Raw genomic sequence first — 57,671 nt, forward strand, 5'->3', positions numbered from 1 at the left:
GAAACGAATTTGGAGATAAGGTCGATCTTCTGATTGAGTGCCATGGCCGATTTTCCACGCGTTATGCTCTCGAGGCTGGAAAAGCCCTCGAAAAGTACAACCCATTCTTCATGGAGGAACCTGTTCACCCAGAGCTCGAATTCGGTCTGGCAGAGGTTAAAAGAAACGTTAAGATCCCGATTGCCCTTGGCGAGAGGCTTCTAAACAAGACAGATTTTGCAAGGTTCATCTCGACGGGTCTCGTGGACGTCATTCAGCCAGATATCACAAATTCTCTTGGCGTTCTCGAGGGAAAGAAGATAGCTGCGATAGCGGAATCATTTGGTGTGCAGGTCGCTTTCCACAACGCCTTCGGCCCAATTCAGACTGCCGCAACGTTGAATGTCGATACAACTCTACCCAATTTCTTGATACAAGAGAGCTTTGAGGAATTCTGGCCCGACTGGAAAAAGAATCTTCTTACTGTAGGATACACACTTAAGAACGGTAAATTCACTCTATCTGGAAAACCCGGTCTCGGAATTGAGGTTAACGAAAAAATTACGAAGGATTACGCAGTAGATGGAATGGAGCCATTCGTTCCTAACGAGCCACCATGGGTTGTATCCGGAACATATAAATAAGAATAAAATTATTTTCTTTTGAAATCCTCATCTATCCTTTTTCTTAATTCTTTGTCTACCGTGTAATCATATGCTGTTTGGCTCAATACGGATATAACTATGTTCAGGGGCTCCTTAGCTGATTCAGATCCAGCCGCTGCTAGCGACGCTCTAGAATGCCATGGTGTCCCAGCATCTGCTATCTTGAATCCAAGTTCGAGAGCAGGCACTAATTGTGAAACATTTGCGAAGTCAGTTGAACCGGAGGGCATTTCCTTCAGAGACTGTTCTAGCGGCTGACAGGACACACCCTTTTCCAAAAGTTTGTCCCGTATGAAGTTGGAAAGGGCCGGATTAATTTTCGTTGGAAGGAACAGAGGACCTATTTCTTTTATCTCATAGGTTGTTTCGGTTGCAATGGAACATCCATAGACAATATTCTTGAATTTATTTATCAGCTCTTTCTCATATTCAACATCGGATGACCTAATACCATAAACGAGTGAAGCTTTTTCGGGTGTGACGTTCGAAGCCTGCCCCCCTTCCTTTATTATTCCATGAATCACAACGTTCTTGTCCCTTTTCACATGCTGCCTTAACATATTTACCGCAGTGTAAGTGAGTATTGCTCCGTCGAGAGCACTTTTTCCCTTCTCTGGGCTTGCAGCCTCATGGGCCGCGACACCCTTGAACACAACCTCAAGATCTTGAACAGCAAGTGCAATATCACCAACGTCCCAGCGATCTCCGGGGTGAGCTCCTAAAACAAGATCTATGTCGTTGAATGCCCCTTTATTTGCGAGCAGAATCTTTGATCCAGAGTATTTACCGGAACCCTCTTCGTCCGGAGTGCCCAGTACGATGATTTTTCCGTTAGTGATCTTTTTAGATGCTTCAATGGCTGCAAAAACATTCGCGGCTGCAATCAGGTTATGGCCACAGGCATGCCCGATTCCAGGAAGTGCATCATACTCGGCTAGGAATGCTATGTTAAATTCTCCTTTACCCTTAATCATCTCAGCTCTGAATGATGTCGGTATATCCATATAGCCTCTCTGAACATTAAATCCATTTGCTTCTAGAACATCTTCCAGTAGCTTTGATGATTTTACCTCTTGGCTGCCAATTTCTGAAAGCTCAAATATTTGCCTTGCCACATCCCAGGCGGTAAGTTTTTCTGCCTTTTCCATGCGTCATGGAATGTTCAACTATTATATTTATATAGCCAACGTTAAGAAGGTTTAATGAAGCAAAGACAACTCAGAGAAGTAAAAAGAATACCACTCAGTCTGCCCGTCTCTCATCACTTTTTCAGACAAGGCTGAAATCATCATCGTGGTAGATTGATTATGTATCGGATCTATTTCTATTTCTCCATTGCTGAAGAAAAACACATTGCGACGAATCAGAAACATGAAACATTTGAGAATTGAATTTCAATGATAAAAAACGTCAGGATCCTGGATTTAATATATCAATATGGAAATGAATCATTATCAATCTGCTGTCAATTCTAGTAAAAGTTAGCGTTAAATTTTTATCAGGAATACGCTCTCATAAAGTGAAGGGGCTGTGGGGTAGCTTGGTATCCTACGGGCTTTGGGAGCCTGAGACCCCGGTCCAAATCCGGGCAGCCCCATCCATTTTTCTGGGTTCTATGGCATCCTGACCCTTCATGCCTTGATCTTTAAGGTTCAGAATCAGAAGATTCGTTTCTCCTTTCTTCAAATTTCATCATTCTACCATCTGAGTAGGTTCTGAAGTAATACGAAAACTCTTTTCCGTCATTGACAGCTACGCAATTTCGGCCCGAACTGTAATTGCCGTGCAGTTCTACATAATCGATCTTGTTCCATCCAGTATTCCGCTTAACCTCGCGAGCCATGTTCTCGAAGATGTCGGCGCACACGTTGCAGCAGAAAAACATATTTTCTCCGTCAATTTCCCGGTAGTACTCACCCCACGTTGCATTACATAACGCACATCCTTCAGTGTTGTTCGTCTTCAATAATCTCACCTCTCTCAATTCTCGCTTCAAGGTACTGTCCAAAAACAAAAGAAGAGGAAAGGAAAGCATCTTGAATACTCTCCGTTGTTTCTCTATCGGCATATCTGTTGATAAGGTCCAGGGCCTCCATTGAGTGGGAAACATCGGCTTTGTACCCTTCCATAAGAAAAGCCTTTACCTCGCTCGGAACATCTGAACTGTCGAGTATTTCGAGATTGAAGTAATCGTATTTCGCTCCATAGTCCCTGAGACCGCTGTTCGCTACGAGCTCAAGAGAATGCATTGCGGCCATGATCTCGATCCAGCTTTTTTCACGTGCTATACTGCTCCATCGTTTGATGGCTTTTTCTGTCTTTGGCAAAGGTCTGGAATTGTAAATTCTGGTCCTCGCTATACCATATGTTTCTCCCATCTCAAGAAGCAGCTCTATGTGCGGCTTGTAATTTTCATAACCGTAATATTCACTTAATATATTCCCTATCTCATAGTGCTGTACATCGTCCAGATCAGTCATTGATACGATGGCCGAGCATGATTTCACCCACTGTTTCAGGAAAAAATAATGTTCAAAAGAATATCCCTTGAGAACTGCTGGATTGTAATACTGCATCATCAATATGAATGGATGCGGTCGATCTCCTCTGAACTGTTCTATAAATCTCTTAATAATCCACGTTTTTATATTCGTATAGGCGTAAAATTCATTAAACTTTTTTGAAAGGTCGTCTCTGCCAATTTTTGCCTTTGATATATTGTTATTGAGCCAGGATACATGATCAGAATCACTATCATCAGCTTTCACTAGAAAATGGTCCGCAAAAGCAATAAAATCACGTGAGTCAAATTTTTCCAAACAAACAGGACATTCCATTGATTGAACAATCCAAGATCAATATATAAGCGTGACCCATGTCTAGGAAGCAAGAGGTTTGATTCATAGTTACTTTTGGACAAGACTGTCACTCTGTGACTCGCAATCGCACTGTTCTCGGTTGGTTTCTTTGGAGGAGCTAAATCGATCTCATTTTTGCGGAAAGATATTATTGAACCACTATTCTTCAACCTTTCATTGGGCTAATTCATGTTAATTTAGTAGGATTTCTATTATCCGTCTTATTCTGAAATTTTTACCAGCTATACTAATTATCTATCAAATTCGTTTGTGTAGGTCTGGCATTTTTTCAATAACTTCCCTAGTGAATTCATTTTCAGGTGAATTGATTATCTTCTCAGGAGTACCTTGTTCAATTATTTTGCCACGCTTTAAAATATAGATCATATCTGAAACGTATGCACATCTGTTCATATCATTGTCCATGTATATGTAGAGAACTTTATCTTTTGTTTTTCTGAGAATACTTAATAGGCGAAAAAGCGTGAGAGTATCAAGGTAGGAAAACGGCTCATCGAGGACCATGCAGTCCGGTTGTTGCGATAACGCAATAGAAAAAGCGAGCATCTGTCTCTCTCCTCCTGATAGCGTTGATATCAATCTTGTTTCATAATTTCTTCTGGAGAGGCCAGTCAATTCAAAGGTATTCCATACGTTAACAAGATCCAGATTGTTTAAACTGGATGTGGTCTCAATATGCCATCTTACATCTTTTGCTGGATTAAGGGACGTATAAGGATCCTGAAAAACGTATCTCACACTCTTATTTTTTCTCTCAAGGGATCCGTTATAAAACACAGACCCTGTGTCTGGTCTTTGATATCCTGAAATTATATCTCCAAGTGTAGTTTTTCCTGATCCTGAATCTCCAAAAATTGCAAAAATATCACCATCCCTGAATATGGCGCTGACATCTTTCAGAGCATAAAATTTCTCCTTCTTTATCCTACTTTGTTTTACAATGTAATATCTTTGAACGTCTTTTACCTCAATCATTGTACCATTCCGGATATCTCACGCATCTGTATCCATGATTTCCATCCTTCATATACGGTATATCTGATCTGCAGATTTCCTTCATGTGCCTGCACTTTCTTAAATAAACGCATCCACCGTCAATTCCGTTATCAGTATCCGCGTATCTTCTATGTTTGCTATTTAATGAAGGTACCGAGCTTATAATTTCTTGTACATAAGGATGATGCGGCCTGTAAATTACTTCATTCCATGTCCCGTCCTCAACAATTGTCCCATTCCTCATGACATAAACCCTGTCACATAGCTGAAAAACTGGTATAATGTCGCTGTTTATCATAATTATTGAAGTGGAAACGGTCAATTCCTTGAGGAGCTCAAGCAATCCTCTTATTGCTGAAATGTCAAGCCCTGTTGTTGGTTCATCAAGAAGCAGAATCTCCGGCTTAATCATCAAAGCCATAGCGATCAATACTCTGTGCCTTGTTCCATCACTAAGCTGCACAGGGAGCATGTCCATAATATCCATCGGCAATCCGAGATGGTTGAATATCCTTTCTACATCCGAACGATCGTATTTCCCGCCATTAAAGAGTTTCTTTATCTGGAATTCCACCGAATATCTTGGTTTCAAAATATTCATTGAATCTTGCCTGACATATATCCTCTTTTTCCTGAAATTCAAATAGTTATCCATTGAAAATATACTTTCGCCTTTATAGAAAATATCACCACTACTTCTTAAAAGTTCTCCAGTTATTGCCCTGAGCAATGTGGTCTTTCCCGATCCGATCTCGCCTATTATACCAACGATCTCACCTTTATTCACATAAAGATTGATATCTTTCAAGATTTCAGTATAGTCATTCTCACTTTTATATCCACAGCTGAGGTTTTGAATCTGGAGTTCAGGTGAAAATTTACTTTTAGATTCACTGATCTCCATTTCCATGTTCCTCGTCTACAAGATTTACTGATTTTCCTGCTCTTTCCATTAATTTAGGTTTCCTCGACTTCATTCTCAATGCATAGTATATACAGAATACCGTATAAATAACAATAGCCACAACTGCTTCTGCTACTGGATAAACGAAAGTAACGGCGCTTTCATAAAGAACAAATATGAAAATAATCGTAGCTATGACAGGGAAAGCATAATGTGATATTCCATGAATTATAAAATCAAATGCACCCGTGTGCTTTTCCTTAAGTCTTCTGAATAAAGTTATTACGCTTGTGTTTAGGAGTACGTGTGTTATTATTAACCCCCCTAAGGCCATGGTGGTGAGGAAATCAAAAGAACTTTCCAGGGCGCTAACGACATTGCTGCTCGTTGCGCTACTGAAGATCAAAGATGAAACCGGGATGCCTGCTCCGGCCGTTACAAGAAAGGTTGCAACCACAGCAACAACGGAGGACACGATAGCAACAAACCATAGTGCATTTGATGGTGTCGTATATTTCTTATGGATTTTTGAGAAAAATGATGGAAGGATGCCATCTCTCCCCATCGCAAAATAAACCCTACCAGCATTGGCCTGCATAGCAACCGAATCCGAAAAGGCTGAGTTAAAAGCAACTAGGGTGAACATGACCCCTCCGATCACGCCAGTGTAAGCCACTGCAACAAGAACGCCAGGGATTGTCTGTTTCAAAAATCCATTGATTAATGGGACAGAGGTTCCCCAACCAACTATCTGGGCGTATGCCACTTCAGTAAGGACAAGCCCCACCATCAGAAGACCTACAGTCAGAGACCTTGTTATGGCTTTAGGATGATTGGCCTCCTCACCAAGTGGTGCAGATCCTCCATACCCAATGAAACTTGTGAGGCCGAAGACCATCCCCAATCCGATCCCCGCAAAGACACCACCGTTCGGAGCGAACAGCGAGTTGAATTGTGGCCATGCATATGGGTTAAACACGTTTATCGTGTTATCCGGCGCCTTGATGATTTCTATTGCAGATATTACGGCCAAAAATATCAATTCAAAAAATGATGCAAACTTTATGTACTTCATCTGTGGCCTGATACCGACTATAGCTATGGCGATCGGCACTATTATCACCACCAGGATGAACGGTATCCATATCCAGGCGGGCATTCCAAAATGCAGGAAATATTCTACCGCACCGGGAAGAAAAACTCCGGCAACGAAAACTGGTATTGCTGCAGTACTTACTATCTGGTACATCGGATACATCAGCCCAGCGGTGACTGCAGGAACTGGTCCGTAGGCATGTGCAATGTATCCATAATAACCGCCTGCGCTTGCATGTCTCTTTGAGAGATGGTAAAGTGTATTCACCTCGAGGAACATGGTTAAGGTAGCAACTAGGAAGGCAAGAGGAGTTAGGATCATAGCGAAAGCAGCAGATGAAACGACAAATGCAACGGAGTCGCATGCTGGTGCCATTGCGGCAATCTCTTCAGCAATTGCCCCCCATGTTCCTACCTCTCCTTTCTTGAGCCTGTACACTTTCGTTTCTCCGACATAATCATCGTCTTCTTTAACAACGTTTCTCTGTTCCATTTGGTCCAACCTTTGATTATTAATTAGTGTAATATTTATGTGATTAGTATATACCTAATATAGTGATTGTATTTAAAACTTATTTGAACATAACTAAGAAGCATGTCTCTCAACGAGGATTGATCTTAAGTTCAGAATTCGAGCATTTATAGCCAGTTCTTGAGTTCATAAGAGGCTAAAAAAAGATCATTCAATTTCCCATGGTTCTAAATTAGCAAGTCCGTAAGTAAATAAATATGATTCAGTTACAGATGTTATGGAAAAATCATTAATACTTGAAAAATGGGAACTTGAGAGTGACGAGCTTAAAGATAACTCTCTCGGGGATCCTGCAAGACGCGAAAACTACATACTCTATCCAGAAAAAAATGAAAATCTCCCGATCGTAATATTCCTTCCGGGAATGATGGGAACATCTATCGGGGCCTTGCTTAATTATGACCCATTTTCAGAGAATCTTAACGCAAGGATAAACCGGCTTTATTCCTCAGGAATATTGAAGGGAAGCATATTCGTGTTTCCTGATGTAGAATCCAGCGTCGGAGGATGTCAGTACCTGAACTCAAGCGTAGCTGGAAACTATGAAAATTACATAGTGAAAGAAATGATCCCCCAACTGAAAGAAAGATTCAAGTCCGATTCTGTTGGTGTTCTTGGGAAATCTTCGGGCGGATACGGATCAATAACTCTTGGGATGAAGCATCCAGATGTAATAAATGCGGTTATGGATCATTCTGGTGATGCCTATTTCGAGTATTGCTATCTTCCCGACTTTCCCAAGGCAAGGAAGGAAATAGAGAAATATGGAACTGCAGAGAAATGGTTCCAAAATTATTTAAAGAAGAATAACAGAAAACTTGCGGTCGATATGGACGTTCTGAACATAGTGGCCATGTCTGCTTTTTACTCCTCGCATGAGGGCGTTATTCAGCTTCCATTTGACATTTACAGCGGGGAGATCCTGGATAAAGTCTGGGATCGATGGCTGGAAAATGATCCAGTCAGGATGCTCAACAGGTACTCCGAAAGCCTTGAGAAAATGAAATTTGTTGGCATTGACGTCGGCCTTAATGACCAGTTTAATCTACTTTTGGGCTCAAGGATAATGCACAGGGAACTGGAGAAGAAAAAAATAACGCACTTCTATGAGGAATTTGAGGATACACATTTCAACATACAGTACCGGTATGATATTTCTATTCCGAAAATGGAGGCATCTTTGTTAACGGGCGAATGATAAATGCTCAAGATTATGCGATCTGCCGTATCGGACGAGGCGATCTTGAAGCGAGGGTGAGGGCCAATATCGATACTGCAAGACACGCGAATGATATTAGGAAGACGATGATCATTCCGCTTCCAGTGATTATAAAGCCTATGATATTTCCAGCTATAAAGCCACCAAGAAACTGACCTGTATGCTGGAAAGTGTTGAAGAACCCAATATTTGCACCGTATTCATCCAATCTTGAAAATCTTATGACGAGCGGAGGAAAAACAATCTCGTACATTGAATAGCCAATGAAAAATAAAAATGCACCTATTTCCAGAGGATATAAATTCCTGTATATCTCAGTAATAGGAAAAATGAGGATTGTGGATAGCAGCACAGCAGAAATAGAGATAACAGGATATTTTATCCCTTTTGACTTTTCGTATAGCCCTGCGAGTGCCACTGAGATGGCACCACCTATCAGTGCAGGAATAAATAGTGCAAGTATGAAATTCGAGTGCGTGAATATCGTCGTTAGCACAACCTGGAAATAATAAAAGAACTCGATCATTATGAATGAAACAAAGAAACCGGCAATGCCTATTGATATTGTTCTTGTATTCACGATGCTGACCCTGAACTTTTCTGCCCTTCTCATTACTGGTGCCTTCAGTGGGATCATTATGATGATGGATATCAGCCCAAGAATAACAGAGACCAGAAACACGTCTCTCAGCCCTATGTAGTATCCTATTGTTGGGCCTGCAAGAAGCCCAAGAAGAAACGCAAGGCCGACAGGTATCCCAAGTAGAGCCATAGCTGTATTCCTCTTGTTCTCTGGAACGCTTTCCTGAACAAGAGAAACTCCGGCAGATCCAACGGCTCCAGCCCCAGCTATGAATCTTCCTATTATCAGGACATAAATATCTGGATATATGAAGCAAATAAGATTTCCGACGATGTATGGGATCATAGCGATCATAATTGTAGATTTTCTTCCTATCCTGTCGGAGAGCCTGCCAAAGACAAATTGAAACAGAGCCATTGCCAGACCATAAATGCCAAAGGCGAGGGCAACAAGAAAAGGAGAATTGCTTATGGAATGTGCGTAAATTTCAAGTACAGGGAGAATCATGAATATGCCGAAGAGGCGCACAATCTCTATCAGGCCGATTGTGCCTATTACATATTTTTGCCTACCGTTGAACCCCCCTAACACGGTGCAGAATATCGCCCCATTGTATAAAAGACAATTAATCCTAAGGTATACTGGTAGGGTTAATTACTTACAATTTTTGAGCAAGAAAGCTCCGATCTTTAGAGAGAAGAGCATGCCAGCGTTCAGAATATCCTGAAAAAATCCTCCTCCAGTTTATAAAGAAACTCCTCCACAAAGTAGCTTCCAATAAGTCTCCTTATGAAGGGTCTTGGTGGTGCAAAGGTCCTTGGGCTCGGTTTCAGTTTAAGCTCTTTGCCTAATGCATCCATTGCATTCCCAAAGTCCCCTATTTCATCTATCAAGCCATTTTCTTTCGCGTCTATAGAGGAAAATATCTCCCCTGTCGCAATCTTGTCTATTTGTTCTCTAGCAAGTTTCCTGCTCGCCATGACCTCATCCCGGAATATAGAGAACATATGGTTCATGATCCTCTCATATTTCGCGTCCATCTCTTTATTGGATTGAGAGAACGGAGAAAGCATGTCCTTGTATTTCCCGACCTTCATGATCCTGACGTCAACACCAATTTTTTTCATGAGCTCCCTCACGTTGGGAACTATGCTTATCACACCTATGGATCCGACAAGGGACGTGTCAAGAGCATAGATCCTTCTTGAAGCTGAGGCAATCCAGTAAGCTCCAGATGCCCCTACACTTTGTATTGAGGCGTATGTAGGTTTTGTAGAATTTAGCTTCTTTATCTTTGAGTAAAGGATCTGGCTTGAGGTTGCATCTCCGCCACCTGAATCTATGAAAAGCACAGCTCCTTTTATCCGCCTCTTTCTTGTAACGTAATCTATTATTGGTGATAACTCTCTGACTGTTCTCTGATTTATGGTTCCTGTGATATCAATTCTTGCTATATTCATGTATAGTAAAGTTAAATTGGTGTATATTTAGTTTCACAGATTTTTTTTAATGGAAAAATCAGATGGTTTTCCACTTTACGATTTTTCCGGAGTCTTTCCTGTCTATCCTTCCAAGGTTGTAGAGGTGTACAAGATGCGAAATTGCTTCGCCAACTGCGAAAGTGGTTTCCATAACGTTCATCGATTTCATGGATCTGTTGCTGCTCCATCGCATCTCGCCAGCGACTTGGTATGAGGATTTCCATCTATCAAGGCAGATTTCCTCAACCTCCTTAAGCCTTGAATAGTGGTGGGCCTTTATCTCGTCAATCCTCTTCCCAATGGCTCTGATTTCCTCGCGGTGTCCGGGAAAAATTATCCGTGGATTCATGCCCTTAATCTTCTCCAGACTATCCATGTAATGTCCAAGCATGTCCGATTCAAAAGTGTAACTGCTTATATTTGGTGTAATTTTTGATATTATGTGATCTCCTACAAACATGGCACTGCTGTCTCTAAGAAGAATCGATATCGAACCCATGGTGTGGCCCGGATTCTCTATCACAGATACGTTACTGTCTATATTCTCCTCCTTGAGCATCCTGTCTATTTTCAAGCTGGCATAAACATCGACTCTCCTCTGATCAGAGAACATTTCGCGTTCGTGTTCCACCACAGATTTAGGGACATCATTGTCCAAAAGAAATGAAAGAATACGCTCCCAGTATCCATTCGGATCGTCTTGCATTGACTGTATAGTAAGTGCATCCCTTTTACCCATAGCTATTGGTATTCCATACTGTTTGCTTATTGCCATGGCACCACCAACATGATCTATATGGAGGTGCGTTAGCACAAGCATCTTCAGATCGTCAAGTTTTATGCCCTCCTCATTGAGCGAGGCAACAGTGCGATTAGACATTCCTGAATCAATTAATATCTCAGAATCCTCTATTTTGTAGACATTTGCCGTTTTCAATGCCCTTATCTCTATGGGCACGACAATTTTCCTTATGTTCTTCATGATTATGCCTTCTCTGAACTCAAAGTATTGAAACTTTCAGCATAAGGATGTCAAATCCGTATTTGTCTTCATGCCCGGTTGGCTTCCAAATTGAAAAAACGGTACACTACGGATCAGTTTCCTGGGTATCTACTGAGGATATGCTTATCACTCTATCATCTTCACCAACATCGATTAGTTTAACACCGGATGTAACCCTGCTTTGGATCTTCACATCTTTAACAGGAATCCTTATGCTCTTTTGTTGTTGCGTCACTATGATGATGTTCTGGGATTCTTGAACAGGGATTGCTTTTATCAGCTTGCCCGTTCTCTCGCTCTCCTTGAAAACGAGCATACCTGAGGTTCCGCGGTGATGAAGGTTAAACGCATTTATTGGTGTACGCTTCCCGATGCCATACTCAGATATGGTCAGAACATCCTGATCCTCACTGCACATGAATCCCGAGATTATGTATTGATTCTTACCGAGTCTCATTGCTCTTACACCCCTTGAACTCCTCCCTGTTGGGCGTACTTCTGAAACATCGAAAGCCGAAGCCTTTCCTGCACTGGAAATTGTGAAGACTACATTTTCTTTGCCTATGTTCTCAACGGAAGCTACCTCATCATCTTCATTCAGTGTGATAATTCTCAATCCAGAGGATCTCATGTTCAAGAGCGACTTCATGAAAGTCTTTTTCACAAATCCACCCTTGGTTATGATCATTAAGTAATCATCCTCTTTTCCCGAGGCCTTCATGACCTGCTGTACACTCTCTCCTTCGCCTAGCTTGACATAATAGGAAGCGGTAACGCTTACAGAAGTCCTTGATTTCTTGTCGATTTCATATGCCTTTATTTTCAGGACTCGACCTGAGTTGGTAAAAAGGAAGAGGTCATCATGCGAGTTGCATGGAACTATGCTCTTAACGGTATCTTCTCTTACGGTAGATGTGATTATACCCTTCCCGCCTCTTTTCTGGGCGCGGTACTCGTTGAGCGATACTCTCTTGAGAAACCCGGTTTCGCTCAAAACGATGATGTCACTTTCATTTGGAATAAGATCCTCTATGGTCCTGCCTCCCGCCGAGCGAAACATGACATTCGTCCTGCGTTCGTCTCCAAACTTTGTTTTTAGAAACTGGATCTCCTCCTTGACAACTTGCCTTTTCTTCCCTTCATCAGCGAGAAGTATGTCCAGATCCTGAATCTTCTGTCTCACAGTGGCCAGCTCATCCTGAAGTTTCGAGGATTCGAGTGACGTGAGTCTTTGAAGTTTCATGTCCAGGATAGCGTTTGCCTGTACCTGGTCAATGTCCAGGAGGGATTGAAGAGCCAATCTTGCTTCCGCAGTATCCTTTGATTTCCTTATTGCATCTATTACCTGTTCGATCCTAGAAAGGGCCGAGGAGAGGCCAAGGAGAATGTGTTCCCTTTCTCTCAGCCGATTAAGGTCGTATTTTGATCGCTTTGTTATGATATTCAGCCGATGATCTATAAAATTCTGGATCATTTCCCTCAGATTCAGCGTTTTCGGTTCATTGTTAACCAACACAAGATTGTTTATGCTTATCGAAAGCTCGAGATCGGTATGCTCATAGAGCTGGTTCAGTATCAGCGGCCTCATATCGTTGTCTCTCACCTTAACAATTATGTGCATGCCATTTCTGTCGCTCTCATCCTTTATGTCTGTAATTCCTCTAATCACCTCGTTTTTAACGAGCTCAGCGATGCCCTGAATAAAGATGGATTTGTTTACTGTATACGGCAGGGATTTAATCTCTATCATCTTTTCTTTCGAAAGGTCCACCTCGCCCTGGCAAACAACCTTACCGCGCCCAGTGAGATAAGCGTCTATGAGACTCTGTGACTGGAACAACACACCTCCACCGGGAAAATCAGGGCCCTTTACAAATCTAAGGAGTTCCTCAACAGAACAATTTTGATTGTCAAGCTGGTAATCTATTGCGTCGCATACTTCATTAAGATTATGCGGGACCATGTTAGTCGCCATCCCCACTGCTATACCAGATGCACCATTCAGGAGAAGATTCGGAACTTTAGAAGGGAAGTACTCAGGCTCGCTCAGTGTTCCATCAAAATTCAGTCTTGATGGTACCGTGTCCTTTTCGATGTCGGCAAGCATTTCCTCTGAAATTGGTGAAAGTCTCGCCTCTGTATACCTCATCGCTGCCGGGGAGTCCCCGTCTATTGATCCAAAATTCCCCTGGCCATCTACCAGCGGATACCTCAAGGAGAAATCCTGTGCCATTCTGGCAAGAGCGTCATATATTGCAGCATCTCCATGAGGGTGGTACTTACCCATGGTTTCCCCAACGATTCTTGCGCATTTTTTGTATGGCTTGTCATGCGTTAGATTGAGCTCACTCATGGAATAAAGGATTCTTCTTTGAACGGGCTTCAAACCGTCCTTAATATCTGGTATGGCACGGTTTACTATAACACTCATAGCATATTCGAGGTATGATGTTTTTATTTCTTCTTCAACAGGTTTCTTTTCCATTTTTATCAGCTCACAGATCGATATTAGTCACGTACTTTGCATTCTCTTCTATGAATTTTCTCCTCGGTTCAACCTTATCTCCCATCAAAATAGAGAAAAGTCTGTCTGCAAGGGCACCATCTTCCACAGTAACCTCAACGAGTTTTCTTGTTTCAGGATTCATGGTCGTTTCCCACAGCTGTGTTGGATTCATCTCTCCAAGACCTTTGAATCTCTGTATTATGCAATTATCCCCAAATCTGCTTGTAACCTCATCTTTTTCTGATTCGGAATAAACATAGGCAACTTTGTCTCCTTTCTGCACTCTGAAAAGTGGAGGTTGTGCAAAAAAAACGTTTCCATTCAGGATCAACTCGCGTGCATACCTGTACAAGAATGTAAGAAGCAAGGTTCTGATATGTGCCCCGTCCACATCTGCATCTGTCATTATTATTATTTTCCCATACCTGAGCTTTTTTATATCGAGGTCTTCCTTTATTCCGGAACCGATGGCCGTTATGAGGTCCTTTATGATCTGGTTTTCGAGGATCTTTAAATCCGAGGACTTCTCAACGTTAAGTATCTTTCCTCTTAGAGGGAGTATAGCCTGGAAATCCCTGTTTCTGGCCTGTTTTGCCGAACCACCTGCTGAGTCTCCCTCAACAAGGTATAACTCGGTCTTAGAGGGATCGCTGGACGAGCAGTCTGCCAGTTTTCCTGGCAAGCCTCCACCTTCGAGTGCCGTTTTTCTTCTTACAAGATCACGCGCCTTTCTGGATGCCTCCCTTGCGGCTGCTGCTGCCAAGACCCTCTTTACGATTATGTCTGCCGTTCCTGGAAACTTCTCAAAGTAATAACTTACAAAATTGTCCACAACAGACTGCACAATACCGCGTGCTTCGCTATTGCCTAATTTTGATTTTGTTTGTCCCTCAAACTGTGGTTCTAAAATCTTTAAATGCAGAACGGCAACAAGACCCTCCCTTGTGTCATCGCCTGTTATGGATTCCACGCCCTTGACCATGTCCTTTTTCTTCGCGTACTCCTGTATGGCTCTTGAAAGTCCGGCCCGGAAGCCAGTGACATGTGTTCCACCTTCTATTGTGTTGATGTTATTTACAAAACTTTCCATGGTTTCTGATACACTTGTGTTATACTGGAGTGCGAACTCAACCACGTAATCATCTGTCTGTTCAAGGTGAGCAATAGGATCTTTGTGAACGAACGTATAACCTTCTCCAAGGTACTGCACAAATTCTGATAATCCACCACCAAAGTGAAGCGTAATTGAATCATTAGTCCGTCTGTCTTCAACGAGAAACGTGAGATTTGGATTCAGGAATGCAAGTTCTCTCAGGCGTTCAAGTATGACCGAGTAAGAGAACTCGACAGTCTCAAATATCTCAGGGTCCGGCTTGAACCAGATTATTGTTCCACTTTCCGGATAGCTAATATTCACGTCCCGCAGGTCATTGTTTAATTCTTTCTCAGATAAAGGAATCGAGACGAGGGACCCGGATGGTATTCCCTGTCCGAATTTCTCATAATAGAGTTTCCCATCTTTTTTCACTATAGCTGTAAGTTCCGAAGATAACGCGTTGACGACGTGGACACCAACGCCGTGAAGTCCCCCCGTAATCCTGTAAACCTTCTTGTCGAATTTCGCGCCACTATGTAGTTCTGTGAGAACGATCTCAAGGCCAGGCCTTCCGTATTTTGGGTGCGTATCTACAGGTATGCCTCTTCCGTTATCCTCTATACTTATAGTTCCATCTTTATATATTGTTACATAAATGGAATTTGCGAACCCCGCATTTCCTTCATCAACACTGTTATCCACGACCTCGTAGACGAGGTGATGTAGACCTCTTTGATCGGTTGATCCGATGTACATTCCGGGAACTTTTCTTACTGCCTTTAACCCTTCCAAAATCTGTATCTGGGACGAATCATAATTTTCCATTTCTCTAACCATTCAAAATTACCTTAACTTATCTAATTCCTTATGCAAGATTACATAAGAATTTTCTTATTATAATCGGAAAAAAATGTTTCTTACGGGTCAATTTTGAAAGAAAGTATCAAAATGGTGAATTCATCCTTTTGGCACAAAAATGCGTTAAACGTCATGTTATCGGTTTTCTAACGTAGATATCAAATTCATCCCCGTTTTCTCTAACGTCGGTAAGTGCAAGCTTGGTACCGCGCGCGAGACTCTCAAAGATCTCCCTTGAATATGGAAATCTATCCTTCATTACTAATATTTCTGCATCCTGCCCTGGTTCCAGTGATATTGATAGACCTTTCATAACGCTTTTGAGGTAATTGAAAGGATCGCCGCCGCAAGCAACATTTCTCTGGTCTTCAACAATCATAATTTCATAATGTCTTACAGAAATAAAGAGTTTGAGAATAGCGATTTTTTTGGGTGAAAATAATGAAATTTCCTAGGAATGTGTAAAGTAGGCAATTCCTGGTGAAATCACGTTAACATACCCATATCTTTCGAGCTGGCAAAAGCCAAAAAACGTTTTTCCATGGGGTTCCATAATCCCGATGTCTTTCGTGCCGTCAGGTTTCAGAACTTCAAACTGAACGCCATTTTCTGGTGACCATTGCAATATTTTGGCGTTCTTTATTGGATCGTTCCCAACATAAACCGCGTTTTCATTCTCTCTTTTCACGTTGCAGAGATCTTTGAGCCTAACGACGGAAGATTCATCAACAGTTTTCCAATCTGATGAGGGAACATAAACATCCGCATTTTGGGGGATGGTGTATTCTCTGGTTCCAAGAGATTTGTTGGATGGATGATTTGGTATCTTTGTAGTTATTTCCTTCGTATTGCTTATATGGAGTCTGAGTGGATTTGGCACAAAAAACAATCTTGGAGTCTCGTAATCCGCGATGTTCTTATTCATGGAATTAAATATTTCAATGGAAAACTCAGCATCTATCTCTCTCATACCTGATTCTATCCAGTACCTCCTGAATGTTTCCGGTTTGAATCCGCGCTTTCTAAACGTCATGATAGTTGCGAGTTTTATGTCATCCCATCCAGAGTAAAGGCCACTTTTTATCCCCTTTTTAATGATCGACGTCTTCAAAACAAACCCTGGGAACTTTACGAGCCCATAGTGATAGTATTCAGGAATTTTCCAGGAATTATAGTTGAATATGTACAGCTGCCTGTAGGTATTGTTGAGGTGGTCTTTTCCCCTTATCACATGCGTAAGGCCCAGTAGATGATCATCGATGGCAACTGAAAAGTTCATTGTAGGGTAGAAAATGAAATCCTTTCCCACTCGTGGGTGTGCTGTCTGAACAATCCTGAAAGCTATCCAGTCCCTGATAGCAGGATTCGGGTGGTTAAGATCGGTCTTAATGACAAGGACAGCCTCTCCCTTTTTGAACTTCCCAGATAGAATTTTATCAAAGAGTTCCAGGTTTTCGCTGGCACTTGTGTTCCTGTGAGGACACGCGATAGATTTCAGAAGTTTGGCCTTGAAATCACTCTGTTCGCATGTGCAGATGTAGGCATGGTCCTCGCTCAGGAGTCTTCTGGCTTCTGCGTAATACAGGTCAAACCTGTCTGACTGTATAACGATCTTATCGAAGTTTACGCCGAGCCACTCGAGGTCTTTTGGTATCTGATCATACGCAATGGGATCGATATTTTCCGGATTTGTGTCTTCTATTCTCAATATGAGCGAGCCACCGTAACGTTTTACGTACTCATCGTTTAGTATTGCCATTCTGGAATGGCCTATGTGAAGTGGTCCGGAAGGGGATGGAGCCATTCGCATGACCACCTTTCCTTGAACATTTTCAAGATCTGGAAGGCGATGCTCCTGTACCCTCTTTTCTTTTACAAGAAATTCCGGATAGCGATCCTGAATGATCGTCTTGATCTGATCAAATGAAAGGGAATTGATCTCCTTTACTATTTCCGAGACCTTTGAAGCGACACCTTTTGTATCTTTTCTAAGTTCGGGATTTTCAGCAAGTATTTTGCCAATCACGGCTCCTATTTCCGCCGTTCCATTATGCTGGTATGCGTTTTTTAAAGCGTGTTTCCTGATCTCATTATCTAGATCCATCTTGAATCACTGTTTATCTTGTTGAGCATAATCTCCTTAAGTTCTTCGATGCCTTCTCCGGTCAAACACGATATCTGAATATCTTCCTTCTTTTCCTGCTTTATGTCACATTTGCTCTGTGCTCGAATTATTGGGATCTTAAAATTACTCTTTATTTCGTTGTAAACATTTTCCTGTTCCTGGCTGCTGTATCCAGATGAACCAGAGTGATCAAACAGAAAGATGAGTATACCCTCCAGATCCTGAAGGCATAGTATGGATTTTCTCTCCATCTCATTTCTAGATTTCATTGGCCTGTCAAGAATTCCTGGTGTATCGATGATCTGAATCCCGCGATTCCCAATATTCATGTATCCTATAAACAGGCTCTGGGTTGTAAATGGGTAAGGGGCTATTATCGGAGAGCTTCCCGTAAGTTTAGAAAGAAGGGAAGTTTTTCCAACGTTTGGTAATCCTGCTACAATGAATGTCGGATAATCCATTTTGATGTCTGGTATTTCTTTAATTTTCGTTCTACATTCTGCAAGGAATGTGAGGTCCTTGTCTAGGTCCTTGACTATGGAGGCAAACCTTCCGTAGAATTCCTTAAGATCCTTGTTAAGTTCCTGTACCGTTTTCCTTTTCTTTGAACTCTTTATCTTAAGATTCGCAAGTTCAACGATCTTATCTGATGCCCACTGAACGTGACCGAGGCTGATCTTGTATTGGTCGAGGTCAATCATCAGTCCTATCATGCCTCTGTAGAATGGATAAAGGCTGTTCAAGCTGGGGAATTTGCTAATGAGCTTCCTGAAATATGCCGTGGAAACACTTTCCACGGTTGATATCTTGTCTATGACCTCACTCTTTATTTTTTTTATAAAATCAGGGAAATAAGGCTCCGAGATTTTAGAGGACTTCAGTAATGCTTTGTCGATTATTTCCTGCGGTCTCAACACAGTTGGTATTCTTGAAAATGCACTCATAAACTATGATATTTCCTTAATGGCATTTTTTACTTTTTCAGTCATCGCATCAGTAAAGTCCCACACGTTGTGCGCATACCTCAAATGAATCTTGAACATAGGAAGTATGTCCTCAGCTCTCCCCTCTTCAAGAACATAAGAGCATTGATAGCCCAGATCTGAACATTTGCATTGATATTTTGCCATAAGAGAATATGCTATCTAGGTTTAAAAAGATGTCAGGCTAAAGTTGAAATGCTAAAAAATAAGGAACATTATTTATTCTGGAGCCTTGAGAAAACTTGGAAATTTCCTCAATATAACTATCTCTCCAACTGCCCTTATCCACCTGTAGGGTATGCTTATTGCTGACCCACCCTCTACGAGCTGAGGATTTGGCGATTCAACATAAAGACCGTAAATGTTTTGTTGCTCTAGATCGAGTATTAAATCGGAAACGTCCCCCACTAAAATACCTTTGTCCGTATAAACAGGCAAGCCAAATAGTTCAGTCACTTCTGTCATCATAGTACAGAGTAAACATTTATTAAGATATAAATTAAACGGTCATGTCTATGTCGGACATCAATATATTTATTCTGTGATAGCGTAAAAGAAGTAGATTAAAATATTAGCAATAATTAATAATCCGAATGTGAATTTAAGGAATTATTCAAGACGTTTAAATTCCGTGAAAGGTGCGAAATTCAGTTTAAAAATAGAACGAGAAAGAATTCACTAAATAATTAACTTCTTACAAGAAATTATGTAAAATATGCAAACAGCAGATAACCACATATCAATTGCACATGCGCTGTGGGCAGGAAGTGGATATGAAATTAGAGGACCAGATACATATAACCTTCCTGCTTTCTTTTAATTATTTCCTTCAGACTCGCGGGAACATAAACTACGCCTTCTGCAAGTTCATCTTTTTCTATGTTTCTAGCCTGCATCGATGTTCCGCATGCTACAACTTGAACTTTTTTATTTTCAAGCATGCTTCTTATTCTATTCTTTTGAGTCGTCGCTGCAATTCCTCCGTTAAGATATACTACCTCAACAAGTTCCGTTTCTGGCATTTCTGACAGATGTTCAGCGGCAGTTATGGACATAGGTATCTTATCTTCTGAATCTACGGATAAAATTATTTTCATACTAGTCACGCCATTTCCAATCATAATAAGTAATCGCGGTTATTTAAAGGATTTTTTATTGTAGAGCTGAAATTATGTATAATTTTATCAATTATTGGTATGGATATCATCAATTGCAAATTTAAGAGGAATTATGAATTCATTCCAGGCCTCAAGAAGGGGCTGAACTCATGCGTAAGAATAGCATAATAGTGTAATGATAATGTCTAACAGGACCTCCATATATTCACAATAGCGATAACTGTCGGGTCTTCCATGTAGCGTTGTTTAAAAGTAAACGAATCTGCAACGGTGTGTTACCGCCTCGCTGAATTGTGATCCCAGAATACATAGAATTGATGTTGATCTTTACTTTTTGGTCCCTTAAGCATCCCATCAAAGTCTCTCCTAAAGTAAAATTTAATATTTTCATTTACGCTAGCTTATGTTATGCACATAGAACATTCTCCACCAAAACCCTATAGACGTTCTAAAAAGACGGGAACGAAGGGGTGCTAATGGAATGAGCAAATATATAGATAATCTAAGCCTATTAGCGATGGGATTCGCATTTGCATCTATTTGCACAGGTGCGTTTGGGAGCGTAATTTTATCTGCATACGGATCAACAATGGAAAACACATTCTTTATTTTCGGCATTTTCTTTTTTCTAATATTTTCACTTGCAGCGGTCATACTCCATAATATGAAGGATTCTAACGAGTCAAAGGAGCAAAAAGGAAAAGAGAAAAACCATGGAGAAATATGAGGAATAATGTACTGGAGCAGTCGGTTAAAATGGGAACGAAGAACAACCAGAATTTCGTTCAGCTTCCCTTCGATACATTGATCCATCAGATCATCTTGTCGGCTTTAGATCATATTTCCTGCAGAGATCTGCGACGGATATGGTACTGCTCATCCCCTCCAGGACGATCTTCCCATTCTTAGGTGTGTATACTCTGTTTTCTGCCATTTACGAGGCATGAAACAACATGGACATAATTAATTTCGTATTTTATTCAGAGATGCGTGAAACATTTCAATCTGGATCACTTTTATTCCGGCGAAAATGCACAAAAATCAACCGGCGATTACAACATGCTTTTCACATACATGTTCCTGAATCTTCTTTCACTGTATCTTCACTTCCAGATTCTGAACATGATCGATTGGAAATACAGTGTGAGGGATGTTTTTCTCATACTGTCAAGAATCAAGATCTAAAGGATGGAGAAAGGAGACATTATGAGCGAGGCACCAAAAAAAAGCGAAAGACCTTGTGGCGGATCTGAAGATTGATCTTGACATGTTATGTAAAAAAGCTTGAATTAAGGTTTAAATTTACGTTAACCCTGGATCGTTTATCACTGATGGTGTACTGAATTTGCAGTTAAACTGAGTACGCCCACAGAGGGTTATTGTTATCGTTTTCAGGAACACAAAATGCGAGAGGGCTGTGTTCCACTGTTGTTTTAAGCGAATAATTCACTAACTTTTTATTGTAAAATTCTATTCATAATTCTTTACCTCAAGTAAAGCTAATATAGACACAGGCAATTATATTTCATATGGTTAAAAAGGTTAAGATTAGTTCAAAAGGGCAGATCACACTTCCTAAAGATTTGAGGGATAAATACCACCTGAGCTATGGAGATAGCGTTATTGTATCATATTCTGAAGAAGGCATTGTTATCAGACATGCGAAGGGTACTTTGAGAGGGATATTAAAAGGCAAGGTGGACAGTGAAGGATTCGAGAAAGACATTAAAGCCCTAAGAAAAGAGTGGAAGTTGTGAAAAACTTCATAATAGATACAGTTGGGCTAGTTAGATATTTAGAGGATAATTTGCCAAGTCCTGCATCTGATATATTTTCTCTAGCCGAAATGGGAGAGGCTTCTATTCTGGTACCGCAGATAGTGATGGGAGAATTCATTTATATTGCGATGAAAGGGAGGCTAAGATTGGCCGATCCGAGGGGTGCTGTCAAGCAAGTCCTAGATGAACTGAGAGGGACATCTTTTATATTCCAATCCAGTTTTCCAGAAGATGGATGGGATGTTTTTCTGTCTCTCGGTATTCCCGAACTACATGACAGGTTAATTGCCGCAGAGGCAATGACTCGAAGTTTATCACTCATTTCGAACGATCCTGTATTTCGAAAAGTACACGGTCTCGAGGTAATTTGGGAGTAAGATTTAAACAATTTAATATAAATATGCGGAGGGCCGGATTCGAACCGGCGGATCCCTACGGAAACAGATCTTGAGTCTGTCGCCTTTAACCTGGCTCGGCAACCTCCGCTTACCCCGTTAACGCCTTTACATTTAATTTTAGTATGTTTATAGGAGGAAAAGTTGATTACAGGTAGAAATATACATAAAGTGATATAAACGGTTCCGGAAATAGACATTGAACTTAAAATCGAATGTGCAAAGGATGATGCTGAGAAGTTATACAAAACACTTCAGCCTGACAACCCTGATACGATATCTATGGATATGGTTGAAGATGGACTATTGATAAAAATAATAAGGCTTAAAGTCACTTCCCTGTATAACGTTGTTGATGATGTTCTTAGGAATTATGAGGTTTACGAAAATATAAGGAAAAAAGAGTGAGTTATCTTGTTGTAACCCAAGTGATAGTTCACTCAACTTCCTCTATGTTTAGAGAAAGTTTTTCTGTTATCTCCTTATATCTGTTCCTTATCGTTACTTCAGTAACACCGGCAACATCGGCCACAGACCTCTGTGTTCGCCTTTCCTGTGACATTAGTGCAGCTATGTATATTGCTGCGGCTGCTACACCAGTTGGACCTTTGCCTGAGGTGAGGTCATTGTCTTCGGCCATCTTAAGAATCTCCGTAGCTTTTTTCCTGGCTTCCATGGATAGCTTCAACTTGCTGCAGAACCTGTTAACGTAGTCCTCAGGTTTTGATGGCATTATGTTGAGTTTGAGATATCTGCTCATTATCCTGTATGTTCTACCTATCTCTTTTTTCTTAACCCTAGTAACACTCGCTATTTCATCCAGCGTTCTTGGCACGTTAGTGATCCTGCATGCTGCGTAAATTGAGCCAGCAACAACACCTTCGATGCTTCTTCCTCTAATCATGTTCTGTTTTACTGCCTTTCTGTATATTACGGCTGCGGTCTCTCTTACATCCTGAGGAATACTCAAATTTGAAGACATTCTTTCAAGCTCCTGAAGAGCCTGTGACAGATTTCTCTCTGCAGCATTTGAAACCTTTATTCTTTTCTGCCACTTTCTTAGTCTGTAAAGTTGTGCTCTATTTCGAGTAGGGATAGATTTTCCAAACGAATCTTTATTTTTCCATGATATGTCTGTTGAAAGTCCCTTATCGTGTATTGTGTATGTCATTGGCGATCCAGTTCGTGCGCGGCTTTCAGTCTGTTCAGAATCGAACGCTCGCCACTCCGGACCCTGATCGATATAACTCTCATCAATAACAAGACCGCAATTTTTGCAAATTAGCTCACCACGCTCGTAATCTCTTACTAATTGCGTGGATCCACACTCAGGACACTTTTCTATTTCCTCTATGTTTTTCTTCTTTTGCTCATTTTCCATTTTTATCACTTAACATCTCACACTCAGGTTGCTATAATCACTTATTTCTTCGTTGAAGTTGATCAAGGCATAAGGATTTGAAACTGGGCCAAATATTCTTGTGACAGTGCCTATTGGTCTTTTGCCACCGTCAAACACTTTAGCCTTTATTTTGATGCATCCCTTAATATGGATAACGATTTGGTTTTTCATGACATGAATAACTTCCAAGTGATCATCCTGCATAAACTGAATAGTAAATTCTACTATTTAAATCATTCGTAAATCTCTTAAAAAGTTTTGCAAGCAATATATAATTACTTCTCATATCTCGGAATACAGTCCACAAGCACATAAACACAAAAAGATTGCGTAATATTTTAATTGATTTCCTACTTCGGTTATAGTAATATAAAGATTATCCCTTAAGCCATAATGCTATTTTTTGTGCACTCACATTTATATATATTATACTTAGAAAAGGTTTAATACATGAAAGAATGTCCTTTTAACAATTCTTTTGTTAGGTGTATAAATGACAGTTGAAGGACAGGAAACAACAAAGAGATGCACGGAATGCGGTTCCGAGCATCTCGTGAGAGATTATGAGAGAGGAGAGCTAATCTGTAACGACTGTGGCATGGTCCTAGAGGATTCGTTTATTGATCAGGGACCTGAATGGCGTGCCTTTGACTCCGAGCAGGATGACAGGAGGGCCAGAACGGGGTCTCCAATGACTTTCCTGAGTCACGACAAAGGTTTGGCAACGGAAATATCCTGGTCAAATAAAGACTATTATGGAAAGAGAATACCGCACAAGAACAGAGCACAGATATACCGTGTAAGAAAGTGGCACCAGAGGATTAGGGTAAGCAATGCAGCTGAAAGGAATCTCTCTCTTGCTTTGCAAATGTTGAATGATAATGGTGCAAAACTTGGTACTCCTAAAGACATTAAAGAGACTGCTGCGCTTATTTATAGGAAAGCAGTTGAGAAGAATCTTATTCGTGGCAGAAGTATTGAGAGCATAGTATGCGCGTCCATATATGCTGCTTGCAGAATGGTAAACCTTCCCAGGACGCTTGATGAAATTTCAAAGGCTTCTGAGGTCAACAAGAAGAAGATTGGCAAAGCTTATAGACATCTTGCCAAGGAGCTGAGCTTAAACCTAAAACCGACAACTCCATATTCTTATGTTGCGCAGTTCTGCAGCAAACTCGACCTAGATAAACAGGCAATTATTGTGAGTGAAGACATCGTTAGAAAGTCTATCGAGATGGGTATTTCTTCCGGAAAGGGTCCGACAGGGGTTGCTGCAGCTTCCATATACATTGCTTCTGTTATGGTAGGGAAACCGAGAACGCAAAAAGAGATTGCTAGAGTTTCTGGAGTAACTGAGGTAACAATAAGAAACCGTTACAAGGAAATAAGCAAATCTCTTGGAATCCAAGGAATCGAATAGCCTGGGCACAAAAAGATGAGAATCAACGTTGTCGACAACGGAGGTCAGTGGACGCATAGGGAGTATAGAGTCCTAAGGGACCTTGGGATAGAGTGTGAGATAATCCCAAATGATTCTCCATCTTCAAAAGCAGATAATCTTGATGGCTTGGTGCTTTCTGGCGGCGCTCCAAGTATACAGGACGAACTCAATAAGTTAGGAAATATTGGTGAAATCATTGACGATCACACGTACCCAATTTTAGGAATATGTGTCGGGGCACAGTTTATAGCTCTGCATTACGGGGGAAAAGTAGGTCCTGCAAGAAATCCGGAATTTGGAAAAGCAGAGGTTGTAATAGCAGAAACCGCTAGGATTCTAAAGGGACTGCCCGAAAAGATCACAGCATGGGAAAACCACAACGACGAAGTAAAAGATCTTCCGAAGGAATTCGAAACCCTCGCTTCGTCGAGTACATGCAGGATAGAGGCTTTTGAGCATATTAAGAAGCCAATATTCGGGATACAATTCCATCCGGAAGTAGAGAATACTCAGTATGGAAAGGAGATATTCCAAAATTTTATTGAGCTGTGCAGAAAATAAAGAAAGCTATCATTTCTGTTATAAGGTTTGGCAAATTTACATTGCGGAGACGATCTTTGGTTTACGCTTTATATTTCACAAATTTACAGATTTTTTGAGCAAGAAAGCTCTGGTCTTTAGAGAAGAGATGAATTACGAAACTTTTATGTATCGCAAAAACATTGAAATTCAAGTACAAAACTTCTTCGGTGAAAATCCTGACAAAGTCGTGCATGAAATCTACATGCATCGATTGGTCCGAAAGGACTCCGACATGAGGTTGAGAAGGTCTCCGTTCCGGTGTCTGAGTTGAGGAATGGGTTGAAGACACATCCCGATTGCATGCAGACAGGGATGTATGCAAGTGAAGCATTGATGCCCATAGAGATGCAACTTTCGGGATTGGAAGGACATCAAAGCCCGGTAATGGGTTTTCTCAAAACCGCCCAGAGCGTGAGGAACGAAGTCGAAAACGGAGTAAAAGTGAGAACCTCCGATGCTTTAGGGAGGAGGTTATGTCAGTCTCCGTCATTTGAGTGTTTTTTAAAAAATTCAAGTATTAATTTTGAAGCAAGATCCGGTTTCTCCCTATGAATTGCGTGACCTGAATCCAGAATGCTGTACTCTGAGTTAGGGAAGGAATCCCTCAGGTCATCAAGCATCCTTTTCCCGAATAATCGATCATATTTTCCCATCAGCAGTAGAACAAAATTGTTTGAAACTCTATCTATAGTTGTAAACTCAATTATCTCGGAAAGCAGGGGTGCTAGTCTTTCTGGTAAGAAAGGATTTTCATTTTCATACTCTTCGATCTCTCTTTCATGCATCTCAAAAAATTCGGGGGAAAATACATCTTTAGCTGTTTGACCAGGCACCGTTGCCCACTTCATGATCATGTTCGCTACCTCATTGTCGAATCCAGAGGTGGGCGACATTAATGCAGCATTTTTTAGTGCATCTCCAAAGTCGAATAAGGTCTCTTCTAGTATAATTGCTCCGAGGCTCACACCAACTCCAGAAAACTTACGAAAACTGTTCTCCCGCATGATTGCAACCATTTCGTAAGATAATTCTCTGAGAGAAAGTGAGAAATTGTCGCTTTTCCCATGACAGGGAAGATCTACAAGAATCCTTGTATAATCATCGTCAAGATCGTATGCGATACGCTTCATCGAATCTAAAGATCCACCAAGTCCATGAAGTAAGATAATTCCCGGCCCATTACCGTTGAGTTCGTACCAGATCTTATGGCCATTTTTAGTTGTATGGAACATCGGTAGTGAATTCTAACATAGTATTAATCTAAAGTGGCCTGGTCATTCGTGGAAGTCATTTTTCAAGTTCTAGACACTCTTCTCGCCTGAAGCCTTCAACAGACCGTCTTCAGAATTCTTCATAGTTATTCGCTTAAAGAGTAATGGTGTGGCAATGTGCTGATCCTAAGCTCCAATTCTTACTCTTCTGTACATGATCATTGCAAGGATGAAGAACAGTGCCATGATTCCGGTCATTTCAAGTGTTGTCGTCATAGTTGCTGAGTTTATGCCGGACACCATAGAATCCCTGACTATGTTGCAGACTAGGCTGACAGGGTTCACCGATGAAATAGCTCTTAGCCAGGTTGGTGTTGATGATGTTATTGGATAGAACGCTGTGCTGGCAAAATCAAGGAAGAAGAACAGAACTATGGTTATTGTATTGTAAGCTTGCATGGATTTTGCTACAACTGCTATTATAAGAAATAGAGAAGTGAAAAATACAGTCCCTATTATTAGCGCGATTATTATGTAAGGAATTGAAAGGGTAGATAGTATGAATGTTGCATTTGCTGAAAAGGCAAATCCAAGCATTATTAGACTCCCCCCAAGGGAGAACACGATTGATACAAAGACAACCCCAAGAAGGTAATCAGATCTTCTGAACGGACCAACCATCAACTGTTCAAACATGCCCCATCTTCTGTCCGCCCACAGGAGGCTTCCACCGATGTTCCCAGCCGTGAGAGTCTGCATCCCTATAATTCCGGGTGCTAGAAACGAGACGTATGATATTTTTACCGTTCCATACTCAAAATCCGGGACAATGCCCTGAAACATGAGGCCAAGTACAAAGAAATATAACACAGGAAGACCAAGAAGAAAGGCTAGAGTTCCTGGATCTACGTTTACCCTGATATTTCGTATCGTAAGTTTAATCGATGAAGGAATCATTATCGGGCCACCACCTGGAGAAATACGTCATCTAAAGTCGGGTTATTTGTAGAAATGGTTTCAATGCTAACGCCAATCGATCCAAACAAACTGAGGATTAAGGGCAAAGTTTTACCCATGTTCTTTATTATAAACTCAGACTCCTTCTCGCTTATTGAATATGCCTGAATATCAGAAATTTTGGAGAATTCTCTCTTTAATCTCTCTATTAAATCTGAACCCACTTCCAAACTGAACTTCATTTCGACCTTCCTCAGATCGCCATAAGAGTTCTTCAAAGAAACCGAAGTACCTTCTGCAGAGATTATACCGTTATTCATAATCCCGATTCTATCGCATAGGTAATCAGCTTCCTCAAGTATCTGTGTTGTAAAAAGAACAGTAAGGCCCTCCTTGGCCTTATTTCTGACAAAGTTAAGGACGTCCCTTCTCATTATTGGATCCATACCGACAGTAGGTTCGTCAAGGAACAGCACTTCCATATCATGCATGAATTCTCTAGCAACCTGAACCCTCTTTTTCTCGCCACCTGAAAGCTCAAACATTCTCTTTTTCCGTAAGTGTCCGATTTTGAAGAGGTCCATGAGGTATTCCATTCTGTTCGAAGCTTCTTCCTTAGGTATTTCCCACAGAAGCTGGTAAATCTTGAAGTTACCTTCAACTGTAGTGAAATCGAAAGCTTCACCCTGTTGTACGACTCCAATGAGTTTTCTTATTTTAGTTGCTTTATGAACTACATCCATCCCGCACACCTCCGCATTTCCTGAGGTAGGAGGAATCAATGTTGTCAGAATCCTTATTGTGGTAGTTTTTCCCGCGCCATTTCTCCCAAGAAGGCCATAGATCTCTCCCTTGGAAACAGAAAACGTAAGTCCATCTACTGCGTTTGTTTTGTTGTTATAAGATTTAACAAGATTATTTACAGCAATTTTGAATTCACTGCTATTGCTCACACAACCTTATTCTGAACAATATTAAATAACCTCTTCTTGGAATATTCCTTAAAGATGCTTTCTATGGGTAACAGAGCCGGAAATAAAGAATAGCACCAAGAATATCCTTAACATGATTTAAAAGGTATCCAAGTCGACGAGTGTTGAGAGTCTAGTTATAATCTACGATAAGCTTAACAAACACGCACATAAGAAATTTTGATCACGCAATCACTTTTTTATGTGCTTATATGCGTATACAAACGTGGCTACATACACGGAAACGAATGCAACAATGAAAAACACAGAAAGAGGATGCGTGTAAACAGACATATAAAACTTTATTCCTGTATGTATTCCTCCACTTCCGCTCGCATTATGATTTGTTAGATTCTGTATTTGGTAATTTTTTTCAACAGCGAATATGCTCGTAAACTGGTAGATCAAAAACAAAAGCAAAAGTACTGTGTCCGAGAGGAAAAGAATAAAAAATTTTCTTAATGGTTTCATTTCATCGTACTCCTAAAATTAATAGTACGAAAATGCATAATTACTTTATCCTTGCAAACCCCTTAGTTTCTGTCAAGGCGGTATTTTTCTTACTTTGAGAACTAGTTGGATGTACTAACTAATGTTTTCTTGATTCTCAAATCGATCCTTCTTATGCAAGATATCTAATAAATAGTACGGGCCAAGACATTACAAGGTTAAGGAGAAATATTGTCAGTCTAAGGAGTTCGATGACAGATCTGTAGACCAAGAAGAGAAAATAAGATTCTAGTGTTCCAGATCAATCTATTAATGGTTCGCATCTGGAAACTGATTTACAGATTCACTAACGAAAAAATGCTTATGTCTCGAGTGTATAGGCTTGGGATGGAGAATCAACCTTTATCAACCGTGTACTGGAGGAATGTTGTAGCTGCATGGTCTGGATGGGTAATGGATGGATACGTTACCAGCGCATATGCTCTTGTAACAGTCACTGTTGTAACGAGGCTTCTTATGCCACCTGATTTCGGCCTAGTCGGCGCGTTGTTCGGCCTGGCTTTGATATCTGTACCACGTATCTTTGGTTCGTTAATATTTGGCAATTTTCTGGGGGACCGGCTTGGCAGGAGGACAATGCTCACTGTTACCGTGGTGGGATTTTCACTTTCGAGCTTTCTTATCGGTTTCCTACCGACGTACAAAAGTTACGGAAACCTGGCAACTGCTCTCCTTTTCACCCTTTTGATTCTTGTGGGTCTTTTCGCCGGTGCCGAATATGGCGGTGGAACGGCCCTTGCAACTGAGAGCGTTCCTGCAGAAAAGAGGGGCTTCATCGGCTCTTTCGTGCAGAGCGGCTTTGGCATAGGGTATTTTATAGTTACATTGGTATACATAATACTAACACTCGAATATCCTGGAAATGCGTTCGAAACTATCGGATGGAGAATACTTTTCTTCACAACACTTATCCCAGGAATAATTGCACTTATCTCTAGGCTTGGTGCAAAAGAATCCCCTGTGTTTAAAAACATGAAGGAAACAAAATCCATACAGAAAGAACCTGTAATATCAATGTTCAAGAACGCTCCAAAATATGTTGTGCTTGGAATAATAATTTGCGCTGGATTACTGTTGGTAAATTCAGGAACTATAAGTTTCTATCCAACTGTTATGGAGAGCAATGCCATTTCAATCACAACTGTAGGGTATATCCTTCTTGTAGCAAACGGAGTTTCGCTTATGGGGGTATGGATAGGTGGATTCTTATCTAACTACATACCGGGCCGGAGACTTGCACTTTTGATCTACTCTTCTATATTCCTTGTTTCAATATACCCCCTTACAATCCTTGGCACGTCTTTTCATTCTATTTCTGACCTATACATAAGCTATAGCATACAGTCATTTCTCATGGCCGCAATATTTTCCACGCTTCCTAGTTTCCTTGCAGAGAGCATAAGCAAGAAATTCAGAACAACTGGCATCGGATTCATTTACAATTTTGGAGGTGCGATAGGTGGATTCGCTCCGCTTTTCATCGAATTGATTATTCCGCATTACGGAACATTCAACAGTTGGATCCTAGTCCTCTTCGTCGCCACCGTGGCGCTGTTGATAGCTATTATGCTGTCTAAAGAAACCTGGTCAAAATCAAAAAGTGGTCATAAAGATAGCATAACAGAGTAGGTCGGGCAACACAATCAGCTTAGGGATGGGTAACTTTTACTATTGTCGGAGGCATTACCATGTCAAAGGGTAATGGTGGTTTAATTGGTTGAAAACGTGATCATAATAGGTTCAGGTCCAGCAGGACTCACATCCGCTATATACACGTCGAGGGAGGAATTTTCTCCTTTAGTAATAAGCGGCACGAACGCTGGAGGTCAACTGCTTCTGACATCGTCTGTTGAGAATTATCCGGCGTTTCCAGACGGAATACTTGGCCCGGACCTCATAACGCTCATGAGAAAGCATGCTGAGAAATTCGGTGCTCGTTTTGCTGAAGGTGATGTCATTTCGGTGGATTTCAAAGGCAATCCGCTCAAGATTAAGACGACCTATGGGAACTATGAATCCAAGACTGTTATAGTCGCAACAGGGGCTTCTGCAAAATGGCTTGGAATCCCATCTGAAAGTTCTTTCATAGGCAAGGGCGTTAGCAGCTGTGCAACTTGTGATGCTCCTTTTTTCAAGAATAAGTCTGTGGTAGTTGTTGGAGGTGGAGACACAGCTATGGAAGATTCACTGTTTCTCACAAAGTTTGTGAAGTCTGTAACTATTGTGCACAGGAGAAACGAATTCCGGGCATCGAAAATTATGCAGGAAAGAGTACTCTCAAACCAAAAAGTTAGTGTTATTTATAATGCCGTTGTGGAAGAAGTGGAAGGCGATATGAAAGTCAGGAGCGTTGTCATTCGAGACGTAGAGACCAACAAGACAAGCGAGCTTCAGACGGACGGTGTGTTCGTTGCAATAGGGCATACTCCGAACACCAATTTTCTAACAGGACAGCTTGAACTTGACAGTAAAGGTTTCATAGTTACAACGGAAGAAGTGAAAACAGCTATTCCTGGGGTTTTTGTTGCAGGTGATGCTGCTGATAAAAAGTACAGGCAGGCTATTACAGCAGCTGGAAGTGGTGCTAAGGCGGCTCTTGAGGTAAGGGAATATCTTCAGAATCATTGATTGTTTATACTTTTTCAAAAGAATTTGTTTTGGACTCCTTTTCTGTAAAATTTCAAAGCGAAATTGCAAAAACAATTTTTCAATCTAAAAATAAAATGTGCGGATGCCGGGATTTGAACCCGGGTTAAGGGCTTGGGAAGCCCCTGTGATAACCACTACACTACACCCGCTCATGAAAGGTAGATAAAAAAGGAGGTTAAAAAGTCTAGTACCAACCTCTTGATTTAGCTGCGTCTGCCACTCTCTTAACAGCCACGATGTATGCAGCAGTCCTGGTGTATACGCCGTATTTCTTTGCTGTGTCGAGAACAGCTTTGGTAGCTTCTGTCATCCTGCTGTCCAGTTTCTTGTGTACGTCTTCTTCGGTCCAGTAATCGCCTGTGTTATTCTGTACCCATTCAAAGTATGACACAGTGACACCGCCAGCGTTCGACAGGAAATCTGGTAACACCAGAATTTTATTTTTCTCGAATATTTCGTCGGCCTGCGGAGTGCTAGGCCCATTTGCAAGCTCCAGGATTATCTTGGCCTTAACTTTGCCAGCGTTTTCTGCGGTAAGTTGTTCCTCTATTGCAGCTGGCACAAGAACGTCCACCTTTAGCTCGAGCAGTTCCTCGTTAGTGATGTTCTTAGATCCCGGGAAGTTCACGACCGAACCAGTCTTCTGCTTGTGTTCCAGAAGCTTATCATAATCGACTCCGTTCTCCACATAAATTGCCCCTTTTGTGTCGGAGACCGCCACAACCTTGGATCTGAACAGTTCTTTCGCAAGTTTCACTGCAAATTCGCCCGCGTTCCCGAATCCCTGGACGGCAATCGTTGCTTTCGAAAGATCAAGACCTATTGATTTTGCTGCTTCTCTTAGTACGTACAAACCTCCACGTGCTGTAGCATCTCCTCTTCCAAGAGATCCCCAGTTTTCAAGCGGCTTACCCGTAATAACGCCGGGAGCAGAATGTCTTACGATTTTTTCGTACTCATCCATCATCCAAGCCATGATCTGTGGTGTCGTGTAAACATCTGGTGCGGGTACGTCTATCTCTGGACCGATAAAGTCTGCTATTGCTCTTATATAGCCTCTGCTTAACCTTTCCAACTCACCCTTGCTCATTTTCTTGGTATCGCATATTACGCCGCCCTTTGAACCACCAAGTGGCAGATTCAGCATTGCTGTTTTCCATGTCATCCACGCAGAGAGTGCCTTAACTGTTGAGAGGGTCTCTTGCGGATGGAATCTTATTCCACCTTTTGCTGGTCCCCTTGCAGTGCTGTATCTAACACGGAACCCGGTGAAAACTTTTGTTTCGCCGTTGTCCATCTTCACAGGTATGCTCACCTGAAGAATTGCTTGGGGTTGACTGAGTAACTCTAGCGCTTGCTTATCCAATTTCATCACGACTGCAGCTTTTTTTAATTGCTGCAGGGCTATGTCAAATGGATCTAAACTTTCTGGCATATTTTCACCTAATACCTTTTATCAAAGGCAACATGATATTTCATGGCTATAGTTTAATATTTCACGACATTTAATAGCATGACTACATGTATCATCAGACATTCCAATAATGCAATATTTTTATTTCTGGCTTTAATTGACCGATCATGAGAATAACTATCCTAACAGGAATGGAAGTTAAGGAATCTGTTCTTAAACAATGTTCCGATATAGTTGGATCAAAAATCACCCAAAATCAGCCAGATGGGGCAGAAGTCCAGATCGTGACCAACCATTTTGTTCCGACTCCGAATCTCAGACTCGTTCAAACGTTAAGTGCTGGTGTCGATCATTTTGATTTTTCAATACTTCCAAAGGGGGTAACGGTGTGCAGCAATGCCGGTGCATATTCTGATCCTGTTGCAGAACACGCATTTGCTCTACTTCTGGCCAATGAGAAGAAAATTTGCAAATTCGTTCGAAAAGCACAAAACGGAGTATTTGAACGCGAAACGGTTGGCACTTTATCTGGAGCTACACTTGGCATTTTTGGTTTTGGAGGCATCGGTAGGAGTGCGGCGAGGATTGCAAAAGCCTATCGTATGAGAGTCGTCGGTTATTCAAGACATCCGGTTGAAGATCCCAACCTGGATGAATTCGCTAGCAGCGTCGAAGAATTATTCTCAAAATCAGATATTGTTTTGATATCCATTCCATTGTCGAACCTGACGAGGGGGATCGTCTCCCGCGACCTCCTGAAAAAATTCCATGGTAATGTGATAATAAATGTTGCAAGGGCGGGAGTTGTAAATGAACAGGATATGCTTGAATATCTTAGAAATAATTCAGATTTCTATTATCTCACAGATGTCTGGTGGAACGAGCCAAATGTTTCCTTTCCAATTCCAGAAAATGCAATTCTGACCCCTCATGTCGCAGGAAACGTTGATGAATCCATAAGTTCATGGCGATTCATCTATGCGTGCAAAAACATAAAAAAATTTATTGATGGATACCCTGAAAACGTTGTAGATGTTTCCGAATATGCAAAAAAATGAAATTTTCTTAGAAATTTTAGAATTCGAAAAGCGTTGACTGCTGCTTGGAGGTTTTTTCCTCATCTTTAATCGGTCTTGCAATATCTGATGAAAATTCCATTAATTTTGACTGGCTAAATGGAATAACCTTTCCGTAGTCTTCTTCCAAGCCTTCCAGGACTCTGTTCAACGTTTCTTCTATTCTGCGCGCATAATAGTCCCAATCAGGTCTGTCCGTAAATGGGGCACCGTCTATGAATGGCTCGACTTCCTGCGGTGTTTTCCTACTGTTTGTGACAATCCAGGAAACTTTCATTCCAGGAATAAAAGTCTCTCCGCGCTCAATGAGTTTCTTTGCAATTCTAACATTTGCCAGGGATTTTTCGTCCTTGTATTCACCGTGTTCACCGAACTTCTTCACGCTCCTGGATATAACTAGCTTTGAAATATCGATCGACTCGTCCCCCCTTTTTACCATGGTCAGCAAGTCGTTCCTGTAGTTTATTGCTCCATCCACATCTCTGTTCATTATGAACTCGAAAACTTTTGAAAGCGCTTCGCTTTGCAGATCGAAGGAATCGGTCCTTCTCACCTCATAGCCACGGATGAGGATCTCACCTTTTTGCGTCTCAGGATATACTATACGTCCTGCATATCTCTTCTTTGCTCCATGCGAAAAGAACGGATCCATTACCTTCTCAAATTCCAATATTACACCCTGCTCCCTGGAGAGGCGTTCACTGAGTGAATTTCCGACCTTGACAGCATCCTCTGTGCTCTTGCTCTGCGATTCTATGAATATACTGTCTGTATCTCCGTATATAACACGGTAATTTTCGCGTTCCAATGATTCAATTAGTGAAGTTATCGTGTTCCTGGCGTAGGCTGTTATGGCACCTCCTATCTCTATGTTAGTGAACCTGTAGAATGACGAGGCCATAACTCCATAAAACGTGTTCATGAGGATCTTAATTGCTCCCTGGACGCCATCAAGATAATCCCTCTCATCTCCAGATACCACTTTCATCTTCTTCTTTATCTTGTCTCTCTCTTCCATTAGGTTCCGCAACAGTCCAGGTATGAGGCCTTCTTTCTGCTGCGTGCTCAAAAATCTTATATTGTTGGGGGCAACGATGTCACCTTTTGAATCAAGGGTGGTAAAGCAGATATTGTACTTCATCATCATCGATGGATACATGCTCTTGAAGTCCAGTACTATTACATTGTCATATATTCCGGCACCAATGCTGTGCACGTAACCTCCTGTAATTGGGGACTCCTTCAGGCTGCGGTTAGTCATGGGTACGCCGATACCGGCCCTGTCAGCCTTCCTAATTAGAAGCGAATCTACATAATTGCTTGTTCCGCCATTAGTAACATCGTCCAATGGCAACTTAGTTACAGTGCTCATAAAGAGATTGCGGTCTATAATTCTCAGTTTAAGGAGTATCTTCAAAGTCAGGTCTGCATCCTTGATGCAGTATGCAGTCACCTCGTCGGGCCGATTGTTCCACTCTTCCTCAATTTTCAAGCGATTGATATTGTCCTTTCCCTCTCCCAGCATCTTCATGGCTACATAGTTCAGGGTCTCGTGCTTGGGCTTAAGAACCTTCTTTACTGCCCACCAGGTGTCAAGGATTATTCGTCCGTGCAGCCTCCAGTACTGATTCTGGACTCTGCGGGGTTCTTCAAAGTCTCTCCCAATAGTGAATGGGATTCCGTAACTGTTCATGCGCTCTTCAATTACGGGTAGATCGTAGCCGTCGCTGTTGTAGCCCGTAAGTATATCCGGATCCCTCTCATTTATGAGGCGGACAAAGTTCTCAAGGATTTCATTTTCCTTTCCCCTAATGGCTCCTTTTTCCCATTCCTTACCATTAAATATTGAATAACCAATTACAAGAATTCGCCCATATTTCTTCATTTCTTCGGGCGTTATAGCATTTTCTATGTCAAAGCTCAGGATTTTCAGGGGTGGATTGAATTCTGGAATATTTGAAATACTCTTGATCCTCACAACATAATCGGTAGTGAATTTAGTTTTGTCCATCGGATCGATTTCTCCATCAATCTCAACGCAAGACCCAAGGTCCATGTCGTATATGAATCTGTGATGAAAGGGGATGTCCGCGGCGAGAACCTTGAACTTGGGCTGGCAGATCTCCCTTAAAGACGGAACTTTCCACGGGGACTTGATATAAATTCTCTTGACTCTTTTTGTTTTTCCGTCAACCCATAGTTCTTTCTCCTCTTCCCTCTCGTACTCCTCGTTTGAGCGATATAGATTCATGCATGTTTCGTCCGGTTCGACTATATCAAAGTAAGGCTTGAATCCAAAGTAAAGAGCGGTGGCAGAAGAACCTTCCTCAGTCCTTCCGAAAAGCTCTACGGTAACGTCACTTGCTCGGTACGATGCCGCAAGTATTCGCATTTTCAGTTTCATTCGAATGAATATACCATTTAGGGCTTTAACCTCTTCGTTTTCTCTTACTCTAATCTGAGGCAAAGAAACATTTCATGCAAGAATAATCGGATCACTGCGGGAAGGCATACGATAGCAATTAATACATCCTTAACGTACATTTTAAAGAGATGATTAATTTATGAGCAAAATTTTAGAACTTGTCGGGAAGCATGACTCTTATAGATCAGAGACCCTCAACCTTCAGGCATCAGAAAACATACTGAGTCCAAATGCAAGGAAAGCCCTGTCGTCAGATATGGCTTCAAGATATTCCCTAACACTTGAGCATGAAGGCTATAACGCATATGGTGGGACAAAGTACATGGAAGAGCTGCTTGAAGAAGTGGAAAAGCTGGCCTGTGAGGTCTTTAGATCAAAGTATTCAGAGGTGAGACCGCTTGGTGGACACATTGCAGCGGAGGTGGTTCTGCTGTCACTTGTAGATCGGAAGCGCAATATAATGTCTATATCGGAAGCCAACGGAGGATACACTGGGTACCAGAATCAGTACCTTCCGCAGATAATGGGATTCAGCAATTATAACATACCATATGACGGGCCTAAGCAAGAAATCCTTCTCGAGGATCTTGAACGATTGCTTGAATCACTTATGCCACGTCTGATTGTACTAGGGCAGTCATTCTTTGTTAAACATTATGATCTGAGGTCCCTAAGGAATCTTTGCCACGATCACGGCTGCAAACTGGCGTACGACGGTTCACATGTTATGGGCCTGATAGCAGGTGGCGCTTTCCAGTCGGATGTGTTGAACTACGTTGACGTATTGTTCGGTTCAACACATAAGTCTTTTTTCGGTCCGCAGGGAGGCATAATATTGACGAATGATGAAGAGATTATAGAATCTATTAGAAGAAACATAACATGGAGGGCTATGGATAACTATAACCCCAGCAGGCTTGCATCACTGGGTGTCGCTATGGAAGAAATGAGACAGTACGGCAAAGACTATACCAGAAAGGTGGTAAAAAATTCTTTGGATCTGGCAAAATCCCTCTCAAATGCAGGGCTGACACCAAGATTTTCTCCCTGGTATACGGAGACACACCAGATCTTACTGTCTGAGGTTGCTCTTTTACCTCTTGGGACCAACTTTGAAGGATTTAGTAATATATTAGAAAGAAATTACATTGTGGTCGACCGTGAAGGGCGAATAGGGACGTCAGAAATTTCCAGACTCGGCATAGACGAAGTTGAAGAGATTGGGGAACTAATAGTTTCCGCGCTGAAAGGAAATGACGTTTCCGAAAGGGTGAAAAAGATCCGAAGAGAAGCAGAAATACATTATTGCGAGGGAGTTGAATGAAAGTAAAAGAAGTGATGACAAAGAATAACCTGGTTACAGTTAAGGCATCTTCACTGGTGTCGGAAGCATGGAACAAGATGAAGGAAACTGGTATCCATCAGGTTCCCGTTGTTTCTGGGAACAAGTACGTCGGAATGCTTAGTTATCGGGAGCTGCTAAGGAGAAGAAGCATCAGGCCAAGCTCTAAGGTGGAAGCTTTTATGGCGAAAACACCGAAAGTTGATGAGAACGAAAAGTTCGAGACGGCCATAGATCTTCTGAAAGATTCCGGAATGGCAGCAATACCGGTGGTTCGTAAAGGCGGCGTTCTCGTCGGAATATTTTCCAGATCGGATATTCTGAAGAACATAGATACAACACATGGCATGAGCAGTGTTCCAGTTACGGACCTGATGTCTGATGATCCTGTTGTCGTTAAGGAAACGGACATGATTCCAGAGGCTATAGAAAAAATGAGGAGCCTTGATGAATCTGAAATTCCGGTTGTTGATGATAAAGGAAGACTCTCGGGAATCCTTATGATCAAGAACATTGATTCAAGGGCAATGTTCCAGGCGGAAGAAAAGAAACGGCGGGATTATGGTCAGCCCCAAAAGCTCGAGATTGAAGCACGGTCGTATATGCAGGAACCATATAGTGTTACGAGGGAAGCGACGATCGGAGAATGTTCTAAATTGCTCATTGAAAACAAACTGCATATGATCCCCGTTGTTGATGACGGAGGAAAACCGGTTGGCGTGATCGATGTTTCAGATATCATAAACTCGATAGATACCGGTAAAAAGAAGTCTGGCATACTTGTGCAGGTCTCAGGTCTCGGCCCGTGGGACGACGATCTATACGACACAATATTTTTTGAATCCGGGAAATTTATTTCTCAGATCCAGAGACTTTCAGGTATTTCAAACGGTACATTTACAGTGCACGTTACTAAGTATGAAAACGGAGGTCGAACGAAGTATTCTGTTCGAACCAAACTTTTTGGAGGCAGTTTCAATATGTCCGTGGACGACCATGACTGGAACTTTGGTAAATGTATCTCCCGCATTTTTGAAACCTATGAGGGCAGGATCAAAAAGAGCAAGGTGAGATGAACGTCCGGGGAACTCATTGATCGGATTATTGATTATACATCCCAGAGATGCAGATACTCGGAAGCACGATACATGAAAATAAGCTCAAATAGCCTTTCTTACAGAAACGGTTCATTTGAAGGCACGGATTTTACTTCAGAGAAGGGCTACGCTGTCCGCGTTTTGAACAACTCAATCGCGATAGCTTACAGTGATTCTGAAGATTGGGACACGGCAAAGGAATCTATCGATCGGGCACTCAGGAAATCAGAGGCAAACGGAAAGAATAATATAAGTTTGGGAAACGCTATGAAAGATAACTGGGTTGTTCAAGAAAAGAAGAAGATTGAGGATTTTTCGCTCGAGGACAAAATATCCATCCTGAAAGATAACGACAAGGAAATGGAGTCAGGAGGGACTGCTGTTCGAATAAACGGCATGGGGGACAAGATCATAGAGCAGAGATATATGAACTCAATTGGATCTGATATATCTGGAAAGATATATCGTGTGTCCTACATCTATGTTATGGGATTTGTAAACGGCGGGAATTTTGAACAATCGATACAGCAGTTCGGTGCTTCCTCTGGTTTCGAATACATAGATTCGCTAAACTTGGCGAAGAGGATAGAAGACGATGCAAAAGGACTGAAGGAATCGGCGGATGCCAGACAAGCAAAAGAGGGAGATTATGATATTATCGTGGGGCCGGAAATATCAGGCATAACAGCGCATGAATCCTGTGGCCATCCAACAGAATACGATCGGATCATTGGAAGAGAAGGAGCACAAGCAGGAGAATCGTTCTTAACTGGAAAAAAATTCCCATACAGAGTCGGATCAGACGAAGTAAGCATAATAGATGATCCTACCTACCCGCTGAGTTATGGATTCTATCGGTACGATGATGAGGGAACTCCTTCACGTAAGAGATATCTTTATAAAAACGGCATGACGAATGAATTTATACTAAACCGAGAAAGCGCTTATCTCCTGAATACGGAATCAAATGGAGGAGGGCGTTCGTCTTCTTGGGACATGGAACCACTTGCAAGAATGAGTACGACATACATAGAACCAGGAGATTATTCGTTTGAAGAACTCATAGAGGGGATAAAACACGGCATATATATCAAGTCTTTTACTGAGTGGAACATTGATGACATTCGTTTCAATGAAAAATATGTGGGTAAAGATGCGTTTTATATAGAGAATGGAAAGATCACTTCCAGAGTTAAAAGGCCAACGATCGAAACCAACACTATAAAATTCTACAGCTCAGTAGATGCTGTTGGAAAAGATCTGGAATTCACTGCCGGGACATGCGGTAAGGGAGATCCGGAACAGGGGGTCGAAGTATGGATGGGCGGGCCGCACATCCGTCTCAGGAAGGTGCATATAAAATGACTGAATTAGAAATTCAAAATTTGACCAATAAACTGGAGGACAAGGGATTCACAGAGTATGCTGTTACCTCGATAAACAGCCGTGTAGAGCAGGTAAGATTCTCCCAGAATTCGGTTGATTTGACTAATTTGTGGAATGAAGCGAATTTTCATGTTTTTGTAGCCATAGGAAAAAAGATCGCCTCAACATTCCTTAAGGACCTCGGAGAGATGGACAACACTATAGATAAGCTGTGGAAATCTGCAAACTCATCCCCCGAAAACCGTTCATTCTCGGGTATAAATCCAGAGAAACAGAAATATGCCTATAATGTGAACCATCGTGCGGTGCAACACGATCTTAATGAGTTCTCCCAAGCAGCGATCCAGTCAGCTCTGGAAAACGGTGCCGAGCGAGTAGCAGGAACAGCTTATAATATTTTTGAAAAGGTAAGAACCAGCACAAAGTACAACAAATGCGAGTACACTACTGGGGGTATAGAGTTGAATATACGATCATTCAGGGGTGGATTCAGTGGGCAGGAGGGAATCCACTGGGGACTTCAGAGTAACGTTACAAAATCAGATTTTGAGAGGATGGGTTTTGAATCTGCGGAAACCGCGAGGGTAACCGAGAGGAAGGAATCCATAGAACCTGGAAAGTACACAGTGATAATGTCACCTTATGTTATAGGGAATATAATCTCTAGTTGTGCAGAATCCCTTTCGTACTATTCTGTTGAAACCGGCATGAGCAGCTTCGGTGACCAGATAGGTCATAAGGTTGCCGCTGAGGGCGTGAATCTCGTCGATGATCCTCTGGATTCCACCGGTGATGGTTTCAGGGCATGCGATGATGAGGCGACAGCAACGAAAAGGAACCATATCATCACCAATGGCCAATTGAACACTTTCTTTCATTCTTACTCAACGGCTGTAAGTTCAGGTTCCAGGACAACTGGAAATGCCGGAATAATATCTCCGATGCCATGGCAATTAAAGCTCCTTCCGGGAAGGACAAAATTATCCGATATGATCTCAGGTATGAAGAATGGCCTTCTCATTGAAAATTGCTGGTACACCCGCTTCCAGGATTACAGGAACGGCATATTTTCAACAGTTCCTAGAGACGGTGTATTTCTTGTCCAGAACGGGGCAATAAAAGGGGATCTGAGCGGTATAAGAATAAGTGATTCGTTCCGGAACATCCTCTCTAACATAGAAGAGATCTCATCCGAAACGAAGAATGCAAAATGGTGGCAGGAAGTTTCTTCTACCAACATGCCTTATGTGAAAGTAAAAAATGTAAATATATCGCGCGCCTTCTAAGACTTGAAAGCCTTTCAGGCTTTCGACATTATTTTTTTAAGTCTGTTATATACCTGCAGTGTCTCAAGGCCTTTGTCAATTCCATGGGAGTAGGCGGGTTTTCTTATTTTCTGCAGTTTATTCTTTAGCTTCTTTTCATAATCCAGGCCAACGAATGGGATCACTGCCTCAAGGAATCTGTAGGTATAACCAGTTCCGCTGAAAAATTCCTCCATCGTGTTCACAACATCTTCCAATGAGTCAAGCAGGCTTTCCCTCATGACTTTGTTCCTGGAAAGCATTATGAAAAGAGATATGGAATCCTGCTTCTTTATATCACCTTTTCCCACCATGCCAACAAATTTGTTGAAGTAGCTTTTCCTGCCAAGGAATGACATACCCGCAATCAGTGTTGTCCTGTCCGCGTCCGCCTTTGACTGTTTCAGGAGTTTAACGAAAGCATCAAGGTCGTTACTGTTGCGTGCATAGCCGATGGCTATGGCCCTTCTCAAGTCGGTATCAGATTTGAAGAACTTGCTGAAGCCCTTGGAGATCTTCTTCGCGAAGTCCTTGTCTAATATAGAGAGATTCGCAGAAATTGTTCCGCGAAGAATAGAGTCATTCTCAGATTCTCCTTCCTTTTTAGTTTCTCCCAGTCTCTTTAACTGTGTCTTGTAGAATTTGAGTGCCAGATTCTTGACGTTTCTGTTCTTTTCGTCTACAAAATTAAGAAGAGCGAACTGCTGGCATATTTCAGTGTTAACAACATAGTTATCTTCATCGAGAAATCTCTCCATGGTGTCCAGATAGTCCTTGAGTTTTATCTTTCCAGCCTCAAGAAGGGCGAAAGTATCGTTTACTATACCCCACCTATCAAGATAGCCGAAATTTTTCGCTCTTCCTAGGACTTCCTTCAAAAGCTTTCCCTTATATTCAACCCTGTAAAATCCAGATTGTTCATAGTTCAATTTAAGGAATCCATCTGCCTTGATCCTCATTTCACTCTTGTTGAAGAGCGCACTTTCTTTTCCATTTTCCCTGAGGACTGTTAGTGGAATATTTCGTGGCTGTTCCTTCACTTTCTTGTTCAGCAGAAATCTCTCTTGAGATAGCTTTATTTCCTTCCCTACGAGCTCAGCAGTTACAAGAGGGTAACCGATTTTCTTGATCCACGAGCCCATAATCTTTGAAACCGGCAGGCCGGAAACATCCTCTATCGCTTTCCAGAGGTACTCGCCCTTTGCATTCCCGTAGCTGTGTTCTTTCAGGTATTTTCTTATCCCGTCTCTGAATTTATCAGGTGAGACATAATTTTCAATCATTCTCAGAACGCTGGCTCCCTTCCCATAACTTATCTCATCAAAGATCTGCGAAATATCATCAGGATTTCTTACATGAGCCTGGATCGGATGTGAATTTACCAAAGCATCTCCATACAGCGCTCCGGCCGTTTCATCTACAAGGAATTTTCCAGTGAATAGCCATTTCTGGTGAAGCTGATCGACGAATTTGAAAGCCATGAATGTTGCAAAACTCTCGTTGAGCCACAGATCATCCCACCATTCCATTGTGACCAGATCACCGAACCATTGATGGGCAATTTCATGTGCAACTACCTCTGAGACTCTCTGTCTCCCTGCAGTTGTAGTGCTATCGTTAACCAGAAGCGCAGTCTCCCTAAATGTTATCGCGCCCCAATTTTCCATGGCACCTGCAGCGAATTCCGGCACGGAGATCAAATGCAGTTTCGGCAACATGAATTTTATTCCGTAGTATTCCTCATATTTTGCTATGATATCTGCCGCTTCAGTAGCTGGGAAATCCGTAGAATTTAGTAAGCCCTTTGGAGCGGTTAGCATTATTTTCAATGGCCCAGATTGTTTCTCAATGGAATCAAATGTTCCAATGCCAATATACAGTAAATAAGTGGACATTCTTGGTGTGTCCTCAAAAACAACTATCTTCTTTCCTTTCTCGGTCTGTGAGCTTTTTATTGGCATGTTCGAAATTGCATCAAGGTCTTTGTCTATCGTTAACTTTAATGAAAATACAGCCTTTTTAGATGGATCGTCAACACATGGAAACGCATGTCTTGCGCCTGTAGATTCAAACTGGGTTGTTATCATTCTTCCAGTCTTATAGTCCGCAACATAAAGTCCTTCCAATCCTTTTGATATTTTTCCTGAGAATTTGACTTCAACCTCGGTCTTACCGGAAAGAATCAGACCCGTCTCTATGGCTTGCTTCTTTTTGTTTTCCTTGAACTTCAAGGTTTCTCCGGCTGAAACAATACTGTCAATGGAGAGATCTACAGAGTTAAGAACGAATTTCTCCTTTTTGCCTGAAACCGTAATAATTTCATGTCCTACATATTCAAGATTCTTATAATTTAAATCAAGTTCCAGCTGATATTTTTCTATTTCCATAGCTAGTTATAGTTTTTTATTATTATAAATTTGCGATAAATGATCACGGATAACCAGTTAATTAAAGCAGGGGGATCAATAGTATTTCTGGAATCTTATCCTACGTTCTGCCACCGTACTTACTCAGCCGTAAAAATATATATAAACAGCAGTAAGAAGTAGCGCAATAACTACAATACGATCAACGGTCATAGGTGAAACTCTTGACAAGCCTTTGATCAAACCAATATTTACCAATGCGACTATCAAAAGAAGAAATATCGCACTTGAGATTACAAAGACCACACTTATTAAAGATATAGAAAAATAACCGTAGCTCGCAGCAGCAAGAAGAATCGGAAGAAACGCCGGATCCGGAAATACGCTTACAAGCAGGGAAGTATTTTCAAAACCCTTTTTCTCATGGGATTCTCTTATGCTGTTGATCAGAATGTATATTGCAACTACAATTATAATTATGACAGAAGCGATTCTAATCTCTTTTGTTCCAAAGGCATATACCCCGAAAAAAACGACTATTAGGGCAAGTGCTGCGGATGTGACACCATGCAAGAATCCGAGCAGAAACGCGATTGCCCTTACTCTCTTAGTACTAAATGACTTCTTAAGGGAGAGCGCAGTGAGAGGAATCCAGTGATCCGGCGCGATCATATGAAGCATTGAAAGAAGCGTTGCCACAAGCGCCAGGACAAGCACGGGATTCATTATTCTGGATTCTAACTCTCTTAAAGCATTTTACATTCTAGGGAAATTTGCGCATTCCAACACATACAAATAACAGCTGCTTTTATCATGAAATTTTGATGAATGGCCATCCCTACGTTTTCGAGAATCCAGTGCCCAAACTGTACAGTGATTTTACCCGGCTTATCATAAGAAAACCTGAAGTATCATTGATATCGATTCGAAACACTCATTACCCAGATCTGTATTAAGAGAGAAGGCGTCAAACACGGTAGCGTACATAATAAAAACTGATCAGATGCATCCCGATACAAACGCGGTTCTTTTCGGTGCGAACATAATCAACAACAATGGATTGGTAGTTTTTCCTACAGAAACTGTATATGGACTTGGTGCCAATGCCCTTTCAGCTTATGCATGCCGTAAAATTTATCTCACAAAAGAGCGCCCGGCTGACAATCCATTGATAGTTCATGTATCGTCACTGGAAATGTTACATAAGATAACTGTGGGCATTGATCCTGAGGTTGAAAGTAAACTTGGAGAAGTATGGCCAGGACCCGTAACGATACTCTTCCAAAAGAGCGATAATATTCCAGATATTGTTACTGCAAATTCACCACGAGTAGCAGTAAGAATGCCCGATAATCCACTGGCGCTTCAACTAATTGAGAAGTCTGGTGTGCCTATAGCAGCTCCCAGCGCAAATATTTCAACCAGAGCAAGCATAACAGATTCGAAATACGCTATAGATGAACTTAAAGATCGTGTTGATCTTATCTACGACTCTGGACCCACTAAATTTGGTCTGGAATCGACAATACTCGATCTTTCAGGAGAAGTTCCAACCCTGCTTAGGGCGGGCTCAAAGACTGTGGAGGAACTGGAGCCTATATTTGGAAAGATATTTGTCTCAGAAGTAGCGAGAGGAACTTACGAGAGTCCGGTCGCAATAACTCCGGGGATGAAATATAAACATTATTCTCCTGTTAAGACCCTGATATTGGTAGACGAGAATGTATTCGACGAGATATCCATGAATAGCGATCTGAAAGGCGAGGTCCTTATGATAGGATCAACTGAGCATTGCAAAAATTCTATTCTTGACACTTTCGACCTTGGATCAATTGGAGACCTAAGGACAGTAGCCGCCAAATTATTTATCGCTTTCAGGGAACTGGACAAGAGAAATGAAAGGATCGGCGTCATTCATCCTTTCCCAGAGTACGGGTACGGTCTCGCGATAATGAACCGTATCAGGAAAGCATCAAGCTACAAAATACAGAATCTGAAGGAATTCGAAGAAAAACTTTCCGAGACAGACTCATGATTTGTTTTTTTGAGTTATAGGGTCTACAGTGAAGTTTGTTTTTGGGGCTTGTAAAAAATTGCTGTACTTTAGAGAGAAGGTAAGGCGGCTTTTCTAAATGTAGAATATATACACTAGCACTAATGCAATATTAAAAATAATGTGGAAATTGTCAGATTAGACACCGTCAGTGATGCCATCCTCCGATATCTGTATCACAGTTTCACCCTCGGGAAGATAGGGCGAATCTATCAGTCTCGCGATTCTCTTTCCGCCTTTACTCTTCCTAAGGTATATCCTGAATGTTGCAGTATGTCCTACCACATTCCCACCAATAGGTGCAGTTGGGTCTCCAAAGAATACATCTGGCCTGGCAGAAACCTGATTCGTAACTGCAATAACAGCGTTATAAATGGTTGAAAACCTCAACAGATCGTGCATATGCCTGTTCAACAGCTGCTGTCTCTCTGCGAGGGAGCCTCTTCCAAGATATTCAGACCTGAAATGAGACGTAAGGGAATCTACAATTAAAAGCCTAATCGGAAACTCCTTTGCTAACTCTGCTGCCCTTTCCCCGAGAAGTATTTGATGGTGGGAGTTATATGCCCTTGCTACATGTATTCTTTTTAGTACCGCATCTGGGTCAAGGTTTTTGGCTTTGGACATCTGAATGATCCTTTCTGGTCTGAAAGTGTTTTCAGTATCTATCATAAGAACGTCAGAGTCAAAACCACCAGTCTCCGGGGACATCGTGGCATTCACTGCCGCCTGGTGCATGATCTGAGTCTTTCCTGAACCGAACTCACCAAAAAACTCTGTTATCGCCTGGGTCTCAAATCCACCACCAAGCAAGGCATCAAGATTCTTGCTTCCTGTTGTGAGTTTCTGGACACTTTTCCTTCTTTCAAGAATCTCCTCACCTGTTTCAAAATTACCAACATCCGCAAATTTCCTAGCCGCAGCTATAATTTTTGCTGCGCTTCCCTCCGCCACTCCGGCCAGATCCGAAAGATCTTTTGGGGATGCAACGGCGAGTGTCATCAAATCATCATAACCGTTCTCTCTAAGTTTCTCTGCAGTGGCTTCTCCGACTCCTGGCAAATCCTCTATTTTATACTTTTTTGGCTGTTCTTCATCTTCTGGCATTTAAATCGCTCCTTTTCCGATATTCATTGATGCATCAGTCTTGGCAATGGATTCCTCCTGATTCGCTAGTTGCATCATGGCTCTGATCGCATCTACGTTTTCCGGAACTACGTCACTTTCCTGATGAATAGCTTGGATATAATTCAATCTCTTTTCTTTTACCGTAATGCTCTCTTTCCATACGGCAATTTCGTAGAGATCGGATCGGTCCCTACCCATTTCACGCGCTAGATCCATAATCTGGGCAGTGGATACAATTCCTTTCTTTCCAGAGACAAGGAGAATTCTTCTTTTTTCCTTCAGCAGATTAGTGACCTGTTCAGCTGTGGTAGAATTCTTCATTTCGACCTGAACGGTATGAACGTGCATAAGCGTTGTTGGTGCCTTAATGGCCACGGTATTCACATCTACGTTCCCGAGAACCGTTTTAAGGTCTGGAGCATGGTGGGAGGGAAATTTTAGGCTGGGTTCAAGCGCGTTAATTGGGCCGGCCTTGCTATCGTTTGGGTCAGCTCCCCTCCGGACGAGCACTGCATTTATGTGTTCAATGCCAAAATGGTCTCTTACAACGGATAAAGTTCGGGCCAGCCCCGTTGTGTTGCATGATACAACTCTGACGTATTTTTTTCCAAAGGCATCGTTATAATTTGAGTAAGCATTGAAACTTGTCTCAGCTATGGTCGGTTCTTCCCCACCCTGAAATATGGCTGGTTTATTGTGCGCCTTGTATACTTCTAGATCCTTTTCTCCGTTGCCCTCTGGTGAAGCATCAACGATGATGTCGGAATCATCTATCAAATTATCCAGGGTTCCGGCGCAACGCATGCCAGCTTCTTTAAAGTTATTCAGGGCCTTCTCATCGCTGCAAAAAACTTTGAACTCACGGCTTGCCTCTCCAGCCAGATAATCTGGTTTGGTTTTAAGTATCCCTGAGACATGCATATCAGACTGTATAGAAACTGCCCTTGCAACCCTTCTTCCTATAGTTCCATATCCCACTATACCAACTTTAATCATATTAGTTGCATATCCATAGCATAAATATAAACTGTGGAGTCCTAGCTTCAAAAATTTATTTATAATACCTTGACAATTGTGAATTAGTTAATTTATGCGAATAATTGTATTAAGTTTATTAATTGTCTGCGTTCTTATTAGCGTCCCTTCTTTCATCCATGTAAGTGAAGCTGGGCCTTCTACTGGGCTCAACTATGATTATAACTTTACAAAACTCCCGATTAACAGTTTTCCAAGCAATAATTCAACGATGACATTTGAAAGATTCACGAGCGGATCTTTTTCAAATGTTTCTGTACAAAACGGCTCTGGAAAACGCGGGTTGCGAATTTACGGTCTTCCTTCAAATGGAAGGGGATACACGGGAATAAAAGTTCATATATCGCATAGTGCAAATTTCTCCCTAAAAATGACCTTTTCATGGAACGCGGCTGCAAATCTTATGGACACCGGAGAAGTGGTGACTATAGGAACTCGCTCAGCTAATAGTTCACTTGTACGATTCGGTCCTCTCTATAATAAGACAGCAGTCGCTGGTAGCGGAAATGATCGAGCTGTGTGGAGCGAACCCAGGTGTTCTGAAGTATACACTCTAGAAATTTCCCATATGGACGCAGATCCAGGGCGTCTATTCCTCTCAATTAACGACGGCTGGAACTCATCGTCACTTATGCAGTTTCCCTTAACAGACAATTCTACTTTTATAGATGGCACGATCAACCTGACCGTAATGGGTATTTATTCCAATATAACTATTTATAATCTTTATGTGGGTCCACCGTCAAGATCCATTTATCCGATCGCTCTTTCTGCAGATCAAATGGTCTACAAATCAAAAAAAATTGAACTCAACTATCCAGAGGAAAATAAAAGTCTGGCAAATTCCGGTCCAGTGATCGATCAAAATTTGAGCGATATCATATTTCTTAATATTCAAAATGATACCATATCCTCACTGAACTATGAGAATCGCACGACAAGTAGTATAGCTAATATTGGCAATTACAGTGTGAGAAGCCTGGAGTATTCCGAATCATATGGCGCCTATTACTTATTTCACAACAGAGGCCGCGCAGAAGTGATCGAAGTCAATTTGGAAAATCTTTCCACGAAGGTAACTAAGTTCCTTATCGAAAATGGAAATTACTCAAGGTTCTTCGTACTAAATGATCTCTACTTACTCATGACAAGTAATGGTACAGTCATAATCACTCAAGACATTCATAATTTCGTAAGTGAACTTCATTCTATCAGCCTAGGAAACAACATAATATACGCCGGCATTCATCATAATAGTTTCATCGTTCTCTGGGATAACAAATCACTAAATCAGATTAGCAGGCTTACTGTTTTTTCCGATGGAAATTGGACTGAAACAGAATTTGGTGAATTAAGTACTGTGACCAATATAGAAACCTCCAATACATCGGCATACGGTACAATCTTTCTTAAGTATGCGTCATTTGAAAACGAATCTCTTTTCCGCTATTTTTTTAGTTACCCGGATTTACCGTTCTCTGAATTGATCAGCTTCAACTTTACAAGATTCTGGGACTACGGTAACAACATATTACTTGAAAGAAATGGGGCACTTTACATTGAGAGAAACAAAACTATAGATCAAACAAATGTAGTAATACCGGAAGGAAGTTCGTTATACCTGAGCTCAAATCTTGACTACGGATTAATAACGCAAGGAGATAATTTCACTATTCTATACCAAGGAACGTTATTCAACAAAACTAATTCAACACTTCTTAAAATTACGAGCAATGATATTAAAATGCACTGGCTTATGTTCATGGGTATCGGCTATTTTAGAGTCTCAATCAATAACTTGAGTTCCGCAAATGCAAGTGTGAAATGGTGGATCGATGGTAACGTAGTCTCAACAACACATTCTTTTAATTACTTTCTTTTGCCTGGGTATCACACAATAGCAGTCACAATTAAGTACAAAAATCAGACCGTTTCAACAAGCTCGAGAATTTTCGTTTTCGGTTTTTTGCCTGAACTGACTGTTGCTATTGTTTTAGTTGCGATAATATCGAGGAATAGATTTTACTTGAATCATGATCCAGAGGCTATCAAGAACCTTATAAGCTCTAATGCTGGAAAGAGCAAGAACGAAATAGCTCACTTGGCCAAAAAATCTAGACTGAGTGTTTCAGCAGTCAGGAGGGCGATCAGAGAAATGGCTCGATCCGGAGAAGTTTCAATAAAAGAGGATCTGGACGGGAAGCTATATGTTATGATGAAGAAATGATCGTGCCCTTACAGTATTCGTGAAAAAGTAGTCCACTGTTCTATGGAAGAGGTCATTGGAAAATATTTATTACCGGATTTACATAAGGGAGAGAATAATGAAAAAGTTGAAACTAATCTCAGTCGTGGTCCTTGCCGTTGTTCTATTAGGAACAATAGGTATTGCGGGAAATTCTTCCGCTACTGTTCCTACGCTTCCGCTTCCTCCATCAAGTCTACCAACAATGACTTATTACACTACGAACGGAACCGGTTATGCAATCAATACTACATTGTGGGCAGAACTATTCTTCGATGTTATAGACAATTCTTCATACGTTTCTTTTAACTGGAGTGCTAACAGTACGCAATACCTTATAGTATTTGATTTAAGTTATACTGGACTAAATGCGTACGGGCTTCAGTTCATCTCAAGTCTCTCGTCTATAGGAGCTCCAACTGTTCCCCATTACAAACAGGCCTTCAACATGACGAAGAACATGCTATCACAGGCCAAGAATAACGGGAAAACTGTTACAAACATAGTTGCTCTAGATTATGGTTCATTCCCTGGGTTTTCTTGGTCCACAGTCAATATCAAGAGTAATTTAACCGAGTATAGGGACATAGGCATAGTTGTGGCAATAGTTGTAGCGATGTTCGCGCTTTATTACTATTTCAATAGGAAAAAATGATTCAGCTCAGGCCAGATGTAAGGAAATAAATCGCCACTATACCGCTTTATTCTTTAATTCTTGTTTAAATAATCGCGAGTAATTATTAACCCTGGTGATTGTGTCAGAAAGTGAGAATGAGTTATTTATGGCTGACAGCATGCTTGGTAAATTGGCCAAATGGTTACGTCTTATGGGGTACTCGGTAAAGTACGTTTCTAACGGTGTTTCCGACGATGAAGTAATTGATTTGTGCCGGATAGATAGTCTATTTCTTTTGACAAGAGACAAGGTTTTGCATGAACGGTACAAGAATTCTATGCTGATAGAATCCGATGAATTTCACGAACAGATAAAACAGGTAATTCAAGTTTTCAAACCCGACGAAACAAAATATTTCACACGTTGCTCGCTATGTAACTCGACTTTGTTTACTGTACCAATATCGGCCTTTGATGGTGAGATCCCGGAAAGTGTTCGTTCACTATATGGGGAAGTCTATGAGTGCAGTGGATGTGGTAAAGTTTACTGGAAAGGAACGCATTACATTTCTATAAGAAAAACGATAGCGAACATAACAGGAAAACCAACATGAAAATTATAGAAAATCGGCAGGATCCTGATTCGGTTTTTATTAGAATCGATTCCAACGACGACTTATGGTACCTGAAGAACATTATCTCGGATGGAGACTACGTCAAGGCCACAACATATAGGCGAGTTGAAAAGAAGGATGATATGCCCAGGCAAAAGGAGACTGAAAGGATACCTGTAAATGTTGGAATCCGAGTGGAAAAGGCAGAGTTCCAGGATTTTACAAATAATCTCAGAATGCTTGGTGTCGTCGTAAATGGCCCTGAAGATCTTCTTGGGAAACACCAATCAATGGTATTCGGTATAGATGATACCTTCACGCTCGCTAAGAAAAAATGGTCACCAGAACAGAGGAAAATGCTTAGGGAAGCGATTGAGACTAAATTTTCAGAAACATTGTACTTTTTACCGATCGACGACGAAGGTGCTGACCTTTTTTTGGTACGTAGCTATGGAATGCAAAACCTTGGTCGTGTTGAATCGCACCGTCAAGGAAAAGATTTCGACAGCACGTATTCTGACGAATCGTTCCTGAAAGAGATAGCGGGAATGATAAATGGGGTCATACCCGAAAACTCTATTTTGGTTGTACTAGGACCCGGATTCGAAAGAGTGCATTTTGAGAAATTCTTCAGCACATTCAATATTAAAAAGATAAAAGTATTCAATTATGCTTCTAACCGAACGGATGAGGGAGCAATCATAGAATTTCTGCAGTCAGAGATCTCAAAATCTATTCTAAAAGATATAAGGCTGAGAAAGGATGTTACTTTAGTTAATGATTTTCTTAGGCACTTGAAAACCGACGGCCTTGCAACTTACGGATTCTCTCAGGTGCTTAATGCGATAGAATCAGGTGCTGTTGATACACTGCTAGTCAGTGAAACAAAGTTCAGGAATATTGACAGTAAGGATTTGATAGAAACTGCGGAGAGATATAACAGTTCCATCCACATTGTAAGCGATTCTACAGAACAGGGGAAAATACTCCAGAGTTTTGGTGGATATTGCGCAATATTGAGGTTCAGCATTTCTAATTGACAATGATTTTATGTAAAACGTGATCCACTTTAATCCGATAATGTGAATTGTGCAATAGGTTCGGAAAGTTAAATATAATTTGCAATCCTTACAGTTTGCCACGCTCCGATGGTGTAGTCCGGCCAAGCATACCGGCCTTTCAAGCCGGCGACCCGGGTCCGAATCCCGGTCGGAGCACTCTATTGAAAGTATAATGCCATACTACATCTGCAATTATTCTCTTACCAATACTATAAACGTATTTATTACAGTACCTCCGAACCGAGTTAACTTTTTAGACAGCAATGGCTATCCTTATTCGGAGAAAAGGAAAGAGTGGCCCTCCGCCCACAGTCTTTATTCAGGTCTGTTTGCGGGTTCTTTCCTTTCTCTCTACGTTATTCCCCATCACGGTACATGATTCACTCAACTCTATGAGATACTTCTTTAAGCTCACCTCCTCATGATAAAAAAGATACCAGATTGATTCAACAAGCTGCTCGTATGCGAAGAGAAAATACCTGACGCGGATATCCTTGCTCTTTGTCTTTATCCTGCACTCATCCTGTACCCTGAACATGGTCTCAATGCGCCATCGGAACTTGTATTTCGCGATGATCCGATCGAGATCTATATCTGAAGAATTTGTGGCGAAGCACCAGTCGTAATATTCTTCTGATCGATGGTCGAATATCTGCTTCAGGAATGCAAGATACACGGAATCCTCAACCTTTCTTCCCTCCCGGTAAATGGAGAATTCATAGAGCATCACTTTTTTCTCCCTCTCGTACATGAATGAGAACTCATCCTTCACCTGAGGATTCTTCGGGACGAAGATGAGATAGTTTATTTTCCGTTCGTTCAATGACATGATCAGGTCCTTTGAATAAAATCCCCGATCAAACAGTAACAGGTCTATGTGGCCCAACATCGATAGGAGAAGATCAAGAATTACCGAGATCTCTAAGGGCATGTCATTGCCCATTGGTGATGGTATTGATATTACGGGGAGCCTCAGATCGCTATTTACCCGACTAGCTGTCAGATATGAGAATCTTCCAGTTACGCCATGATCACATGTCCAACCATGTATCCACGAAGAATCCCTGTATGCCTTCTATCTCGAGTCTGTTCGTAACATTCATTGGTATCTTTTTCATTAGATATCAAATAGATCTCTTAAAGCTATGAATAAATATTTCAATCGATTAGGAGGAAGGAGAAGAATAAATTATTGTATTATCCAGATGATTATCTTCGGAGATACTGTTTCCTGCTCAAAAAATTGTAATATTCGTTGTTTGTTTGGTTTCTAGAGATTTTAATTCTATACTTGTGTCACATAATCACCATATTTGTGGGTATAATGCTACACAAACTTTATTTTCATTTACCATATTTGCCTGTATGGTTTACAACAGAGTTCTGGATACACTAGAAGAATTACAGTTACACGGAAAGACCGTCTTCACAATAAATGATGCATCAATGCTTATGAAAAAACCAAAAAAATATGTTTCCAAGCTATTATCTTCCAACAGAAAGGTGAAAAGAATTGAAAGGGGATTGTATTTCATAAGCTCTGCAAGTGGAGATAATATCTATGAAATTGCATCCCAGATTGTTTTTCCATCATACATCAGTCTATTCGCTGCATTTCAGTATTATTCAGTAACAGATCAGATTATTAGGAAATACAGCGTAATATCAATAAAAAGGCACAGAGAGATTAACCTTGGTGAGAATATAATTGAATTCAGGACATTGGGAAAAGAAAGATTTTTTGGATTCAATAAAGTACAGAACGTTTACATTGCTTCCATAGAAAAGGCAATCATCGACTCTCTTTATCTGAATATTCCTACTTTCTCATATGTAAAAGAAGCTTTTGAATTATCTCGACAGAATTCAAAACTGAACCTCAAAAGGTTAAAGGAGTACGCCGATAGAATGAACTCAGGAAATGTTAACAGGAAACTCCCACTACTGCTTCATCATGAAGATGAAAGTAGAATGTCGGAGGGCGATTAAGATGATTGATGTGGGTGATCTTCTGAAACAGTCAGGGAGATTCAGAGATGCAAGGCAGCTCGAAAAGGACTATCTTCTTACACTTTTACTCTTCGAGATATACAGAGTTTTTGACTACAAACTAATTTTCAAAGGGGGCACATCGCTAAAATACTTCTACAATCTTAACAGATTTTCTGAGGATCTTGATTTCTCTTACATAGGAGAAAATAGCTCAGTTGAAAGAGGCAAGATAAACAGGAAATTTGAAGTAGCTATTGAAAGCGTAGGAAAGCAGTATGTAATAAAAAGAATGGAACACAGGGGACGCAAGGAAAATGGCACTGTTGTAGGGATTAACTTTGAACTAAGAGTTCAGGGTCCTCTCTATGAAGATTCACGGCAGATGCAGAACGTAAGTGTTGATATAAGCCTAAGAGGGGATGTTCTCTTGGAATCTGAAAATAAGTACATGCTTCCATCTTACCAGGATATTCCGCTTTTTCTGGTACCTGTAATGAATCTTGAAGAGATTGCAGCAGAAAAAGTTGCATCCATAATGGAAAGAGATAAGATCAGGGATATATACGATCTATATTTCCTCCTATTCCTGAAGAAAGTGAAATATAATGAGCCATTGGTTATTCAGAAAATGAGTAGAAGGTTAGAGAAATTTGATAGGAATAAACTAAGGGAAAAGATACATATTGCTTCAAGTCTGATGAAGTGGAATTCGGAACTATCATATCTTGTTAATCCCCTACCTGACAATTTATCCGTTGTTAGAACACTTGAAGAGATAATTGGATTAAACTAGAATTTAAATTAAATTCAATGGGTAAGAATAGATATGGCGGGGAATCATTTTTCGAATTTTTCTGGTTCTTTGAATCTTACATTCCGCACTTTTCAACACCCTATTTTTTTATTTTCACTGCAGCGGCTTGAACGCTTATTTTCTCCATTTCGGAAATCGTTTTTTTTACACCATTCTCATGTTGCTGATCCACTCTTCAATTACACTGGTCTGATCCCCTGTTAACCTGACAGTTTTTGTTTTCCTGTCAACCATTCCTTTCTAGTCATAATAAGGTTCATGCAGCTAACATGGATCCACTCTCTTCGAACGGTTTTTTGAGCTCATTCAAGGAATTCTTCTTCGGTATGATGAATATCTTCGTGTTTTCCGAGAAGTCATCAAGGATGCTTGTCCAGAGCATAAGTCTCGGAACTTCTTCGTAGCATTTAATTCGAAGGGGCATTCTTTTCTACGTGAGCGATTCTCTTTTTCTTATCAGACCTTTTCTCAAATGCTTTGAAGATATCTGCAATTATGAAAAAAACTTCAGACAGTATTATGAGGTAAAGTGCCGTACGGAAATCCATAAGGACGTTAAGACTAATTCCGTCAACAGATGGATGAAGGGAAAGAAAACCGCTTCCAAAAATGAGGAAAAGTATGACAACTTCAACTGTGAGATACCCGGCCGATATCAATGAATTATACCATTTTCTCTTGAAAAGATGTTGCATGAAGATAAGAACAAGAAAAATCACTACAAGCGTCAGGTAATATGTGGTAGTTACGAAGAGGAAAAGCGGTATTCCTAGTTTCATGAAATAATTGTGTACATAGGGAAGAGCGTAAAGGAATATGATACCGGACACTATGGTGTACACTATAGCCGAAGCTACTATGCCGGCAGTAATCTCACGTTCCGACATTTTTCTCACTCCATTCAATGGGTCCAAGCCTAAAGTATAGGTCAATTGTAGTCGGCGCATTCTTCATATGGAAACTTCCAGAAAGATTGTAATAGTTGCCAGTGCTAAGAGAGCTAAATGATATGTTACCTATGGGGCTTGTCTGGTTGTAGATGATTATCTGCCCTGTGGGGATGCTCACCTATGTGAAATATGTAAAAGCAACAGAAATATCATATTTACCGGATCCGGCTGATTTCACACTTGTAACATTAAATCCATACACAGGTGCACCAATAGTAAAGTTATGTTGCAACTCTGTTGTGATAGTAAAAAGGTATCCTGGGAGTTTTATTGGTAGGTTCTCGGATATTGTTGCATTGTTTCTTGGCCAGCCACTTTTATTCAAAGCATTCAATGAGATCGAAAAAGGAACGGTCTTGCTCACGTTGTTCCCTGGAGCGAAATCTATAGATGTGTTTCCTATAATTATCTGCTGAGACATGAAACCGCGATTCATACCAGAAACTGTGAAATTCAAAGAAATATCACTATTATTATAGCTTAATCCATTTTCTCTAAAGCTGAGGTTCCTCATCGTTCCGTACGCGGTGTTGTATACAAAAAGGACTGAAACTACAATTACTATTACAATGAAAACAGCGCCGATAACATAGAAGACACGTGAAAGTTTCACGGTACTGTAATATCTTCCCTATTATAACTTTTCCACACGTTCAAAGTTTTTACCTATAAATTAGATTATATACCTACAACCTATTTAAGAAATGAGATATTATTGTTGCCTAACATAGAATTATTCGCAATGTCAAACGTATTCGGATACTCTACGGCATCTTCCGTCCCTACTTCAATAAACTCCAGTAGTTATGCTATTTTTTTCCTAATTATTGCTATAT

General features: G+C 41.1%; 56 protein-coding genes, 4 tRNA genes and 1 pseudogene (2 of these 61 cut by a window edge). 25 read left to right on the top strand and 36 right to left on the bottom strand.

Annotation, left to right across the window (positions count from 1 at the left end; translation table 11 throughout):
* On the top strand, positions 1 to 623 hold the 3' portion of the coding sequence (locus tag LVQ96_00295) for a mandelate racemase/muconate lactonizing enzyme family protein (protein ID MCW6169601.1). 559 nt of this gene lie to the left of the window's left edge; 623 of the gene's 1,182 nt are visible here — the last part of the coding sequence; its start codon lies beyond the left edge, outside the window; its stop codon occupies positions 621 to 623.
* A gap of 8 nt (positions 624 to 631) precedes the next feature.
* On the opposite strand, the gene LVQ96_00300 is transcribed toward LVQ96_00295, so the two are convergent.
* A complete protein-coding gene (locus tag LVQ96_00300) occupies positions 632 to 1,792 on the bottom strand; it encodes an amidohydrolase (protein MCW6169602.1) in 1,161 nt (386 codons plus the stop codon).
* Between the two features lie 376 nt (positions 1,793 to 2,168).
* Here LVQ96_00300 and LVQ96_00305 point away from each other — a divergent pair.
* Positions 2,169 to 2,241 (top strand) — tRNA-Pro (locus LVQ96_00305).
* A 48-nt stretch (positions 2,242 to 2,289) separates the two neighbouring features.
* On the opposite strand, the gene LVQ96_00310 is transcribed toward LVQ96_00305, so the two are convergent.
* The 5 genes from LVQ96_00310 to LVQ96_00330 form a co-directional block, all read right to left on the bottom strand.
* Complete coding sequence (locus tag LVQ96_00310) at positions 2,290 to 2,610, bottom strand: TA0938 family protein (protein MCW6169603.1); 321 nt, start codon at positions 2,608 to 2,610, stop codon at positions 2,290 to 2,292.
* Positions 2,591 to 3,481 (bottom strand): iron-containing redox enzyme family protein, encoded by an 891-nt coding sequence (locus LVQ96_00315; GenBank protein ID MCW6169604.1) that lies wholly within the window; start codon positions 3,479 to 3,481, stop codon positions 2,591 to 2,593. The genes LVQ96_00310 and LVQ96_00315 overlap by 20 nt, the downstream gene beginning before the upstream one ends.
* Positions 3,482 to 3,760: 279 nt before the next feature.
* Positions 3,761 to 4,498 (bottom strand): ATP-binding cassette domain-containing protein, encoded by a 738-nt coding sequence (locus LVQ96_00320; protein MCW6169605.1) that lies wholly within the window; start codon positions 4,496 to 4,498, stop codon positions 3,761 to 3,763.
* Entirely contained in the window at positions 4,491 to 5,423 is a 933-nt protein-coding gene (locus LVQ96_00325) for an ABC transporter ATP-binding protein (protein ID MCW6169606.1), read from the bottom strand. Before LVQ96_00325 ends, LVQ96_00320 begins: the two co-directional genes overlap by 8 nt.
* Entirely contained in the window at positions 5,410 to 7,011 is a 1,602-nt protein-coding gene (locus LVQ96_00330) for an APC family permease (protein ID MCW6169607.1), read from the bottom strand. The genes LVQ96_00325 and LVQ96_00330 overlap by 14 nt, the downstream gene beginning before the upstream one ends.
* A 256-nt stretch (positions 7,012 to 7,267) precedes the next feature.
* Here LVQ96_00330 and LVQ96_00335 point away from each other — a divergent pair, with 256 nt between their 5' ends.
* Positions 7,268 to 8,248, top strand: a complete 981-nt coding sequence (locus tag LVQ96_00335; protein MCW6169608.1) for an alpha/beta hydrolase — start codon at positions 7,268 to 7,270, stop codon at positions 8,246 to 8,248.
* Between the two features lie 13 nt (positions 8,249 to 8,261).
* Here the strand turns inward: LVQ96_00335 and LVQ96_00340 are convergent, their stop codons facing one another.
* The 11 genes from LVQ96_00340 to LVQ96_00390 form a co-directional block, all read right to left on the bottom strand.
* Positions 8,262 to 9,443 (bottom strand): MFS transporter, encoded by a 1,182-nt coding sequence (locus tag LVQ96_00340; protein MCW6169609.1) that lies wholly within the window; start codon positions 9,441 to 9,443, stop codon positions 8,262 to 8,264.
* A 122-nt stretch (positions 9,444 to 9,565) separates the two neighbouring features.
* Positions 9,566 to 10,312, bottom strand: a complete 747-nt coding sequence (sppA, locus tag LVQ96_00345) for a signal peptide peptidase SppA (GenBank protein MCW6169610.1) — start codon at positions 10,310 to 10,312, stop codon at positions 9,566 to 9,568.
* A 58-nt stretch (positions 10,313 to 10,370) separates the two neighbouring features.
* Positions 10,371 to 11,315 carry an MBL fold metallo-hydrolase gene (locus LVQ96_00350; GenBank protein MCW6169611.1) on the bottom strand — a complete coding sequence of 315 codons (945 nt, stop codon included), beginning with the start codon at positions 11,313 to 11,315 and terminating at the stop codon, positions 10,371 to 10,373.
* A 106-nt stretch (positions 11,316 to 11,421) separates the two neighbouring features.
* On the bottom strand, positions 11,422 to 13,821 hold the full coding sequence (gyrA, locus tag LVQ96_00355) for a DNA gyrase subunit A (protein ID MCW6169612.1): 2,400 nt from the start codon (positions 13,819 to 13,821) through the stop codon (positions 11,422 to 11,424).
* Between the two features lie 10 nt (positions 13,822 to 13,831).
* Entirely contained in the window at positions 13,832 to 15,775 is a 1,944-nt protein-coding gene (locus tag LVQ96_00360; GenBank protein MCW6169613.1) for a type IIA DNA topoisomerase subunit B, read from the bottom strand.
* A gap of 151 nt (positions 15,776 to 15,926) precedes the next feature.
* Complete coding sequence (locus tag LVQ96_00365; protein MCW6169614.1) at positions 15,927 to 16,175, bottom strand: hypothetical protein; 249 nt, start codon at positions 16,173 to 16,175, stop codon at positions 15,927 to 15,929.
* 72 nt (positions 16,176 to 16,247) lie between these two features.
* Positions 16,248 to 17,900, bottom strand: coding sequence for a glutamate--tRNA ligase (locus LVQ96_00370; protein ID MCW6169615.1), 1,653 nt, complete (start codon positions 17,898 to 17,900; stop codon positions 16,248 to 16,250).
* The gene (locus LVQ96_00375; protein MCW6169616.1) at positions 17,891 to 18,865 is read right to left on the bottom strand and encodes a 50S ribosome-binding GTPase; all 975 of its coding nucleotides are present in this window, start codon (positions 18,863 to 18,865) and stop codon (positions 17,891 to 17,893) included. Before LVQ96_00375 ends, LVQ96_00370 begins: the two co-directional genes overlap by 10 nt.
* A gap of 3 nt (positions 18,866 to 18,868) precedes the next feature.
* On the bottom strand, positions 18,869 to 19,051 hold the full coding sequence (locus tag LVQ96_00380; protein ID MCW6169617.1) for a DUF1059 domain-containing protein: 183 nt from the start codon (positions 19,049 to 19,051) through the stop codon (positions 18,869 to 18,871).
* 72 nt (positions 19,052 to 19,123) lie between these two features.
* Complete coding sequence (locus tag LVQ96_00385) at positions 19,124 to 19,372, bottom strand: PRC-barrel domain-containing protein (GenBank protein ID MCW6169618.1); 249 nt, start codon at positions 19,370 to 19,372, stop codon at positions 19,124 to 19,126.
* Positions 19,373 to 19,683: 311 nt separating this feature from the next.
* Entirely contained in the window at positions 19,684 to 20,001 is a 318-nt protein-coding gene (locus LVQ96_00390; GenBank protein ID MCW6169619.1) for a DsrE family protein, read from the bottom strand.
* 502 nt (positions 20,002 to 20,503) lie between these two features.
* Between LVQ96_00390 and LVQ96_00395 the strand changes: the two genes are divergently transcribed.
* The 4 genes and pseudogenes from LVQ96_00395 to LVQ96_00410 all read left to right on the top strand — a co-directional run bounded on the left by LVQ96_00395 (position 20,504) and on the right by LVQ96_00410 (position 22,177).
* A complete protein-coding gene (locus LVQ96_00395) occupies positions 20,504 to 20,749 on the top strand; it encodes a hypothetical protein (GenBank protein ID MCW6169620.1) in 246 nt (81 codons plus the stop codon).
* A gap of 329 nt (positions 20,750 to 21,078) precedes the next feature.
* Positions 21,079 to 21,310, top strand: a pseudogene (locus LVQ96_00400) (IS1634 family transposase).
* A 241-nt stretch (positions 21,311 to 21,551) separates the two neighbouring features.
* Positions 21,552 to 21,779 carry an AbrB/MazE/SpoVT family DNA-binding domain-containing protein gene (locus LVQ96_00405; protein ID MCW6169621.1) on the top strand — a complete coding sequence of 76 codons (228 nt, stop codon included), beginning with the start codon at positions 21,552 to 21,554 and terminating at the stop codon, positions 21,777 to 21,779.
* Positions 21,776 to 22,177, top strand: coding sequence for a PIN domain-containing protein (locus tag LVQ96_00410; GenBank protein MCW6169622.1), 402 nt, complete (start codon positions 21,776 to 21,778; stop codon positions 22,175 to 22,177). The genes LVQ96_00405 and LVQ96_00410 overlap by 4 nt, the downstream gene beginning before the upstream one ends.
* A gap of 24 nt (positions 22,178 to 22,201) precedes the next feature.
* Here LVQ96_00410 and LVQ96_00415 read toward each other — a convergent pair.
* From LVQ96_00415 to LVQ96_00425, 3 genes are all read right to left on the bottom strand, one after another.
* Positions 22,202 to 22,286: transfer RNA gene (locus LVQ96_00415), tRNA-Leu, on the bottom strand.
* Positions 22,287 to 22,631: 345 nt separating this feature from the next.
* A complete protein-coding gene (locus tag LVQ96_00420) occupies positions 22,632 to 23,576 on the bottom strand; it encodes a transcription initiation factor IIB (GenBank protein ID MCW6169623.1) in 945 nt (314 codons plus the stop codon).
* A gap of 9 nt (positions 23,577 to 23,585) precedes the next feature.
* The gene (locus LVQ96_00425; protein ID MCW6169624.1) at positions 23,586 to 23,801 is read right to left on the bottom strand and encodes a hypothetical protein; all 216 of its coding nucleotides are present in this window, start codon (positions 23,799 to 23,801) and stop codon (positions 23,586 to 23,588) included.
* Positions 23,802 to 24,090: 289 nt separating this feature from the next.
* Here LVQ96_00425 and LVQ96_00430 point away from each other — a divergent pair, with 289 nt between their 5' ends.
* Both LVQ96_00430 and LVQ96_00435 read left to right on the top strand, forming a co-directional pair.
* Positions 24,091 to 25,017, top strand: coding sequence for a transcription initiation factor IIB (locus tag LVQ96_00430; protein MCW6169625.1), 927 nt, complete (start codon positions 24,091 to 24,093; stop codon positions 25,015 to 25,017).
* A gap of 15 nt (positions 25,018 to 25,032) precedes the next feature.
* Positions 25,033 to 25,599, top strand: coding sequence for a GMP synthase subunit A (locus tag LVQ96_00435; GenBank protein MCW6169626.1), 567 nt, complete (start codon positions 25,033 to 25,035; stop codon positions 25,597 to 25,599).
* Between the two features lie 497 nt (positions 25,600 to 26,096).
* On the opposite strand, the gene LVQ96_00440 is transcribed toward LVQ96_00435, so the two are convergent.
* The 4 genes from LVQ96_00440 to LVQ96_00455 all read right to left on the bottom strand — a co-directional run bounded on the left by LVQ96_00440 (position 26,097) and on the right by LVQ96_00455 (position 29,230).
* On the bottom strand, positions 26,097 to 26,852 hold the full coding sequence (locus tag LVQ96_00440) for an alpha/beta hydrolase (GenBank protein MCW6169627.1): 756 nt from the start codon (positions 26,850 to 26,852) through the stop codon (positions 26,097 to 26,099).
* Positions 26,853 to 27,017: 165 nt separating this feature from the next.
* A complete protein-coding gene (locus LVQ96_00445) occupies positions 27,018 to 27,788 on the bottom strand; it encodes an ABC transporter permease (GenBank protein ID MCW6169628.1) in 771 nt (256 codons plus the stop codon).
* Complete coding sequence (locus LVQ96_00450) at positions 27,788 to 28,741, bottom strand: ABC transporter ATP-binding protein (protein MCW6169629.1); 954 nt, start codon at positions 28,739 to 28,741, stop codon at positions 27,788 to 27,790. Before LVQ96_00450 ends, LVQ96_00445 begins: the two co-directional genes overlap by 1 nt.
* 210 nt (positions 28,742 to 28,951) lie before the next feature.
* Positions 28,952 to 29,230 carry a hypothetical protein gene (locus LVQ96_00455; protein MCW6169630.1) on the bottom strand — a complete coding sequence of 93 codons (279 nt, stop codon included), beginning with the start codon at positions 29,228 to 29,230 and terminating at the stop codon, positions 28,952 to 28,954.
* A gap of 366 nt (positions 29,231 to 29,596) precedes the next feature.
* Between LVQ96_00455 and LVQ96_00460 the strand changes: the two genes are divergently transcribed.
* Together LVQ96_00460 and trxB are read left to right on the top strand one after the other, a co-directional pair.
* Complete coding sequence (locus LVQ96_00460) at positions 29,597 to 30,898, top strand: MFS transporter (protein ID MCW6169631.1); 1,302 nt, start codon at positions 29,597 to 29,599, stop codon at positions 30,896 to 30,898.
* An 84-nt stretch (positions 30,899 to 30,982) separates the two neighbouring features.
* On the top strand, positions 30,983 to 31,897 hold the full coding sequence (gene trxB / locus LVQ96_00465) for a thioredoxin-disulfide reductase (protein ID MCW6169632.1): 915 nt from the start codon (positions 30,983 to 30,985) through the stop codon (positions 31,895 to 31,897).
* 98 nt (positions 31,898 to 31,995) lie between these two features.
* On the opposite strand, the gene LVQ96_00470 is transcribed toward trxB, so the two are convergent.
* Positions 31,996 to 32,067, bottom strand: a tRNA-Gly gene (locus tag LVQ96_00470).
* Between the two features lie 35 nt (positions 32,068 to 32,102).
* On the bottom strand, positions 32,103 to 33,353 hold the full coding sequence (locus tag LVQ96_00475; protein ID MCW6169633.1) for a Glu/Leu/Phe/Val dehydrogenase: 1,251 nt from the start codon (positions 33,351 to 33,353) through the stop codon (positions 32,103 to 32,105).
* 146 nt (positions 33,354 to 33,499) lie between these two features.
* Here LVQ96_00475 and LVQ96_00480 point away from each other — a divergent pair, with 146 nt between their 5' ends.
* The gene (locus LVQ96_00480; GenBank protein ID MCW6169634.1) at positions 33,500 to 34,390 is read left to right on the top strand and encodes a 2-hydroxyacid dehydrogenase; all 891 of its coding nucleotides are present in this window, start codon (positions 33,500 to 33,502) and stop codon (positions 34,388 to 34,390) included.
* 16 nt (positions 34,391 to 34,406) lie between these two features.
* Here LVQ96_00480 and LVQ96_00485 read toward each other — a convergent pair whose 3' ends face one another.
* Positions 34,407 to 36,812, bottom strand: a complete 2,406-nt coding sequence (locus LVQ96_00485) for a DNA polymerase II (GenBank protein MCW6169635.1) — start codon at positions 36,810 to 36,812, stop codon at positions 34,407 to 34,409.
* A 160-nt stretch (positions 36,813 to 36,972) separates the two neighbouring features.
* Here LVQ96_00485 and LVQ96_00490 point away from each other — a divergent pair, with 160 nt between their 5' ends.
* The 4 genes from LVQ96_00490 (at position 36,973) to LVQ96_00505 (ending at position 41,944) form a co-directional block, all read left to right on the top strand.
* Positions 36,973 to 38,157: a beta-eliminating lyase-related protein gene (locus LVQ96_00490; protein MCW6169636.1), complete on the top strand. Its 1,185-nt coding sequence runs from the start codon at positions 36,973 to 36,975 to the stop codon at positions 38,155 to 38,157.
* Positions 38,154 to 39,251, top strand: a complete 1,098-nt coding sequence (locus LVQ96_00495; GenBank protein MCW6169637.1) for a CBS domain-containing protein — start codon at positions 38,154 to 38,156, stop codon at positions 39,249 to 39,251. The genes LVQ96_00490 and LVQ96_00495 overlap by 4 nt, the downstream gene beginning before the upstream one ends.
* Positions 39,252 to 39,323: 72 nt before the next feature.
* Complete coding sequence (locus LVQ96_00500; GenBank protein ID MCW6169638.1) at positions 39,324 to 40,637, top strand: TldD/PmbA family protein; 1,314 nt, start codon at positions 39,324 to 39,326, stop codon at positions 40,635 to 40,637.
* Complete coding sequence (locus tag LVQ96_00505) at positions 40,634 to 41,944, top strand: TldD/PmbA family protein (GenBank protein MCW6169639.1); 1,311 nt, start codon at positions 40,634 to 40,636, stop codon at positions 41,942 to 41,944. The genes LVQ96_00500 and LVQ96_00505 overlap by 4 nt, the downstream gene beginning before the upstream one ends.
* A gap of 14 nt (positions 41,945 to 41,958) precedes the next feature.
* On the opposite strand, the gene LVQ96_00510 is transcribed toward LVQ96_00505, so the two are convergent.
* Positions 41,959 to 44,349: a M1 family metallopeptidase gene (locus LVQ96_00510; protein MCW6169640.1), complete on the bottom strand. Its 2,391-nt coding sequence runs from the start codon at positions 44,347 to 44,349 to the stop codon at positions 41,959 to 41,961.
* Between the two features lie 123 nt (positions 44,350 to 44,472).
* Entirely contained in the window at positions 44,473 to 45,054 is a 582-nt protein-coding gene (locus LVQ96_00515) for a hypothetical protein (GenBank protein ID MCW6169641.1), read from the bottom strand.
* 277 nt (positions 45,055 to 45,331) lie between these two features.
* Here LVQ96_00515 and LVQ96_00520 point away from each other — a divergent pair, with 277 nt between their 5' ends.
* Positions 45,332 to 46,363, top strand: a complete 1,032-nt coding sequence (locus tag LVQ96_00520) for a threonylcarbamoyl-AMP synthase (protein MCW6169642.1) — start codon at positions 45,332 to 45,334, stop codon at positions 46,361 to 46,363.
* Positions 46,364 to 46,519: 156 nt separating this feature from the next.
* Here the strand turns inward: LVQ96_00520 and radA are convergent, their stop codons facing one another.
* Together radA and LVQ96_00530 are read right to left on the bottom strand one after the other, a co-directional pair.
* Positions 46,520 to 47,488, bottom strand: a complete 969-nt coding sequence (gene radA / locus LVQ96_00525; GenBank protein ID MCW6169643.1) for a DNA repair and recombination protein RadA — start codon at positions 47,486 to 47,488, stop codon at positions 46,520 to 46,522.
* Positions 47,489 to 48,505 carry a type II glyceraldehyde-3-phosphate dehydrogenase gene (locus LVQ96_00530; protein MCW6169644.1) on the bottom strand — a complete coding sequence of 339 codons (1,017 nt, stop codon included), beginning with the start codon at positions 48,503 to 48,505 and terminating at the stop codon, positions 47,489 to 47,491.
* A gap of 94 nt (positions 48,506 to 48,599) precedes the next feature.
* On the opposite strand from LVQ96_00530, the gene LVQ96_00535 reads away from it, so the two are divergent.
* From LVQ96_00535 to LVQ96_00555, 5 genes are all read left to right on the top strand, one after another.
* Complete coding sequence (locus tag LVQ96_00535) at positions 48,600 to 50,771, top strand: hypothetical protein (GenBank protein ID MCW6169645.1); 2,172 nt, start codon at positions 48,600 to 48,602, stop codon at positions 50,769 to 50,771.
* A 97-nt stretch (positions 50,772 to 50,868) separates the two neighbouring features.
* On the top strand, positions 50,869 to 51,444 hold the full coding sequence (locus tag LVQ96_00540; GenBank protein MCW6169646.1) for a hypothetical protein: 576 nt from the start codon (positions 50,869 to 50,871) through the stop codon (positions 51,442 to 51,444).
* A gap of 100 nt (positions 51,445 to 51,544) precedes the next feature.
* Positions 51,545 to 52,018 carry a Mut7-C RNAse domain-containing protein gene (locus tag LVQ96_00545; GenBank protein ID MCW6169647.1) on the top strand — a complete coding sequence of 158 codons (474 nt, stop codon included), beginning with the start codon at positions 51,545 to 51,547 and terminating at the stop codon, positions 52,016 to 52,018.
* Positions 52,015 to 53,058: an mRNA surveillance protein pelota gene (locus tag LVQ96_00550; GenBank protein MCW6169648.1), complete on the top strand. Its 1,044-nt coding sequence runs from the start codon at positions 52,015 to 52,017 to the stop codon at positions 53,056 to 53,058. The genes LVQ96_00545 and LVQ96_00550 overlap by 4 nt, the downstream gene beginning before the upstream one ends.
* Positions 53,059 to 53,160: 102 nt before the next feature.
* Positions 53,161 to 53,235 (top strand) — tRNA-Glu (locus tag LVQ96_00555).
* Positions 53,236 to 53,398: 163 nt separating this feature from the next.
* On the opposite strand, the gene LVQ96_00560 is transcribed toward LVQ96_00555, so the two are convergent.
* Positions 53,399 to 54,010, bottom strand: a complete 612-nt coding sequence (locus tag LVQ96_00560) for a transposase (GenBank protein ID MCW6169649.1) — start codon at positions 54,008 to 54,010, stop codon at positions 53,399 to 53,401.
* A gap of 434 nt (positions 54,011 to 54,444) precedes the next feature.
* Here LVQ96_00560 and LVQ96_00565 point away from each other — a divergent pair, with 434 nt between their 5' ends.
* Complete coding sequence (locus LVQ96_00565) at positions 54,445 to 55,068, top strand: hypothetical protein (protein ID MCW6169650.1); 624 nt, start codon at positions 54,445 to 54,447, stop codon at positions 55,066 to 55,068.
* A 1-nt stretch (position 55,069) separates the two neighbouring features.
* Positions 55,070 to 55,864, top strand: coding sequence for a nucleotidyl transferase AbiEii/AbiGii toxin family protein (locus tag LVQ96_00570; GenBank protein MCW6169651.1), 795 nt, complete (start codon positions 55,070 to 55,072; stop codon positions 55,862 to 55,864).
* 277 nt (positions 55,865 to 56,141) lie between these two features.
* Here the strand turns inward: LVQ96_00570 and LVQ96_00575 are convergent, their stop codons facing one another.
* From LVQ96_00575 to LVQ96_00590, 4 genes are read right to left on the bottom strand one after another with little or no spacing between them, the layout of a single operon-like run.
* On the bottom strand, positions 56,142 to 56,309 hold the full coding sequence (locus tag LVQ96_00575) for a hypothetical protein (protein MCW6169652.1): 168 nt from the start codon (positions 56,307 to 56,309) through the stop codon (positions 56,142 to 56,144).
* Positions 56,293 to 56,772, bottom strand: a complete 480-nt coding sequence (locus LVQ96_00580; protein MCW6169653.1) for a hypothetical protein — start codon at positions 56,770 to 56,772, stop codon at positions 56,293 to 56,295. The genes LVQ96_00575 and LVQ96_00580 overlap by 17 nt, the downstream gene beginning before the upstream one ends.
* Positions 56,759 to 56,953, bottom strand: coding sequence for a hypothetical protein (locus LVQ96_00585; GenBank protein ID MCW6169654.1), 195 nt, complete (start codon positions 56,951 to 56,953; stop codon positions 56,759 to 56,761). Before LVQ96_00585 ends, LVQ96_00580 begins: the two co-directional genes overlap by 14 nt.
* Positions 56,954 to 57,448, bottom strand: a complete 495-nt coding sequence (locus tag LVQ96_00590; protein MCW6169655.1) for a hypothetical protein — start codon at positions 57,446 to 57,448, stop codon at positions 56,954 to 56,956.
* A gap of 105 nt (positions 57,449 to 57,553) precedes the next feature.
* On the opposite strand from LVQ96_00590, the gene LVQ96_00595 reads away from it, so the two are divergent.
* A protein-coding gene (locus tag LVQ96_00595) for a hypothetical protein (GenBank protein MCW6169656.1) crosses the window boundary here: on the top strand, positions 57,554 to 57,671 show its beginning. 464 nt of this gene lie beyond the right edge of the window; only the first 118 of its 582 coding nucleotides appear in the window; the start codon lies at positions 57,554 to 57,556; the stop codon falls past the right edge of the window.

The sequence above is a fragment of the Thermoplasmatales archaeon genome (genome assembly GCA_026127925.1).
GTDB lineage: Archaea > Thermoplasmatota > Thermoplasmata > Thermoplasmatales > Thermoplasmataceae > JAKAYB01.

Bases quoted from the DNA above. Each gene is read 5' to 3' on its own strand.
- LVQ96_00300 (MCW6169602.1), bottom strand. From the start codon at position 1,792: ATGGAAAAGGCAGAAAAACTTACCGCCTGGGATGTGGCAAGGCAAATA.
- LVQ96_00315 (MCW6169604.1), bottom strand. From the start codon at position 3,481: ATGGAATGTCCTGTTTGTTTGGAAAAATTTGACTCACGTGATTTTATT.
- LVQ96_00320 (MCW6169605.1), bottom strand. From the start codon at position 4,498: ATGATTGAGGTAAAAGACGTTCAAAGATATTACATTGTAAAACAAAGT.
- LVQ96_00325 (MCW6169606.1), bottom strand. From the start codon at position 5,423: ATGGAGATCAGTGAATCTAAAAGTAAATTTTCACCTGAACTCCAGATT.
- LVQ96_00330 (MCW6169607.1), bottom strand. From the start codon at position 7,011: ATGGAACAGAGAAACGTTGTTAAAGAAGACGATGATTATGTCGGAGAA.
- LVQ96_00335 (MCW6169608.1), top strand. From the start codon at position 7,268: ATGGAAAAATCATTAATACTTGAAAAATGGGAACTTGAGAGTGACGAG.
- sppA (MCW6169610.1), bottom strand. From the start codon at position 10,312: ATGAATATAGCAAGAATTGATATCACAGGAACCATAAATCAGAGAACA.
- LVQ96_00350 (MCW6169611.1), bottom strand. From the start codon at position 11,315: ATGAAGAACATAAGGAAAATTGTCGTGCCCATAGAGATAAGGGCATTG.
- gyrA (MCW6169612.1), bottom strand. From the start codon at position 13,821: ATGGAAAAGAAACCTGTTGAAGAAGAAATAAAAACATCATACCTCGAA.
- LVQ96_00360 (MCW6169613.1), bottom strand. From the start codon at position 15,775: ATGGTTAGAGAAATGGAAAATTATGATTCGTCCCAGATACAGATTTTG.
- LVQ96_00365 (MCW6169614.1), bottom strand. From the start codon at position 16,175: ATGATTGTTGAAGACCAGAGAAATGTTGCTTGCGGCGGCGATCCTTTC.
- LVQ96_00370 (MCW6169615.1), bottom strand. From the start codon at position 17,900: ATGGATCTAGATAATGAGATCAGGAAACACGCTTTAAAAAACGCATAC.
- LVQ96_00375 (MCW6169616.1), bottom strand. From the start codon at position 18,865: ATGAGTGCATTTTCAAGAATACCAACTGTGTTGAGACCGCAGGAAATA.
- LVQ96_00380 (MCW6169617.1), bottom strand. From the start codon at position 19,051: ATGGCAAAATATCAATGCAAATGTTCAGATCTGGGCTATCAATGCTCT.
- LVQ96_00385 (MCW6169618.1), bottom strand. From the start codon at position 19,372: ATGATGACAGAAGTGACTGAACTATTTGGCTTGCCTGTTTATACGGAC.
- LVQ96_00390 (MCW6169619.1), bottom strand. From the start codon at position 20,001: ATGAAAATAATTTTATCCGTAGATTCAGAAGATAAGATACCTATGTCC.
- LVQ96_00395 (MCW6169620.1), top strand. From the start codon at position 20,504: ATGAGCAAATATATAGATAATCTAAGCCTATTAGCGATGGGATTCGCA.
- LVQ96_00405 (MCW6169621.1), top strand. From the start codon at position 21,552: ATGGTTAAAAAGGTTAAGATTAGTTCAAAAGGGCAGATCACACTTCCT.
- LVQ96_00420 (MCW6169623.1), bottom strand. From the start codon at position 23,576: ATGGAAAATGAGCAAAAGAAGAAAAACATAGAGGAAATAGAAAAGTGT.
- LVQ96_00425 (MCW6169624.1), bottom strand. From the start codon at position 23,801: ATGCAGGATGATCACTTGGAAGTTATTCATGTCATGAAAAACCAAATC.
- LVQ96_00430 (MCW6169625.1), top strand. From the start codon at position 24,091: ATGACAGTTGAAGGACAGGAAACAACAAAGAGATGCACGGAATGCGGT.
- LVQ96_00435 (MCW6169626.1), top strand. From the start codon at position 25,033: ATGAGAATCAACGTTGTCGACAACGGAGGTCAGTGGACGCATAGGGAG.
- LVQ96_00440 (MCW6169627.1), bottom strand. From the start codon at position 26,852: ATGTTCCATACAACTAAAAATGGCCATAAGATCTGGTACGAACTCAAC.
- LVQ96_00445 (MCW6169628.1), bottom strand. From the start codon at position 27,788: ATGATTCCTTCATCGATTAAACTTACGATACGAAATATCAGGGTAAAC.
- LVQ96_00455 (MCW6169630.1), bottom strand. From the start codon at position 29,230: ATGAAACCATTAAGAAAATTTTTTATTCTTTTCCTCTCGGACACAGTA.
- LVQ96_00460 (MCW6169631.1), top strand. From the start codon at position 29,597: ATGGAGAATCAACCTTTATCAACCGTGTACTGGAGGAATGTTGTAGCT.
- LVQ96_00475 (MCW6169633.1), bottom strand. From the start codon at position 33,353: ATGCCAGAAAGTTTAGATCCATTTGACATAGCCCTGCAGCAATTAAAA.
- LVQ96_00480 (MCW6169634.1), top strand. From the start codon at position 33,500: ATGAGAATAACTATCCTAACAGGAATGGAAGTTAAGGAATCTGTTCTT.
- LVQ96_00485 (MCW6169635.1), bottom strand. From the start codon at position 36,812: ATGAAACTGAAAATGCGAATACTTGCGGCATCGTACCGAGCAAGTGAC.
- LVQ96_00490 (MCW6169636.1), top strand. From the start codon at position 36,973: ATGAGCAAAATTTTAGAACTTGTCGGGAAGCATGACTCTTATAGATCA.
- LVQ96_00495 (MCW6169637.1), top strand. From the start codon at position 38,154: ATGAAAGTAAAAGAAGTGATGACAAAGAATAACCTGGTTACAGTTAAG.
- LVQ96_00500 (MCW6169638.1), top strand. From the start codon at position 39,324: ATGAAAATAAGCTCAAATAGCCTTTCTTACAGAAACGGTTCATTTGAA.
- LVQ96_00505 (MCW6169639.1), top strand. From the start codon at position 40,634: ATGACTGAATTAGAAATTCAAAATTTGACCAATAAACTGGAGGACAAG.
- LVQ96_00510 (MCW6169640.1), bottom strand. From the start codon at position 44,349: ATGGAAATAGAAAAATATCAGCTGGAACTTGATTTAAATTATAAGAAT.
- LVQ96_00515 (MCW6169641.1), bottom strand. From the start codon at position 45,054: ATGAATCCCGTGCTTGTCCTGGCGCTTGTGGCAACGCTTCTTTCAATG.
- LVQ96_00520 (MCW6169642.1), top strand. From the start codon at position 45,332: ATGCATCCCGATACAAACGCGGTTCTTTTCGGTGCGAACATAATCAAC.
- radA (MCW6169643.1), bottom strand. From the start codon at position 47,488: ATGCCAGAAGATGAAGAACAGCCAAAAAAGTATAAAATAGAGGATTTG.
- LVQ96_00530 (MCW6169644.1), bottom strand. From the start codon at position 48,505: ATGATTAAAGTTGGTATAGTGGGATATGGAACTATAGGAAGAAGGGTT.
- LVQ96_00535 (MCW6169645.1), top strand. From the start codon at position 48,600: ATGCGAATAATTGTATTAAGTTTATTAATTGTCTGCGTTCTTATTAGC.
- LVQ96_00540 (MCW6169646.1), top strand. From the start codon at position 50,869: ATGAAAAAGTTGAAACTAATCTCAGTCGTGGTCCTTGCCGTTGTTCTA.
- LVQ96_00550 (MCW6169648.1), top strand. From the start codon at position 52,015: ATGAAAATTATAGAAAATCGGCAGGATCCTGATTCGGTTTTTATTAGA.
- LVQ96_00560 (MCW6169649.1), bottom strand. From the start codon at position 54,010: ATGCCCTTAGAGATCTCGGTAATTCTTGATCTTCTCCTATCGATGTTG.
- LVQ96_00565 (MCW6169650.1), top strand. From the start codon at position 54,445: ATGGTTTACAACAGAGTTCTGGATACACTAGAAGAATTACAGTTACAC.
- LVQ96_00570 (MCW6169651.1), top strand. From the start codon at position 55,070: ATGATTGATGTGGGTGATCTTCTGAAACAGTCAGGGAGATTCAGAGAT.
- LVQ96_00575 (MCW6169652.1), bottom strand. From the start codon at position 56,309: ATGCCCCTTCGAATTAAATGCTACGAAGAAGTTCCGAGACTTATGCTC.
- LVQ96_00580 (MCW6169653.1), bottom strand. From the start codon at position 56,772: ATGTCGGAACGTGAGATTACTGCCGGCATAGTAGCTTCGGCTATAGTG.